The 55139-nt window shown below is 69.9% G+C and carries 57 protein-coding genes and 2 pseudogenes (1 of these 59 running past the window's edge); 18 read left to right on the plus strand and 41 right to left on the minus strand.

Annotated elements, in window-relative coordinates:
* From F7R91_RS35270 to F7R91_RS35290, 4 genes and pseudogenes are all read right to left on the minus strand, one after another.
* A pseudogene (locus F7R91_RS35270) lies at positions 1 to 156 on the minus strand (cysteine--tRNA ligase); the annotation flags it as partial.
* 97 nt (positions 157 to 253) lie between these two features.
* Positions 254 to 751: a 2-C-methyl-D-erythritol 2,4-cyclodiphosphate synthase gene (ispF, locus tag F7R91_RS35275; RefSeq protein WP_150956683.1), complete on the minus strand. Its 498-nt coding sequence runs from the start codon at positions 749 to 751 to the stop codon at positions 254 to 256.
* Positions 741 to 1493, minus strand: coding sequence for a 2-C-methyl-D-erythritol 4-phosphate cytidylyltransferase (gene ispD / locus F7R91_RS35280; RefSeq protein WP_150956686.1), 753 nt, complete (start codon positions 1491 to 1493; stop codon positions 741 to 743). Before ispD ends, ispF begins: the two co-directional genes overlap by 11 nt.
* 257 nt (positions 1494 to 1750) lie before the next feature.
* Entirely contained in the window at positions 1751 to 2233 is a 483-nt protein-coding gene (locus F7R91_RS35290) for a CarD family transcriptional regulator (RefSeq protein WP_003953493.1), read from the minus strand.
* A 625-nt stretch (positions 2234 to 2858) separates the two neighbouring features.
* Here F7R91_RS35290 and F7R91_RS35300 point away from each other — a divergent pair.
* Positions 2859 to 3503 (plus strand): copper chaperone PCu(A)C, encoded by a 645-nt coding sequence (locus F7R91_RS35300; RefSeq protein ID WP_150956689.1) that lies wholly within the window; start codon positions 2859 to 2861, stop codon positions 3501 to 3503.
* 284 nt (positions 3504 to 3787) lie between these two features.
* On the opposite strand, the gene F7R91_RS35305 is transcribed toward F7R91_RS35300, so the two are convergent.
* Both F7R91_RS35305 and F7R91_RS35310 read right to left on the minus strand, forming a co-directional pair.
* Positions 3788 to 4468, minus strand: coding sequence for a response regulator transcription factor (locus F7R91_RS35305; RefSeq protein WP_015659563.1), 681 nt, complete (start codon positions 4466 to 4468; stop codon positions 3788 to 3790).
* On the minus strand, positions 4465 to 5739 hold the full coding sequence (locus F7R91_RS35310) for a sensor histidine kinase (RefSeq protein ID WP_150956693.1): 1275 nt from the start codon (positions 5737 to 5739) through the stop codon (positions 4465 to 4467). Before F7R91_RS35310 ends, F7R91_RS35305 begins: the two co-directional genes overlap by 4 nt.
* A 223-nt stretch (positions 5740 to 5962) precedes the next feature.
* On the opposite strand from F7R91_RS35310, the gene phoU reads away from it, so the two are divergent.
* Positions 5963 to 6652 (plus strand): phosphate signaling complex protein PhoU, encoded by a 690-nt coding sequence (gene phoU, locus F7R91_RS35315; RefSeq protein WP_150956695.1) that lies wholly within the window; start codon positions 5963 to 5965, stop codon positions 6650 to 6652.
* A 627-nt stretch (positions 6653 to 7279) separates the two neighbouring features.
* On the opposite strand, the gene F7R91_RS35320 is transcribed toward phoU, so the two are convergent.
* Complete coding sequence (locus tag F7R91_RS35320; protein ID WP_150956698.1) at positions 7280 to 7732, minus strand: hypothetical protein; 453 nt, start codon at positions 7730 to 7732, stop codon at positions 7280 to 7282.
* A 197-nt stretch (positions 7733 to 7929) separates the two neighbouring features.
* Positions 7930 to 8691 (minus strand): phosphoglyceromutase, encoded by a 762-nt coding sequence (locus F7R91_RS35325; RefSeq protein ID WP_150956701.1) that lies wholly within the window; start codon positions 8689 to 8691, stop codon positions 7930 to 7932.
* A gap of 162 nt (positions 8692 to 8853) precedes the next feature.
* On the opposite strand from F7R91_RS35325, the gene F7R91_RS35330 reads away from it, so the two are divergent.
* A complete protein-coding gene (locus F7R91_RS35330) occupies positions 8854 to 10110 on the plus strand; it encodes an MDR family MFS transporter (RefSeq protein WP_150956704.1) in 1257 nt (418 codons plus the stop codon).
* Between the two features lie 657 nt (positions 10111 to 10767).
* Here F7R91_RS35330 and F7R91_RS35335 read toward each other — a convergent pair.
* The gene (locus F7R91_RS35335; RefSeq protein WP_150956707.1) at positions 10768 to 11196 is read right to left on the minus strand and encodes a DUF2000 domain-containing protein; all 429 of its coding nucleotides are present in this window, start codon (positions 11194 to 11196) and stop codon (positions 10768 to 10770) included.
* Between the two features lie 49 nt (positions 11197 to 11245).
* Between F7R91_RS35335 and F7R91_RS35340 the strand changes: the two genes are divergently transcribed.
* The gene (locus tag F7R91_RS35340; RefSeq protein ID WP_150956710.1) at positions 11246 to 12040 is read left to right on the plus strand and encodes a helix-turn-helix transcriptional regulator; all 795 of its coding nucleotides are present in this window, start codon (positions 11246 to 11248) and stop codon (positions 12038 to 12040) included.
* A 68-nt stretch (positions 12041 to 12108) separates the two neighbouring features.
* Here the strand turns inward: F7R91_RS35340 and F7R91_RS35345 are convergent, their stop codons facing one another.
* Both F7R91_RS35345 and mshA read right to left on the minus strand, forming a co-directional pair.
* A complete protein-coding gene (locus tag F7R91_RS35345; RefSeq protein WP_150956713.1) occupies positions 12109 to 12609 on the minus strand; it encodes a type III secretion system chaperone family protein in 501 nt (166 codons plus the stop codon).
* A complete protein-coding gene (gene mshA / locus F7R91_RS35350; RefSeq protein ID WP_191971785.1) occupies positions 12602 to 13939 on the minus strand; it encodes a D-inositol-3-phosphate glycosyltransferase in 1338 nt (445 codons plus the stop codon). Before mshA ends, F7R91_RS35345 begins: the two co-directional genes overlap by 8 nt.
* 310 nt (positions 13940 to 14249) lie before the next feature.
* Here mshA and F7R91_RS35355 point away from each other — a divergent pair, with 310 nt between their 5' ends.
* The 3 genes from F7R91_RS35355 (at position 14250) to F7R91_RS35365 (ending at position 17953) form a co-directional block, all read left to right on the plus strand.
* Entirely contained in the window at positions 14250 to 15041 is a 792-nt protein-coding gene (locus tag F7R91_RS35355) for a class I SAM-dependent methyltransferase (RefSeq protein ID WP_150956860.1), read from the plus strand.
* A 215-nt stretch (positions 15042 to 15256) separates the two neighbouring features.
* Positions 15257 to 16342: a C40 family peptidase gene (locus tag F7R91_RS35360; protein ID WP_150956719.1), complete on the plus strand. Its 1086-nt coding sequence runs from the start codon at positions 15257 to 15259 to the stop codon at positions 16340 to 16342.
* A gap of 276 nt (positions 16343 to 16618) precedes the next feature.
* On the plus strand, positions 16619 to 17953 hold the full coding sequence (locus F7R91_RS35365) for a PP2C family protein-serine/threonine phosphatase (protein WP_150956722.1): 1335 nt from the start codon (positions 16619 to 16621) through the stop codon (positions 17951 to 17953).
* A gap of 354 nt (positions 17954 to 18307) precedes the next feature.
* Here F7R91_RS35365 and F7R91_RS35370 read toward each other — a convergent pair whose 3' ends face one another.
* From F7R91_RS35370 to F7R91_RS35380, 3 genes are all read right to left on the minus strand, one after another.
* Entirely contained in the window at positions 18308 to 18643 is a 336-nt protein-coding gene (locus tag F7R91_RS35370) for a DUF2516 family protein (protein ID WP_191971788.1), read from the minus strand.
* Positions 18644 to 18781: 138 nt separating this feature from the next.
* Complete coding sequence (locus tag F7R91_RS35375; protein ID WP_150956725.1) at positions 18782 to 19441, minus strand: hypothetical protein; 660 nt, start codon at positions 19439 to 19441, stop codon at positions 18782 to 18784.
* A gap of 75 nt (positions 19442 to 19516) precedes the next feature.
* Positions 19517 to 20002: a helix-turn-helix domain-containing protein gene (locus F7R91_RS35380; RefSeq protein ID WP_191971786.1), complete on the minus strand. Its 486-nt coding sequence runs from the start codon at positions 20000 to 20002 to the stop codon at positions 19517 to 19519.
* A gap of 92 nt (positions 20003 to 20094) precedes the next feature.
* Between F7R91_RS35380 and F7R91_RS35385 the strand changes: the two are divergent.
* A pseudogene (locus F7R91_RS35385) lies at positions 20095 to 20584 on the plus strand (helix-turn-helix domain-containing protein).
* Here the strand turns inward: F7R91_RS35385 and F7R91_RS35390 are convergent.
* The 3 genes from F7R91_RS35390 to F7R91_RS35400 all read right to left on the minus strand — a co-directional run bounded on the left by F7R91_RS35390 (position 20581) and on the right by F7R91_RS35400 (position 23793).
* Positions 20581 to 21258, minus strand: coding sequence for an ABC transporter ATP-binding protein (locus tag F7R91_RS35390; protein ID WP_150956730.1), 678 nt, complete (start codon positions 21256 to 21258; stop codon positions 20581 to 20583). The pseudogene F7R91_RS35385 and the gene F7R91_RS35390 sit on opposite strands and share 4 nt — an antisense overlap.
* A gap of 42 nt (positions 21259 to 21300) precedes the next feature.
* Complete coding sequence (locus tag F7R91_RS35395) at positions 21301 to 23412, minus strand: hypothetical protein (RefSeq protein WP_150956733.1); 2112 nt, start codon at positions 23410 to 23412, stop codon at positions 21301 to 21303.
* A gap of 87 nt (positions 23413 to 23499) precedes the next feature.
* On the minus strand, positions 23500 to 23793 hold the full coding sequence (locus F7R91_RS35400; protein ID WP_150956736.1) for a lactococcin 972 family bacteriocin: 294 nt from the start codon (positions 23791 to 23793) through the stop codon (positions 23500 to 23502).
* A 501-nt stretch (positions 23794 to 24294) separates the two neighbouring features.
* On the opposite strand from F7R91_RS35400, the gene F7R91_RS35405 reads away from it, so the two are divergent.
* Positions 24295 to 25695, plus strand: coding sequence for a glycosyltransferase family 39 protein (locus F7R91_RS35405; protein ID WP_191971789.1), 1401 nt, complete (start codon positions 24295 to 24297; stop codon positions 25693 to 25695).
* 75 nt (positions 25696 to 25770) lie between these two features.
* Here F7R91_RS35405 and F7R91_RS35410 read toward each other — a convergent pair whose 3' ends face one another.
* Positions 25771 to 27693 carry a protein-arginine deiminase domain-containing protein gene (locus F7R91_RS35410; RefSeq protein ID WP_150956739.1) on the minus strand — a complete coding sequence of 641 codons (1923 nt, stop codon included), beginning with the start codon at positions 27691 to 27693 and terminating at the stop codon, positions 25771 to 25773.
* 138 nt (positions 27694 to 27831) lie between these two features.
* Positions 27832 to 28308, minus strand: a complete 477-nt coding sequence (locus F7R91_RS35415; RefSeq protein WP_150956869.1) for an HAD domain-containing protein — start codon at positions 28306 to 28308, stop codon at positions 27832 to 27834.
* Between the two features lie 214 nt (positions 28309 to 28522).
* Here F7R91_RS35415 and F7R91_RS35420 point away from each other — a divergent pair, with 214 nt between their 5' ends.
* Positions 28523 to 29374: a nitroreductase/quinone reductase family protein gene (locus tag F7R91_RS35420; RefSeq protein ID WP_150956741.1), complete on the plus strand. Its 852-nt coding sequence runs from the start codon at positions 28523 to 28525 to the stop codon at positions 29372 to 29374.
* A 135-nt stretch (positions 29375 to 29509) separates the two neighbouring features.
* On the opposite strand, the gene F7R91_RS35425 is transcribed toward F7R91_RS35420, so the two are convergent.
* The 5 genes from F7R91_RS35425 to F7R91_RS35445 form a co-directional block, all read right to left on the minus strand.
* Positions 29510 to 30397: a hypothetical protein gene (locus F7R91_RS35425; protein ID WP_150956744.1), complete on the minus strand. Its 888-nt coding sequence runs from the start codon at positions 30395 to 30397 to the stop codon at positions 29510 to 29512.
* A gap of 83 nt (positions 30398 to 30480) precedes the next feature.
* The gene (locus tag F7R91_RS35430) at positions 30481 to 32598 is read right to left on the minus strand and encodes a phosphotransferase family protein (RefSeq protein ID WP_150956872.1); all 2118 of its coding nucleotides are present in this window, start codon (positions 32596 to 32598) and stop codon (positions 30481 to 30483) included.
* A 352-nt stretch (positions 32599 to 32950) separates the two neighbouring features.
* Positions 32951 to 33814 (minus strand): winged helix-turn-helix domain-containing protein, encoded by an 864-nt coding sequence (locus tag F7R91_RS35435; protein ID WP_150956747.1) that lies wholly within the window; start codon positions 33812 to 33814, stop codon positions 32951 to 32953.
* A 321-nt stretch (positions 33815 to 34135) separates the two neighbouring features.
* Positions 34136 to 34930, minus strand: a complete 795-nt coding sequence (locus F7R91_RS35440) for an HAD family hydrolase (protein ID WP_150956750.1) — start codon at positions 34928 to 34930, stop codon at positions 34136 to 34138.
* Complete coding sequence (locus F7R91_RS35445; RefSeq protein ID WP_150956753.1) at positions 34879 to 35757, minus strand: GntR family transcriptional regulator; 879 nt, start codon at positions 35755 to 35757, stop codon at positions 34879 to 34881. The genes F7R91_RS35440 and F7R91_RS35445 overlap by 52 nt, the downstream gene beginning before the upstream one ends.
* A gap of 178 nt (positions 35758 to 35935) precedes the next feature.
* Between F7R91_RS35445 and F7R91_RS35450 the strand changes: the two genes are divergently transcribed.
* Positions 35936 to 36124 (plus strand): hypothetical protein, encoded by a 189-nt coding sequence (locus tag F7R91_RS35450; RefSeq protein WP_150956756.1) that lies wholly within the window; start codon positions 35936 to 35938, stop codon positions 36122 to 36124.
* 35 nt (positions 36125 to 36159) lie between these two features.
* On the opposite strand, the gene F7R91_RS35455 is transcribed toward F7R91_RS35450, so the two are convergent.
* Positions 36160 to 37074, minus strand: a complete 915-nt coding sequence (locus tag F7R91_RS35455) for a winged helix-turn-helix domain-containing protein (protein WP_150956759.1) — start codon at positions 37072 to 37074, stop codon at positions 36160 to 36162.
* Positions 37075 to 37254: 180 nt separating this feature from the next.
* On the opposite strand from F7R91_RS35455, the gene F7R91_RS35460 reads away from it, so the two are divergent.
* Positions 37255 to 37440, plus strand: a complete 186-nt coding sequence (locus F7R91_RS35460) for a hypothetical protein (RefSeq protein ID WP_150956762.1) — start codon at positions 37255 to 37257, stop codon at positions 37438 to 37440.
* Positions 37441 to 37639: 199 nt separating this feature from the next.
* Here F7R91_RS35460 and F7R91_RS35465 read toward each other — a convergent pair whose 3' ends face one another.
* The 3 genes from F7R91_RS35465 to F7R91_RS35475 all read right to left on the minus strand — a co-directional run bounded on the left by F7R91_RS35465 (position 37640) and on the right by F7R91_RS35475 (position 40794).
* Entirely contained in the window at positions 37640 to 38890 is a 1251-nt protein-coding gene (locus tag F7R91_RS35465; RefSeq protein WP_150956765.1) for a GNAT family N-acetyltransferase, read from the minus strand.
* 259 nt (positions 38891 to 39149) lie between these two features.
* Complete coding sequence (locus tag F7R91_RS35470; RefSeq protein ID WP_150956768.1) at positions 39150 to 40103, minus strand: asparaginase; 954 nt, start codon at positions 40101 to 40103, stop codon at positions 39150 to 39152.
* 67 nt (positions 40104 to 40170) lie between these two features.
* On the minus strand, positions 40171 to 40794 hold the full coding sequence (locus F7R91_RS35475; RefSeq protein WP_408056092.1) for an RsiG family protein: 624 nt from the start codon (positions 40792 to 40794) through the stop codon (positions 40171 to 40173).
* A gap of 54 nt (positions 40795 to 40848) precedes the next feature.
* Here F7R91_RS35475 and F7R91_RS44440 point away from each other — a divergent pair, with 54 nt between their 5' ends.
* A complete protein-coding gene (locus tag F7R91_RS44440; RefSeq protein WP_408056093.1) occupies positions 40849 to 41040 on the plus strand; it encodes a hypothetical protein in 192 nt (63 codons plus the stop codon).
* A 91-nt stretch (positions 41041 to 41131) separates the two neighbouring features.
* Positions 41132 to 41557 (plus strand): D-aminoacyl-tRNA deacylase, encoded by a 426-nt coding sequence (dtd, locus tag F7R91_RS35480; protein WP_150956771.1) that lies wholly within the window; start codon positions 41132 to 41134, stop codon positions 41555 to 41557.
* A 44-nt stretch (positions 41558 to 41601) separates the two neighbouring features.
* Here dtd and ygfZ read toward each other — a convergent pair whose 3' ends face one another.
* The 6 genes from ygfZ to F7R91_RS35515 form a co-directional block, all read right to left on the minus strand.
* Positions 41602 to 42567, minus strand: coding sequence for a CAF17-like 4Fe-4S cluster assembly/insertion protein YgfZ (ygfZ, locus tag F7R91_RS35485; protein WP_150956774.1), 966 nt, complete (start codon positions 42565 to 42567; stop codon positions 41602 to 41604).
* A gap of 10 nt (positions 42568 to 42577) precedes the next feature.
* On the minus strand, positions 42578 to 43030 hold the full coding sequence (locus tag F7R91_RS35490) for a Fur family transcriptional regulator (protein WP_150956777.1): 453 nt from the start codon (positions 43028 to 43030) through the stop codon (positions 42578 to 42580).
* Positions 43031 to 43046: 16 nt separating this feature from the next.
* Complete coding sequence (locus tag F7R91_RS35495) at positions 43047 to 43622, minus strand: FABP family protein (protein ID WP_150956779.1); 576 nt, start codon at positions 43620 to 43622, stop codon at positions 43047 to 43049.
* Between the two features lie 226 nt (positions 43623 to 43848).
* Positions 43849 to 44745 (minus strand): hypothetical protein, encoded by an 897-nt coding sequence (locus F7R91_RS35505; RefSeq protein ID WP_225320980.1) that lies wholly within the window; start codon positions 44743 to 44745, stop codon positions 43849 to 43851.
* On the minus strand, positions 44742 to 45647 hold the full coding sequence (locus tag F7R91_RS35510; protein WP_225320981.1) for a hypothetical protein: 906 nt from the start codon (positions 45645 to 45647) through the stop codon (positions 44742 to 44744). Before F7R91_RS35510 ends, F7R91_RS35505 begins: the two co-directional genes overlap by 4 nt.
* Positions 45644 to 46369 (minus strand): hypothetical protein, encoded by a 726-nt coding sequence (locus F7R91_RS35515; RefSeq protein WP_225320982.1) that lies wholly within the window; start codon positions 46367 to 46369, stop codon positions 45644 to 45646. Before F7R91_RS35515 ends, F7R91_RS35510 begins: the two co-directional genes overlap by 4 nt.
* A 128-nt stretch (positions 46370 to 46497) precedes the next feature.
* On the opposite strand from F7R91_RS35515, the gene F7R91_RS35520 reads away from it, so the two are divergent.
* Positions 46498 to 46860 carry a DsrE family protein gene (locus tag F7R91_RS35520; protein WP_150956788.1) on the plus strand — a complete coding sequence of 121 codons (363 nt, stop codon included), beginning with the start codon at positions 46498 to 46500 and terminating at the stop codon, positions 46858 to 46860.
* Positions 46861 to 46931: 71 nt separating this feature from the next.
* On the opposite strand, the gene F7R91_RS35525 is transcribed toward F7R91_RS35520, so the two are convergent.
* The 7 genes from F7R91_RS35525 to F7R91_RS35560 all read right to left on the minus strand — a co-directional run bounded on the left by F7R91_RS35525 (position 46932) and on the right by F7R91_RS35560 (position 52160).
* Positions 46932 to 47222 carry a DUF3099 domain-containing protein gene (locus F7R91_RS35525; protein WP_225320983.1) on the minus strand — a complete coding sequence of 97 codons (291 nt, stop codon included), beginning with the start codon at positions 47220 to 47222 and terminating at the stop codon, positions 46932 to 46934.
* Between the two features lie 100 nt (positions 47223 to 47322).
* On the minus strand, positions 47323 to 47610 hold the full coding sequence (locus tag F7R91_RS35530) for a DUF1416 domain-containing protein (protein ID WP_150956794.1): 288 nt from the start codon (positions 47608 to 47610) through the stop codon (positions 47323 to 47325).
* A gap of 42 nt (positions 47611 to 47652) precedes the next feature.
* Positions 47653 to 48498: a sulfurtransferase gene (locus F7R91_RS35535; protein ID WP_150956797.1), complete on the minus strand. Its 846-nt coding sequence runs from the start codon at positions 48496 to 48498 to the stop codon at positions 47653 to 47655.
* Between the two features lie 404 nt (positions 48499 to 48902).
* Positions 48903 to 49640 (minus strand): LmeA family phospholipid-binding protein, encoded by a 738-nt coding sequence (locus F7R91_RS35545; RefSeq protein WP_150956800.1) that lies wholly within the window; start codon positions 49638 to 49640, stop codon positions 48903 to 48905.
* Between the two features lie 152 nt (positions 49641 to 49792).
* Positions 49793 to 51001, minus strand: a complete 1209-nt coding sequence (locus F7R91_RS35550) for a hypothetical protein (RefSeq protein ID WP_150956802.1) — start codon at positions 50999 to 51001, stop codon at positions 49793 to 49795.
* A 3-nt stretch (positions 51002 to 51004) separates the two neighbouring features.
* Entirely contained in the window at positions 51005 to 51259 is a 255-nt protein-coding gene (locus F7R91_RS35555) for a MoaD/ThiS family protein (protein ID WP_123990158.1), read from the minus strand.
* 37 nt (positions 51260 to 51296) lie between these two features.
* Positions 51297 to 52160 (minus strand): alpha/beta hydrolase, encoded by an 864-nt coding sequence (locus F7R91_RS35560; protein WP_150956806.1) that lies wholly within the window; start codon positions 52158 to 52160, stop codon positions 51297 to 51299.
* A gap of 164 nt (positions 52161 to 52324) precedes the next feature.
* Here F7R91_RS35560 and F7R91_RS35565 point away from each other — a divergent pair, with 164 nt between their 5' ends.
* From F7R91_RS35565 to F7R91_RS35575, 3 genes are all read left to right on the plus strand, one after another.
* The gene (locus F7R91_RS35565; RefSeq protein WP_150956808.1) at positions 52325 to 53107 is read left to right on the plus strand and encodes a winged helix-turn-helix transcriptional regulator; all 783 of its coding nucleotides are present in this window, start codon (positions 52325 to 52327) and stop codon (positions 53105 to 53107) included.
* Positions 53108 to 53212: 105 nt separating this feature from the next.
* Positions 53213 to 54235 (plus strand): LacI family DNA-binding transcriptional regulator, encoded by a 1023-nt coding sequence (locus F7R91_RS35570; RefSeq protein WP_150956811.1) that lies wholly within the window; start codon positions 53213 to 53215, stop codon positions 54233 to 54235.
* Positions 54236 to 54377: 142 nt separating this feature from the next.
* A protein-coding gene (locus F7R91_RS35575) for a S1C family serine protease (protein WP_150956813.1) crosses the window boundary here: on the plus strand, positions 54378 to 55139 show its 5' portion. It continues 372 nt past the right edge of the window; the window shows 762 of its 1134 coding nt (coding positions 1–762); it begins with the start codon at positions 54378 to 54380; its stop codon lies off the right edge, out of view.

The raw sequence follows: 55139 nt of genomic DNA on the forward strand, positions 1-55139 counted from the left end.
GCGCATGATGTCGAAGTTGAGGCCGGACCGGATGTGCCCGATGTGCGGGGCCGCCTGCACGGTGGCGCCACACAGGTAGATCGAGACGCAGCCCGGCTGGAGCGGGGTGAAGTCACGGATCTGCCGGGCGCTGGTGTCGTACAGGCGAATAGTCACCCCTCCAGGGTAGTGGGCGCGGGAGGATGCCCGGTGCCCGCCCGCCCAAGGGGCACTCTTTCGTGACGTGCTCTTCGTGACGTGCTCGGCCTTCGGCTCAGCCGGCCCGGACCACCAGCGCCGTCGCCACCGCCATCAGTCCCTCGCCCCGGCCGGGGAACCCGAGTCCGTCCGTCGTCGCTCCCGACACGGAGACCGGAGCGCCCGCCGCCTCGGAGAGGATCTTCTGGGCCTCGTCCCGGCGCTTGCCGATCTTGGGGCGGGGTCCGACGACCTGGACGGCGATGTTGCCGATCCGGAAGCCGGCCCCGCGCACGATCCGCGCGGCCTCCGTCAGCAGGGTCACCCCGGACGCACCGGACCACTCGGGCCGTCCCGTGCCGAAGTGCTGCCCGAGGTCACCGAGTCCGGCGGCCGAGAACAGCGCGTTGCACGCGGCGTGCGCGACGACGTCGGCGTCGGAGTGCCCGGCGAGCCCGGTCCCCTCGCCCTCCCATTTCAGCCCCGCGCACCACAACTCCCGGCCCTCCTCGAAGGCATGGATGTCGGTGCCGATGCCCACCTGGGGCAGCGCGGGATACGTCTCAGAAGCCATCGTTCAGCCTCCTGCGGGCCAGGACCGCCTCCGCGAGCACCAGGTCCAGCGGGCGCGTGACCTTGAAGGCCTCCTCGTGCCCGGGCACGACCACGACCGTCAGGCCCAGTTGCTCGACCATGCTCGCGTCGTCGGTGACGTTGTCCGTGACGGTCTCGTGCGCGCGGATCAGCGTGGCCCGGTCGAAGCCCTGCGGCGTCTGCACGGCCCGCAGCAGCGCCCGCTCCAACGTGGCGACCACCGGCTCCGGCTCCCCCGGTGTCGCCGCCGGCTCGACCTGCTTGACGGTGTCGGCGAGGGGCAGCGCGGGTACGACGGCGACGGCTCCGCCCCGTACGGCCTCGATGACCGCGTCCACCGTGTCCACCGGGACCAGCGGGCGGGCCGCGTCGTGCACCAGCACGATGTCGTAGTCGGGCGGCAGCGCGTCCAGTCCGAGCTTCACGGACTCCTGGCGGGAGTCGCCGCCGGGGACGACCAGGAAGTCGGTGCGCTCGGGCAGCGCGTGCGCGTCCAGCAGGGACTTGACCTCGGCTGCTCCGCCGGGCGGGGCCACGACGACCACCAGGGAGACGGCACGGGACGCGGCCATGGCGTGTACCGCGTGGATGAGCATCGGCGTGCCGTTCAGCGCACGGAGCGCTTTGGGGGCGCCCGGACCGAGGCGCACACCCCGGCCGGCGGCCGGAATCACCGCGGCGGTCCGGATCCCGGCGGGCGAAGAGCGCGAAACGTCAGACATCGGTTCCTGTCAGGTTTGTGTGCTCGGCGTTCTTGGGTATGGCCTCAGCGTGCCGGGCGCGACGCCTTGACCGGACCCTTCCGTGACACCGGTCGGAGCAGCAGCCCGGGCCCGGCACGCCAAGTATCGGGGAATCGTCCTCGTTGTACGGCGTCCGGGTGCGAACATGCCGCAGCGCCCGGCGACGGGACATACGTCATCGGGCACCGCGGCATTTCATGTGCACTGGGCTGAGCGGGCTGGCTGCCGGCGTCAGTTCAGGACGCGAGAACCTCGTCGAGCAGGGCCTCGGCCTTGTCCTCGTTCGTGTTCTCCGCGAGCGCGAGCTCGCTCACCAGGATCTGGCGAGCCTTGGCGAGCATGCGCTTCTCACCTGCGGAGAGTCCACGCTCGCGCTCACGACGCCACAGGTCGCGCACGACTTCCGCGACCTTGATGACATCGCCGGAGGCGAGCTTCTCCAGGTTTGCCTTGTAGCGACGCGACCAGTTCGTGGGCTCCTCGGCGTACGGCGCGCGCAGCACCTCGAAGACCCGGTCCAGCCCGTCCTGACCGACCACATCACGCACGCCCACGAACTCCGCATTGTCCGCCGGCACACGCACCGTCAGATCACCCTGGGCGACCTTCAGCACCAAGTAGGTCTTGTCCACGCCTTTGATCTGGCGAGTTTCGATGGCCTCGATCAGCGCGGCCCCGTGATGGGGATAGACCACGGTGTCGCCAACCTTGAACGTCATGTGACAGGTACCCCTTCCGTGGCTATCCAGGGTAACACGGAAACTGCGGGTTCTGAATGGCGTTTTCGCAGGTCAGGGCATATCTCGGGGCTTGACAACAGCAACAGGAACGTGCTTCGCCGCCCCAGCGGAAGGAGGTATTCGCAGGTCGGAGCGGCTCTTCGGGCGGGGTGAAACCCGTACGTTACACACATCCGAAGACCCTTCCAAGGGGACGAACGTCCGCATATGTCTGGTTCCAAGCGTGCGACTTCCGCTACTCCGTTCGGTGCGCGCCGTCGGGTACGAGACGAATCCGGAATTGATCACGACGCTCCGCGGAACATCCGGCCGGGCGGAACGTGATCAATTCCCGGGACGATCGCGCATTCCTCCGCGGACATTTCGCGGGACGATGCCCGCGGTAAGCCGGAGCAGTTATGTGAATGGCGGACGAGAGCACCGCCAATGGGGCCCCAGCGGGTCACGCATCAGCGCCCGTTCCGCGCCCCGGTGAACGAAGAGGCCCCTTCGGGGGAGGGTCGGGTGCGGCGACCCGGGAACGGCTCGGTAACCTAAGGCCGCTGACAGACACTTAGCGCGGCTTTACGGGCCGCCTCGCTCGAGTCAAGGAGTAGCCGCCGCCGTGAGCAGCAGCCTTCGACGCGGCGCCCTCGCCGCCGCCGCCATCGCGTTCTCGATCGCCCCGCTCTCCGCGTGCGCGGCCGGCAGCAACGCACAGACCCTGGAGGTCAAGCCGGACAACGCGGCGACCACGGTGGGCGACATCAAGATCCAGAACGCCGTCGTCATCACCCAGCCCGATGCCGCTTCCACGGGCCCGGCGGTCGTCTCCGCCACCCTCTTCAACACCGGCACCAGCGACCAGACGCTGGACGCGATCAGTGTCGAGGGCGACGGCAGCGCGGAGATCACGCCCGCCGAGGGCAAGGGCAAGCTGACGATCCCGGCCGGCGGCTATGTCGTCCTCGGCGGCAAGGGCAACGCCTCCGCCGCGCTCGCCGACCCCGGTGAGGAGGTCGCCGACGGCAACGCGCAGAAGGTCACCTTCACCTTCAGCAGGACCGGCGACGTGAGCCTGCAGGCCTTCGTGGTGCCGGCCGAGAGCTACTTCTCCACCTGGGGCCCGACCGAGATCCCCGGGACGCCCGCCGCCGGCTCCTCGCCGTCCGCGACGACCTCCGAGGAGCCCTCGGGCGACGCCTCGGCCACGGAGTCCGCGTCCGCCTCCGCGTCGGCGTCCGAGAGCGAGTCGGCCGCCGGTCACTGAGCAGTCGTACGACGGGAAGGGCGGGACCTCACCACGAGGTCCCGCCCTTCCCGTCGTCACGGCATCGTCAGGCCCCTCGCGGTTTAGAGCCTGTGTCACGTCCCCGGCCGGATCAGCGCACGTCGTCATGGGGGTCCCCCCGCTCGAGCGCAGCCGAGAGTGGGGGAGCGTGCGATCGCAAGGCGCCGGAGCGCCCTCGTGGCGGAGCCACGTGGGCGGTTCGGCAACGCGGCGAGCGTGCGTGCCAGGCGGCGGGCGCCCGGCCGGGGACGTGACACAGGCTCTTACGGCTCGAACTTGTAGCCGAGGCCGCGGACCGTCACCAGGTACCGCGGCGCGCCCGGGTCCGGCTCGATCTTGGCGCGCAGGCGCTTGACGTGGACGTCGAGGGTCTTGGTGTCGCCCACGTAGTCGGCACCCCAGACGCGGTCGATGAGCTGCATACGGGTCAGCACACGGCCGGCGTTGCGCAGCAGCATCTCCAGCAGGTCGAACTCCTTGAGCGGCAGGTCGACCTTCGAGCCGGAGACCGTCACCACGTGGCGGTCCACGTCCATGCGGACCGGGCCCGCCTCCAGGGCGGCCGGGGTCACCTCCTCGGGCTCGCCGCGGCGGCGCAGGACGGCCCGGATACGGGCGACCAGCTCACGCGAGGAGAACGGCTTGGTGACGTAGTCGTCGGCTCCTATTTCCAGGCCGACGACCTTGTCGATCTCACTGTCCTTGGCGGTGACCATGATCACCGGGACGTTGGAGCGGCCGCGCAGCTGGCGGCACACCTCCGTGCCGGGCAGCCCCGGCAGCATCAGGTCGAGGAGGACGAGGTCGGCGCCGTTGCGCTCGAACTCGTCGAGTCCGTCGGGCCCGGTGGTCGCGACGGCGACCTCGAAGCCCTCTTTGCGGAGCATGTACGACAAGGCGTCGGAGAAGGACTCCTCGTCCTCGACAACGAGCACTCGGGTCACGGAAGGACCTCCGGGGAGGGAAGCGGTTCGTACGGGGGCGTGTGAGGGGATGAGGAGGGGGACCGCCCGGCCTCGTCGTCGAGTCCTTCGTGGGCGGGGTGCTGCTGGGCGCGGTCACGGGCCACGCCCGCCTCCGGCAGCCGCAGCGTGAACGTGGAGCCCTGTCCCTCGGAGCTCCACACCGTGACCTCCCCGCCGTGCGAGGCGGCCACGTGCTTGACGATCGCGAGCCCCAGCCCCGTACCACCCGTGGCGCGGGAGCGGGCCGGGTCGACGCGATAGAAGCGCTCGAAGATGCGCTCCTTGTCCTTTTCCGAGATGCCGATGCCCTGGTCGGTCACGGCGACCTCGATCATGTCGCCGCCGAGGGCGACCACCCGCCGGGCCGCGATGCCGACGCGGGTGCGGGCGGGCGAGTAGTTGACCGCGTTCTCGACGAGGTTGCCGAGGGCGGCGGCGAGCTGCCCCCTGTGGCCCCAGACATGCAGGTCGGCGGTGCCGCCCGCGGCCATGGTGATCTGCTTGGTGCCGGCCGCGTGCCGGCAGCGGTCGATGGCCTCGGCGACCAGTTCGTCCACGCGGACCGGTTCGGCGTCCTCCAGCGGGTCGTCGTTCTGCACCCGCGAGAGGTCGATGAGCTCCTGGACCAGGCTGGTGAGGCGGGTCGCCTCGATCTGCATCCGGCCGGCGAAGCGCTCCACGGCCTCCGGATCGTCGGAGGCGTCCATCACGGCCTCGGACAGAAGGGAGAGCGCGCCGACGGGGGTCTTGAGCTCGTGGCTGACATTGGCGACGAAGTCCCGGCGCACCGCCTCGATACGGCGGGCCTCGGTGAGGTCCTCGACGAGGAGCAGGACGAGCCGGGAGCCCAGCGGAGCGACTCTGGCGGACACGGCGAGAGCCTCGCCGCGCCCGCTCCCCCGCCTCGGCAGGTCCAGCTCGACCTGCCGTATCTCCCCGTCGCGTCTGGTGTCCCGGGCCATCTGGAGCATCGGCTCCACGGAGAGCCTGCCGCCGCGCACCAGTCCGAGGGCGTACGCCGCCGAGCTGGCCTTGACCACGGCGTCCGCCTCGTCGAGGACGACGGCCGAGGAACGCAGGACGGACAGGACCGTGTCCACACCGGGGGGCAGGACCGGGTCGGTGTGCAGGGACGTTCTGGTCGGGCGCTTCTGGTCGCGCTCGCTCCAGCGGAACGCCAGCATGGCGATGACACCGGTGAGCACCCCGGCGATCGCTGCCGCTGCGGCGACCGCCGCGTTCACGTCCATGCGTCCAGGTTAGGCATGGGATCGGTCCTGGCCACAGCCTTCCGTGTGCGAGCTCGAACACTCGTCGCCCAGAGTTCACCTAGGAGCCAGTATTGGTTCATTTGGGGTGACGGAAACCGACGCGTGCGGGGCCGAACGTGGGAGCGTGGGGTTCGCAGCGACGAATTTGCGCCGGGGCCCCGGCCCCTGGAACCCCGAAGAACACGCACGAGAGGGAACCCTGATGCGGGACGCGTACCACGAGGAACTGGATTCGATCGGCGACGGACTGGTGGAGATGGCCCGGCTGGTCGGGTCGGCGATCGGGCGCGCCACGACGGCGATCCTCGACTCCGACCTGAAGCTGGCCGAAAGCGTGATCGAGGCCGACCAGAAGGTCGACGACCTCCAGCACGACCTGGAGGCCCGGGCCATAGCGCTGCTGGCCCGCCAGCAGCCGGTGGCGACCGACCTCCGGATCGTCGTCACCTCCCTGCGGATGTCGGCGGACCTGGAGCGCTCGGGCGACCTGGCCCAGCACGTGGCCAAGCTGGCCCGGCTGCGCTTCCCGGAGCGGGCCATTCCGCACGACCTGCACGCGACCATCCTGGAGATGGGCCAGCTCGCGCAGCGCCTCATGGCGAAGGCCGCCGAGGTGATCATCACGAAGGACGTCGACCTGGCGCTCCAGCTGGAGCAGGACGACGACGAGATGGACCTCCTGCACCGCACGATCTTCCAGCACCTGCTGGACGACAAGTGGGCGCACGGCATCGAGACGGCCGTCGACGCGACGCTGCTCGGCCGCTACTACGAGCGCTTCGCGGACCACGCGGTCTCCGTCGCCAAGCGCGTGGTGTACCTGGTGACGGGTGAGCACGCGGACGAGATCCAGCAGGAGATCCAGCCGGTCACGGGGGTGGAGGGGGTCTGACCCTGCCGGGGAGCGGCCAAAAGCCTCAGTGCGCCGTTGATGCGCCCCGCCGGGGCGGGCATGCAATGGGCACAGGCACCAGCCTCCAGGAGGGACCCATGGCCGAATCCCCCAGCACCCCCGCACCCGACCCCACCCAGCCACGCCCCACCGAACAGCCCGCCGAGCCCAGGAGCCTCCCGCTCTTCGGCGCGTGCGGCTGCGGCGCGGGATGCGGCTGCGGGTGCCAGTCGGGCAACCCGTGCCAGTGCGGCTGAGCAACGAGATCATGCCCGTCGTACGACGATGAAGTCCGCACGACGGTGAAGGGCCCCGGCACCTGAGCGGATGCCGGGGCCCTTGTCCACGCTCGGCCTGCCCGGCCGCACCGCTGATCGTGTCCGCACGGCCCCCGCGGGGGTCGGCTCCGCGGACCGAAGGGCCTGCACCGGCAGCGTCCGGGCCGTCCGGCCCCGAACGATCCGGCAGCGGTTTTGCCACGCCCTTCGGGCGGGCGTTTCTCCGCCGCATTCCCCGGCTGGATTCCTATTGGGCCGGGAGATCCGGTTGGGCCGGGAAATCCGGCGGGCAGCGAAACGGCCCGCCGGCGGAAGGGGCGGGCGGGCCGTCGCAGAAGGGGTCGCCGGATCAGGCGGGCCCGTCCAGGCTGACGTAGCACGTGTAATTGCTACCGGGGTCCTCCGACGGAGTTCCGTTGTATCCGTCTTCCCAGCCGCCGCCGGTCTCGGGGAATCCCGTGTACGCCTCCTTCTTGGTCCCACCGATCCAGAAGTGGGCCTCCCGGCCGTTGTCGACGTCGGAGTCCAGCACGCAGGAGAAGTTGTTCTTGCACCAGAACTTTCCGCTCGGCGACCCCTCGGAGAAGAACTCGACATACCAGTAGTCGAAGTTCTCCGAACCGATCCCGGTCTGGTAGTGCCGAAGGAACGGTCCGACGCTCTCCCCGTTCTTCAGCGAGTCGATCTTGTACGTGTCGGATTCGACACCGCTCTTGGAGGCGCTGAACTTCAGCATGACGTTCTGAATGTCCGCACCCCACATGTTGAAGAAGCGCACATTGATGGTCCGGTCGGTCGACATTCCGGAACTCCCTTGGTCGGATTGCCGGTGCGAGCCGCACAACGGCATGTCGAACGTATGTAACCGGGCAAACTCCCGCAAATAGGGCACTGGCAACCACTCACTTGGCCCCGGCCGTCTGGTCTGGAGTGGTCCCGGGCATGAAAATGCCCCCCATCCGCGCCTGACGCGCAGTTAGGGGGCTTTTTCAGCTCGCGTTATTTCTTCTTGCCCTGATTCTTGACTGCCTCGATTGCTGCCGCGGCCGCCTCGGGGTCGAGGTAGGTGCCGCCGGGGGTGAGGGGCTTGAAGTCGGCGTCGAGTTCGTAGGAGAGCGGGATGCCCGTCGGGATGTTCAGGCCCGCGATCTCGGCGTCGGAGATGCCGTCGAGGTGCTTGACGAGAGCGCGGAGGCTGTTCCCATGTGCCGCGACCAGGACCGTACGGCCGGCCAGCAGGTCCGGGACGATGCCGTCGTACCAGTAGGGGAGCATGCGGACGACGACGTCCTTCAGGCACTCCGTGCGCGGGCGCAGCTCCGGCGGAATGGAGGCGTAGCGCGGGTCGTCCGACTGCGAGAACTCCGTGCCGTCCTCAAGCGGCGGCGGCGGGGTGTCGTACGAGCGGCGCCACAGCATGAACTGCTCCTCGCCGAACTCGGCGAGGGTCTGGGCCTTGTCCTTGCCCTGGAGGGCGCCGTAGTGCCGCTCGTTCAGGCGCCAGCTGCGGTGGACCGGGATCCAGTGACGGTCCGCGGCCTCCAGCGCGAGCTGCGCGGTGCGGATCGCGCGCTTCTGGAGCGAGGTGTGGACCACGTCGGGGAGCAGGCCGGCGTCCTTGAGCAGCTCACCGCCGCGGACCGCCTCCTTCTCGCCCTTGTCGTTGAGATTGACGTCCACCCAGCCGGTGAACAGGTTCTTCGCGTTCCATTCGCTCTCGCCGTGGCGGAGGAGGATCAGCTTGTACGGTGCGTCGGCCATGCGTATGAGCGTAATCGAAGGCTTTGGGCGGGGAACCGGCCGCCCGACAGGCGGACAACGGCCGGGACGGTTGACGGGATCTGTTAATTGAGTGGCCCGCACGGACACCGCCCTCGTAAGTTGTGCTCACCGCAAGAGCCGCTTACATCCGGGGGATCTTCCATGTCCGTCGCCGCCCTGAGACGTGCCGCCCACGAGACCGTCTCCGGATTGCCCCGCGCGTTCTGGTGGCTGTGGATCAGCACCCTCGTCAACCGGCTCGGTGCGTTCGTCGCCACGTTCATGGCGCTGTATCTGACGCTCGACCGCGGCTACTCCGCCTCGTACGCCGGTCTGGTCGCGTCGCTGCACGGTCTCGGCGGGGTGATCTCCTCCCTCGGAGCGGGCGTCATGACCGACCGGCTCGGGCGGCGGCCCACCCTCCTCCTCGCGCAGGCGTCGACCGCCGCCTCCGTCGCGCTGCTCGGCTTCATGCACGACCCGGTCGCCATCGCCGCCGTCGCGTTCCTCGTCGGTCTGACCTCCAACGCGTCGCGGCCCGCCGTGCAGGCGATGATGGCCGACATCGTCCGGCCCGAGGACCGTGTGCGCGCCTTCTCGCTGAACTACTGGGCGATCAACCTCGGTTTCGCCGTCTCCTCCGTGGCGGCGGGCTTCATCGCCGAGTTCAGCTATCTCGCCGGCTTCCTGATCGAGGCGGGGATGACGGCGGTCTGCGCGGTCGTCGTCTTCCTTAAGCTGCCCGAGTCACGGCCCGCCGTCCCGGCCGGCAAGGCGGCCACGGACGACGTGGGGCTCGGCACCGTAGTGCGCGACGGCCGTTTCATGGGCGTCGTCGGACTGTCCTTCCTCGTCGCCCTGATTTTCCAGCAGGGGTTCGTGGGCCTCCCGGTCGCCATGGGCGAGGCGGGCTTCACCCCCGCCGACTACGGCATGGCGATCGCCGTCAACGGTGTCCTGATCGTCGCGCTGCAGATCCCGGTCACCCGTTTCATCGAGGACCGGGACCCGCGGCGGCTGCTCGTGGTCTCGTCCCTGCTCGCCGGATACGGCTTCGGGCTCACCGCCTTCGCCGGATCCGTCGGCGTCTTCGCCCTCACGGTGTGCGTGTGGACGCTGGCGGAGATCGTGAACGCGCCCACCCAGACCGGGCTGGTCGTCCGCCTCTCCCCCGTCCACGGCCGCGGCCGCTACCAGGGGATGTACACGATGTCCTGGTCGGTCGCGGCCCTGGTGGCCCCACTGATGTCCGGCTTCGTCATCGACCACTTCGGCGCGGAGTGGATGTGGGGCCTGTGCGCGGTGATCGGCACGGCAGCCGCGGCGGGCTACGGCACCCTGATGCGCCACCTGCCCCCAGAGGAACCGACCATGATCGAGCCGACGACCACGGCAAAGCCGGAGACCAGCGCGGCGTGAGCCGCCGCGAGGGCGGAAACCGGGCGGCGAGCGGCCTGGGCCGGACGAGCGCGGGGGCGGCGCGGCCCACAGCAGGAGCAAGCCGGACGCCGGACCGCACCAGTGCCGGGCGGGCGCGGGACGGCGATCGGCAGCTGAACTGGCAGACGGCGCGAGTCAGCCGAGCTGGCGGGACAACGGCCGGCGCCGGGCGGGCGCGGGACGGCGCGATCGGCCAGGCAGATGCCGAACGGCGCACAGCAGCCGACACCAGCGAGAGCGCCGGGCGGAAGCCGGACCGCGACCGGCAGGCGGCAGGCAGCGGACGGCAGCCGCAAGGCGCGGGCACCAACCGGCATCGGTAGACGGCCAGCGCCAAACGGGCCCTGGACGGCGCAAGCCAACCGCAGGCGAACGACGGCAAGCAGCAGGCCTGCCCGGACCGCAACCGGCACGCGGCAGCCGCCGGACCCCAGCCCGCTGTGCGCGGGGGCCGGACGGCGATCGGCGAGGGCCTGCGCCCTGCGGGCCCGGGCGGGAATCGGCAGTGGCGGCGGGCCGCGGTCGCCGCAGCCGCCGCCCACGGACGGCGGACGGCGGACTGCGGACTGCGGACTGCGGACTGCGGACTGCGATCGACGGCCGGGCCCCGGGCCCGGACTGGCCGTCGCCCCCGTCTCACGGATGCATCCGCGCCCCCTTCACCACCTTGTCCACCGCATTACGGGGCCCGTGTACCGCCAGGCCCACCAGGTCCAGCTCCCCCGTCGGTACGGCCCGTACCGCTGCCCTGTTGTCGCGGTCGTTGCCCGTAGTGAACAGGTCGCTGGTGAAGAGTGCCCTCGGCAGGGCGCGGGAGAGGGCGCGGGTGTGGGCCGCCGTGAGGGTTTCCTTCGTGCCCTCGAAGACCAGGACCGGCTGGCGGAACATCGGCAGGTATCGCACTCCGTCTGCGTCCTCGTACGGCTCCCCGATCACCTCGGGGACCTGGGTGCCGAGGCCGCTGACGAGGAACGCGGTGACGTTCAGCCGCTGCCAGGGCTCCAGGTCCTCCCGCAGCAGGACGGCGATCTTGGTGTCGAAGCGGATCGGTTCATCGGCGTTCATGACAGGAGCGTGCCGACCGGCGTACGGCATCGTCTTGTACGTTCTTTGCATGGCCCCTCAGCGCGAGGTGACCGCCTGGCGTCCCCGTGTCCCGGGTGTCGTGGAGGTCTTCCACGCCCATTTCACCGAGTACGCCTACCCGATGCACGTCCACGACGCGTGGACGCTGCTCATCGTGGACAACGGCGCCGTACGGTACGACCTGGACCGGCACGAGCACGGCACCCCGCACGACACGGTGTCCCTGCTGCCGCCGCACGTCCCGCACAACGGTTCCCCCGCCACCGCGCACGGCTTCCGCAAGCGCGTCCTCTACCTCGACTCCAGCCGGCTCGGGGACGACCTCATCGGGCCCGCCGTCGACGGTCCGGATCTGCGGGATCCCGTACTGCGGCTGCGCGTCGGGCAGCTGCACACCGCGCTGGCCCTCCCCGGCGACGAGCTGGAGGCGGAGAGCAGGCTGACACTGATCGCCGAGCGGCTGCGCGGGCAGCTGCGGCCGGGCGCCGCGCCCGGCACCCCGCGCCGCGACCCCGCTCTGGCCCGCCGGCTGCGGGAGCTCCTCGACGAGCGCGTCGTCGACGGGATCGGCCTCGACGAGGCGGCCGGGCTGGTGCATGCCCATCCGGCCCATCTCGTACGGGCGTTCAGTACCGCCTACGGCATCGCCCCGCACCAGTACCTGATGTCCCGCCGCGTCGACCGCGCCCGCCGTCTGCTGCTCGACGGCCGTCCGCCGGGCGAGGTGGCGTCGGTGACCGGCTTCTTCGACCAGTCCCATCTCACCCGGCACTTTCGGAAGTTGGTGGGAGTGCCGCCGGGACGGTACGCCTCAGCAAGATGACAGCGAGGGCGGCCTCGGAGTCGGGGATGTGACACAGGCCGCTTGGCCAGTCAGTCGCTCTTGGCCCGTCAGTCGGTCGGGCGCTGCGTCAGGTGGGTGAACGCGTCCAGGTTCCGCGTCGGCTCCCCGCGTGCGACGCGCCAGGCGTACTCCTTGCGGATCGCGGACGCGAAACCCAGCTCCAGGAGGGTGTTGAAGCTGCCGTCGGCCGCCTCCAGGACCTGGCCGAGCAGCCGGTCGATCTCGTCCGCGGTGACGGCGGCCAGGGACAGCTTGCCGGTGACGTAGACGTCGCCGAGCGGGTCGACGGCGTAACTCACGCCGTACAGCTTGAGGTTGCGTTCCAGGAGCCAGCGGTGGACGCCGGACTCGTTCTCGTCGGGGTGGCGGATGACGAAGGCGTTCAGCGACAGGGAGTGGCGGCCGACGAGAAACGAGACGGTCGTCGACAGCTTGCGGGTGCCGGGGAGTTTCACGACGTAGTTGCCGGGTGCGGGGCTCTCCCACTCCAGCTCGGCGTGCTTCAGGACACCCTCGATGACCTGCGCCGCCTTCTCTGCATCAGCCATGGTGGGAGCGTACGCGACGCCGGTGGGAGTGGGTCGCGGCCGTGTAGACGTCCGCGGTGGCGGCGGCCGCGGTGTCCCAGCCGAAGGACTCGGCGTGCTGGGCTGCGGCCGCGCCGAGCCGGGGCGTGAGGGCCGGGTCGTCGGCGAAGTCGCGCAGTACGCGCGCGTAGTGGGCCGGGTTGTGGCCCTGGACGAGGAAGCCGGTCCGTCCGTCGCGTACGGCGACGGGGAGTCCGCCGACCGAGGCGGCCAGTACCGGAGTGCCGGCCGCCTGTGCCTCTATGGCGACCAGGCCGAAGGACTCGCTGTAGGAGGGCATGACGAGCACGGAGGCCGCACGGAACCAGTCCGCGAGCTGCTCCTGGCGGACGGGCGGGTGGAACCGTACGACATCGGCGATGCCGAGGCGCGCCGCGAGCTTCTGCAGCCCCTCGGGCTTGGCGAGGCCGCTGCCGCTGAGACCGCCGACCACGGGGACGAGGAGGCGGGGGCGCAGGTCGGGGCGTTCGTCGAGGAGGACGGCCACCGCGCGAAGGAGCACGTCGGGGGCTTTGAGGGGCTGGATACGGCCCGCGAAGAGCGGGACCAGGGCGTCCTGCGGGAGACCGAGGCGGGCGCGGGCGGCCGCACGGCCGTCGAGGGGACGGAAGCGGTCGAGGTTGACGCCCGGGTGGACGACGGCGAGCTTGCCGGGGTCGGCGGCGTAGTGCCGTACGAGTTCGTCGGCCTCTTCGGCGGTGTTGGCGATGAGCCGGTCGGCGGCGGCGACGATCTGGGTCTCGCCGATGACGCGGGCGGCGGGCTCGGGGGTGTCGCCGTCGGCGAGGTTGGCGTTCTTGACCTTGGCCATGGTGTGCATGGCGTGGACGAGGGGGACGCCCCAGCGCTGGGCGGCGAGCCAGCCGACGTGGCCGGAGAGCCAGTAGTGGGAGTGCACGAGGTCGTAGTGGCCGGGGCGGTGGCCGGCCCAGGCCTGCATCACGCCGTGGGTGAAGGCGCACAGCTGGGCGGGCAGGTCTTCCTTGGCGAGGCCCTCGTAGGGGCCCGCGTCGATATGGCGGACCAGGACGCCCGGCGCGAGTTCGACGCTGGGCGGGAGGCCGCCGGCGGTCGCGCGGGTGAAGATCTCGACCTCGATGTTGATCGCGGCGAGGCGCTGCGCGAGCTCCACGATGTAGACGTTCATGCCGCCGGCGTCGCCGGTGCCGGGCTGGTGGAGCGGTGAGGTGTGCACGCTGAGCATGGCGACACGGCGGGGGCGACGGTGGAGTCGCAGTCGTGAGGGCGCGATCGCGGCGCGACGCCCGAGCCTGCTGACGTACTGGCTCACGTGGCGTTCCTCCTTGCAGCGGGCATGCCTTCGCGGAGGGCGTGGCGGCACCCTCCAAGGCCTTGCAACACCGGAGTAGGTCGCTCCATTTCCGGCCGGATTTCCAGCCGGGCGGTCTTTGCCGAATCATTACCGACTCTCGCTCAACCGTTCGAGCGACGAGGGCGTGGTGTGCGCCACGTACGGGTGGTGTGCGCCACGTACGGGCGGCCCCTGGTCGCCCTGGTGGCCGCATACCCTCGTACGCATGACAGCCCGCGCAGCGACCCACCCCCACTCTCGGCTTCGCTCGAGCGCGGGCACCCCCATCGTGGGAACGGTGACGCGCGGGACGACCAACCCCAACCGGCTGCGCCGTATGGACCGCTGGATCGCGGCCGCGTACGGCGCCGAACTGCGCCGCGCCGCCGATCCCGTCGCCGTCGACCTCGGCTACGGCGCCGCCCCCTGGACCGCCGTCGAACTCCTCGCCCGTCTGCGCGCCGTCGCCCCACGCGCGCGCGTGGTCGGCGTCGAGATCGAACCGGCCCGGGTGGCGGCGGCGAGACCGTACGAACGCGACGGGCTCGTCTTCCGGCACGGCGGCTTCGAGATTCCCCTCTCGCGGTCGCCGTCGCTGATCCGCGCGGCGAATGTGCTGCGCCAGTACGACGAGAGAGAGGTCGCCGCCGTCTGGCAGCGGCTGTGCGCACGGCTCGCGCCGGCCGACCCGGCGACCGGATCGCGGGGCGGGCTGCTGGTCGAGGGGACCTGCGACGAGATCGGGCGCCGGCATGTGTGGGTCGCGCTCGGCCCGGAGGGCCCGCGCACGGTCACCTTCGCGACCCGGCTCGGCTCCCTGGACCGCCCCTCGGACCTGGCGGAGCGCCTGCCGAAGGCGCTCATCCACCGCAACGTCCCCGGCGAACCCGTACACGCCTTCCTGCGCGACTTCGACCGCGCCTGGCGGGCCGCCGCGCCCTACGCCTCCTACGGCGCACGCCAACGCTGGATCAGGGCGGTACGGGAACTGTCCGCCGACTGGCCGGTGACAGACGGGGCGGGAAGGTGGCGCCAGGGCGAAGTGACGGTGCGCTGGGAGGCGTTGGCGCCCCGCGGCTGAATCGCACCGGCGAGGGGGAAACGCAGACTCCGGCCCCTCCGAAGGGAACGATCTCCCTGAGTCGTTCGTCACACAGCCCGGGGGATCGTCATGCCGGGGCGAGGACGGGGGGAATGACTGCCTCGGCGTTGCCTCTGTCGCTTTGCGCGACGGCATGGCACGATCCCCGAAGCGTCCGTAAGTTACTGACGGTAAATCAGATAAGGGGCAGGGGTATGGCAACGGGCAAGCGTGGCCTGATCACGGCTGCCGTGACCGTCGTCTGCGCGGTCACCGTCCTGGCCGCACCGGGCACGGCGTTCGCGAGCCAGACAAGGACCCCCGCACCGACCCCCACCACCTCCGCGTCGCCGACTCCCCCGGCCGGCAAGGACCTTGAAGCGGTCCGCGCGAAGCTCGAACTGCTCTACCACGACGCGGCCGTCGCCACGGACGCGTACAACGCCGCCGAGGAGAAGACCGAGCGGCAGTCCGCCCAGATCGTCGAGCTGGCCAAGCACATCGTCAAGGGCCAGGCGAGACTCGACGAGCTGAAGGACCGCGCGGGCGCGGCGGCCCGCGCCCAGTACCGCAGCGGCGGCCTGCCGGACGAGGCCCAGCTGATGCTGAGCGACGATCCGCAGGAGTTCCTCGACGGCGCCGGCCGGGTGATCCAGGGCCAGCGCGCGACCAAAGGTCTGATCGAGGAAATGACCCGCACCCAGCAGGACTTGGAGCAGTACGCCAAGGACGCCTCCGCCCAGTGGAAGAAGCTGGAGGCGAGCCGCAAGGCCAAGGCCACGGCCCGCAAGAAGGTGGAGCGGCGGATCGCGGCGGCCGAAAAGCTCGAATCCCGCCTGGAGAAGGAGGAGAAGGAGCGCCTCGCCGAGCTGGAGAAGGAGGCCGCCCGCCAGGCGCAGACCACCTGGCTCGACTCCGGCATCCTCGACGAGATCCATGGCAAGGCGTCCGAGCAGGGCAGGAAGGCGATCGAGTACGCCACCGCCCAGATCGGCAAACCGTACGAATGGGGCGCGGAGGGACCGAAGTCGTACGACTGCTCCGGTCTGACCTCACAGGCCTGGGTGACGGCCGGCCACGCGGTCCCCCGCACATCGCAGGAGCAGTGGAAGCAGCTGAAGCGCGTCGACATCAAGGACATGCGGCCCGGCGACCTGGTCATCTACTTCGACGACGCCAGCCATGTCGGGATGTACGTGGGCGACGGTGCGATCGTGCACGCCCCGCGCCCCGGCCGGACGGTGACCATCGCGGGGGCGGGCTCCATGCCGATCCTCGGGGTCGTACGGCCGGACGCGTGAACCTCCCCGGAACACACGGACATTTGGGACGCCGGTGACCTCTACCACGTGACCTGGCCCACCTCAAACCTCCTGGGGACGTGACGTTCGTCATCCCCGCCGGGCCCCCGACCTGTCCAACTGCGGTAGGGATCGCGGCATATGACAGCGGCCAGCCGTCAACCCGGGTGCCGTACGCCATTCCGCTGCGACGCCGACTACCGCTATGGTCCCCGTCGGTAGGTCGAGACCCCTCGCCCTACCGTGCCCTCGGGGGGAGGGAAGGAACCCAAGACGATGCCCGTACCCGTACCGCGGCAGAGAGCGATCCCGGCCGTGGAGAGTGGTCAGGCGCCGGCCGCGACGCCGAGCGGCCCCTCGACGGAGGAGGGGTCGCGCACTGAGAAAACGGCCGGAAAGAAGGCCGGAAAGAAAACCGGCAGCACCCCCGGCACCACCCACGCCAACCTGAATCTGCTGCTGATCGAGGACGATCCGGGCGGCTCGACGATCGTGCCCGACCTGCGGGACTCGTCGGGCACGCCGATCCGTGTCCGTACGGCCCGCAATCTCACCGAGGCCGAGCGGCTGCTCACCGACGACGTCCACTGCATCCTGCTGGACCTCGCACTGCCCGCCCCCGGCCGTAGCGGCGACGACGAGCTGGCCGTGCTCAAGCATGTGCTGAAGCTCGCGCCCCGGCACGCCGTCCTCGCGCTCACCGCGTCCGGCGATGCCGAGCGCGGCGCCGAGGCTGTGCGGGTGGGCGCCCAGGACTACCTCTTCCGGGACGAACTGGACAGCCGGCTGCTGAGCCGGGCGATCCTGTACGCGGTGGAGCGGAAACGTTCCGACACGGCCGAACGGCGGCTCGCCGAGGGCCGGATGCGTGCCCAGGAGAACCGTCGCCTGGAGCGCGGTCTGCTGCCCACCCCTCTCCTGGACGGGTCCCCGCTTCGCTTCGCCGCCCGCTACCGCCCCGGCCGCCAGCGCGCCCTGCTCGGCGGCGACTTCTACGACACCGTCCGCACCCCGGACGGCACGGTGCACGCCATGATCGGCGACGTCTGCGGCCATGGGCCGGACGAGGCCGCGCTCGGCGTGGAACTGCGGATCGCATGGCGGGCGCTGACCCTCGCGGGGCTGTGCGGCGACGAACTGCTCGGCACCCTTCAGCAGGTGCTCGAACACGAGCGCGCGGACGACGAGATCTTCGCGACGCTGTGCACGGTGGACATCGCACCGGACGGCCGCCGCGCCGGCCTGTGCCTGGCCGGACACCCGTCCCCGCTGATCGCCCGCGCGGGCAAGCCGGCCCGGCTGCTGCCGTACGACAACAACGGCCCCGCGCTCGGCCTGCTGCCCGGCGCCCGCTGGCCGCGTATGCAGGTGGAGCTGGGGCGTGAGTGGAGCCTGATGCTCTACACCGACGGTCTGATCGAGGGCCGCGTCGGCGAGGGCCGGGAGCGGCTCGGCCAGGACGGCATGGTGGAGCTGGTCCGCCGCCAGATCGCGGCGGGCCTGAGCGGCGAGGAACTGCTGCGGGCCACCGTCAACGAGGTCCGCGACCTCAACGGCGGCGAGCTGACGGACGACGTGGCGGTGGTATTGCTGGACCGGAGGCGGGGGTAGGAGTCTGGCCGGGGGCGGGGGCGGTAGCGGGCCCAGCGGGAGCGGTGCGGGAGCGACTCAGGGGGCCGGATGTCGTAGCGGCCCCGGAGGGACCGGGCGCGGGAGCGACTCCGGGGACCGGACTTCGTAGCGGCCCTCGGTCGTAGCGCCCCACGAGGACCGGACGCGTAGCGACTCGGTGGAAGCGGACGCTGCAGCAACCCCGGGGACCGGACGCCGTACCGGCCCGGAAGGACCGGACGCGGTAGCGAGTCCGGGGACCGGGCGTCGTAGCGGCCCCCCGGAAGGGCATCGCCCGGTCAGGAGGGGGATCACCCGGTCATCGGCCGCGGCCGGTCACTCGGCCGTCGCTGGTCATCGGCCGCCGTTGTACGGGCCGTACGGTCCGTCGCTGCTGGAGCCGCCGCGGCGGCTGCGGCCACCGCCCGGCAGGCCGCGCAGGGCCGGGCGTACGTCGACCATGTACACGATCGTCGCGATCAGGCCGATGATCGGCAGGAACGACAGGATCGGGAAGATCAGGTTCACCACGAAGGCGATCCCGAGGATGATCAGCCAGAACGGCTTGGTCTGCTTGTCGGCCGCGCGGTAGCCGTCCTCACGGCGCGTGGCGGCGTCGAGCAGTGCGAAGCCGCTGAAAAGGATCAGGGCGATGCTCAGCAGCGACATGAACCCTGCGAACCCCTGCATCAGCACAACGTCCACCACCAGACTCGGCTTGTCCTTACGCGGTCACCGTACCCCGTCCCGGAGTGCCGCTACCCGGACAACGGGCCGGGCACTCCTGGAGTGCCCGGCCCGTCCCGGTACCGCGATGTGCCGCAGCGCCTACTTCGCCGGCGGCGTGGTCTTCTTCGCGGTGGTCTTGCGCGCCGGGGCCTTCTTCGCAACCGGCTTCTTCGCCGGAGCGGGCTCGGCAGTGACCTCGGCAACGACGGGCTTGTCCGCCGCCTTCTCCTCCTTGGTCTCGGCCGGAGCGGCCTTGGGCTCGACGGCCACGGCCAGCTCCTCGATCTCCTCGGCGGCCTCGCCGCGCCAGGTCCGCACGGCCTGCTCACCGTGCTCGGCGACCTTCTCGTAGGTCTCGCGGGCCTTCACGGCGTACTCGGCGGCCACGCCGACACCGCGCAGCGCGAGGTCCTGGGCGGACTCGCCGAGCTTCTTCAGGTCCGTGTCGATCGTGCTGCCGAGCTTCTTCAGATCGCCGTCGAGGGTGGCGATGAACTCGTTGACCCTGGCCTGGATCGCCTCCTGGGCCTCCTTGGCCTTGGCACCGGCCTCCTTGGCCCGAGCGGAGGCCCGCTCCTGCACGGCCTTCGGGTCGGTGTTGCGCACGGCCTCGATGCGGGCCGGGGCCTCGGCGCGCAGCTGCTCCACCAGGCCGGGCACCTTCTTGGCCTGCTGGAATGCCAGGTCGGCGGTGCCGGCGGCGAAGTAGAGCGGAGTCGGGTCGCTGAAGGTCTTGCGCAGGTCGTCGGTGATGGCCATGGTGATGGTCCTCCCGGATTTCTTTCGGATGAGGGTGTGAGGTCCGCAGGCGGACGGCCGGTCCCCTGGTCCGGTTCAACTGGCCGTCTGCTGCGGATCCGTGTCGGTGGTGCCGGTCGTGCCGCCGACCGTGCGGGTACGGGCCTCGCGGGCGTCCGCCGCACCGTCGCCGTCCTCGACCACCTCGACCGCCGTGGTGTCGCCGCCGACCTCGAATCCGTTCTCCTTGCGGAAGGACTCGTAGATCTGGAGCAGCACCTGCTTCTGCCGCTCGTTCAGCGTGGGATCGGCGAGGATGACGGCCCGCGTCTCGACCTCGTCCAGGTCCCGCTCGGCGTCGAGGATGCCGGCCCGCACGTACAGCGTCTCGGCGGAGATGCGCAGGGCCTTGGCGACCTGCTGCAGCACCTCCGCGCTCGGCTTGCGCAGCCCGCGCTCGATCTGGCTCAGGTACGGATTGGACACCCCGGCGGCGTCGGCGAGCTGCCGCAGCGACAGCTGCGCGTTGCGCCGCTGCTCGCGCAGATACTCACCGAGATTGCCGACGTTGAGCGATGCCATGCCTCCACCTTGCCCCACCCCTGCTAACTTTTGCAAGCAACCCGCTTGCAAAAGTGCGCTACACCACTCGTCCGGCGGACGAGGCTGAGCACATGGTTGTCACTCGAGCAAGGCAGCCTCGCAAGGACGCCGCCCGCAACCGGGATGCCGTCCTCGCGGCCGCCGACGCCCTTCGCCCGCTGCTCGCCCGCTGCGACAGTCCCGAGGACGTCACCATGGCGGACATCGCGGCAGCGGCCGGCGTCGGCAAGGGCACACTCTTCCGGCCTTCGGCGATCGCGTCGGGCTGCTCCGCGCACTGTACGAGGCACGGCTGGAACCGATCAGTGAGGCCGCGAGCGGTGGCACAGCCTGCTCCGAGCCGTACTGGAGCAGATCCCCGACCCGACCGACAGCGACTTCACCGCCCACGCCCTGCTCGCGGCCACCCGTGCCGACCTCGTCGACCACCTGGCCGGGCAGGAGCGCGTACCGCGGGAAACCATGCGGGCGCAACTGGCGACCTTCGCCACGAGGGTCCTGGCCTCCGGCCCGCCCGCTACAGGGGTTGACCGCCGAGGGCTGACTGCCGAAGCCCGCTAGGAAGGGATCGTCTCGCCTCGCGCGGAGCCGATCAGCGAGGACTCGTGCACCGCAAAGACCGTGTCGCATCGGTCGCGGACCTCGGCATCGTGCGTGGCGACGACCACCGCACATCCGTCCTTGCTCAGCTCACGAAGGATGTCGACCACCATGGTGGCGTTGGCCTCGTCGAGAGCGCCGGTCGGCTCGTCCGCGAGTACCAGGGACGGGCGTTGGAGCACAAGGCGGGCCAGGGCCACGCGCTGCTGTTCTCCACCGCTGAGGTGGTAGATCTTCTCTGCGCCCCGCCCCGCCAGACCGACACGGTCAAGCGCCTCGGCAACAGCCGTACCGGCTTTGCCCTGTGGCATCCGCCGCAGCTTGGTGACCACGTCCAGATTCTCGGCGACCGTCGCATTCTCGATCAGGGCGTAGTGCTGAAAGAGATATCCGAGAGTAGTGCGACGGAAGCGAAGGATCTCACGCCGGCCGAATCGAGTGATGTCATTCCCCTCGTGACGAATGGCCCCGGCACTCGGCCTGTCGAGCAGCCCGAGGCAGTTGAGGAGGGTCGACTTGCCCGATCCGCTCGGGCCGACAAGGGCGAGCATCTCACCGCGGTCGACAGTGAAATTGACGTCGCGCCACAGAGTCCGGGCCCCGAAGGCCTTCGACAGATTCTCGACATTGATCACAACATACTCCGGCTGGCTGAAGGGATTTCACGCTTGAAGGGCTCAGGACTCGGTCGCGCCGCCCTTCATGATCCGGCCGTGAAAGTACGCAAGGGCGAGGAGTACTGCCCCGAACTCGAAGGCAACGAGACTGGTGATGAGGGTGACGTCCAGTGCGGTGATGCGTATCGGCTCGAAGGGGGCAGGTGCACCGGAGGCGGCGTACTCCTTCAGTTCCTGTTGCTGCTCCCATGCCACGAAGGGAACCCGGGAGGCGAAGATGACCGCAATGGCCGCTTCCACGGCGAGGATGAAGCGATGGGTGGCGAGGTATCTCCAGCCGCTGATGCGCTTCACAAAAATGCCCTGCGCGTTCTTGCGCGCGTAGATGATGCAGACGCCGACACCGGCGATGAGGAGCACCAGCACGGAAACGACGAGATTGAAGATCTGCAGCCGGAGTTCGCCCGTCGCATCCCTCAGGTCCAGAGCGGTTTTCTGCCCGACGGGACTCATGGCGTTCACATAGTCCTGCAACTTCTCCGTCTTTATTCCGTTCAGCACGTCATCGGGGTCGGTGAAGACGACGCCGGCCTGAGTGGCGAATGCGGTGTACGCATCGTCCGTGAGGAAGCGTGATCCGTTGGGGACGACGACAAGGACCGGGTCACGTACCAGGGACCTGTCCTCGTCCGGACCGTGTGCCGCGTTGTAGACGTAGGCGCCGGTGTTGTAGCCGAAGAGCCGTTGCCCCGTCCTGCTCGTCAGCGTCTCGAGCGGGATGTCCCGGCCGCGCCCCGGATCAACGATCCCGGAAGCCGCTTCGGTGATCGCCGGTGCCTGAGAGCTCAGGGATGCGGGAACGATGACCCGCACCGAGCGCGAGGTTGAGCGATAGCGGTGTCCCGCGGGGTCGAGCACCGGCTGCTTGCTGAGATAGGTGTCGTTGACGATGAAGATCTCACCGGCCGGCAGATGTGCGCCCGGTGCTGACATCTGGAGATCCCTGCGCCCGGCGACAAGGACCTTGCCCTGACTGTCGGCTCGGCGCAGCCATGGGCCCACGTGGTCGTTCACCTGATCCATGTGCGGGGCGAAGGCGCCGTTGACACGGATCGAGACCGCGTCACCCACGGTGCGGTAGATGTCCTGGTTCTCCTGGCGTGTCAGTACATCCCGGCCCGCGAGGGCGACGTTCGTGGCAATGCTGAGCGTGAGCAGCAGTGCGGGGATGCGCACCAGATAGACGCTGACGGACGCCGCCCGTGAGGGCAGTTCGCCCTTGAGGGCACGCAGTACGTCGACCTTGAAGGTGAGGGCGAGCACGGCCGCATGGGCGGCCAGCGCGACGAGAACCAAGAGGACCGCGACGACCAGGGCCACCGAGGCGAACAGCCCCCACCACGCGAAGCCGTTGTAGAAGCCGAGGAAGGTCAGTGCCGCCGCCACCACGATGCCGGCCGCCGCGAGCCAGAAGACCGCCAGCTGCCGTAGATCACGGAGGAGGATGCCGGCGAAGGACATGCCCTGCAGCCGAAGAACCCCGTACGCCTTCGCGCTGAGCAGCACGCTCGCGCCGGTCATCGTCAGCACCGCAAGGGCGACCACGCAGAAGGCACGGAACAAGGGGTCGTCCGCATACATGGCGGACAGTTCGGCGTACGACTGAGGGTGGGACACGGTGGCCATCAGGCCGAGGCCGGCGAACTCGGCCTTCAGGGCATCGGCGTCGGCCGGCGATCCGAACACGTAGTAGGGACCCCGTGGATCCTGTTGTGCGATCCCGGAGAGAGGACGCACGCGGGTTTCGAAGGTGCTGCTGAACGCCGGATAACCGTCGTCGAGCCATTGCACCGTCAAGGAGTCGGGGCCACCGGAAGCCACGTAGAGATTTCGCACTCCGTCAGGGTTCTTCAGATCGGTCACATCGCGGGCAATTCCGACGCCGCGCCCGGCCGCGAACGATTCGACAGCTCGGGCGACTTTCGCGGCGCTCACCGAATCGTCGGAGTCGAACACATCGACCAGCGCCGGGTTTCCCAGCGGCGCGATTTCATCCAGGCCCCGCACGAACAGAAAAGCCAGTACCGCGGAGAAGGCCAAGAGGGCGGCGTGGACGAATCGTATGCCTCGATGCAGCATCGGATACCTAGGTTGAGGGCGCTCGGCGAGCACACGTCCGGGAGAGTTCAAAAGCGGTGAAAAACAGCTGTGGAGGCAAGCAGCACTCGCCTCCACAGCTCTCGCGATGCGACCAGAGACCTAGCAGGAGGTCTTGTAGTAGTAGCTGATCGAGCCGCCGTTCTTCGTCCCCGAAGCCAGGGACCAGTTGCCCGCGGAGGCACAACCGCTGGCGAAGGTCGTCCGGCCGATCTTCACCGAGGACGAGTGCTGCTTGCTCGGGTGCTTGTAGTTCGACCACGCCGTGTTGGCGCCCTCGTCGTAACTCCACCTGCCGCCGCCGACGTCGACGGTGGTCGCAAGCGCCGGAGTGGCCGCGGCAAACAGGAGGCCCGCGGTCACCACGGCCGCCTTAATACCGGTCTTCTTGTTCATGGATGAATCCCCTTTTCATCTTGGCCTGGTCCGAACAAGCCAAGATCATTATGCAAGGAGTAGCCGCGTCGCAACCGAAAACCATGTGACCTAGTCAACTCGGCGATGTCTGTGCACCAACCAGTGTCAGCTACATCGAAGCGCTAATCGCGCGTAGAGGGATTTCAACGGAAGTTGGTTGCGCGCGTTTCGGTCATTCACCCTGGATGCGTTGGCCAAAAAGAGACGGGATATGCTGTGCCGTGATCAGGTCGGCTTCAACAGGGCGGCACACGGGGGGACTTACGGTGCACACGACGCGCGGGTGACGAGTGGCCTTCACTCCACCACCACTTCGCGCCACCTTCCCTTCGTCCTGTTCAACAGCCGCTCCGGAAGCCCTCCTTCATGCACATAGCCCACGTCCTGCGTTCGTCGTCCCGTTCCTCCGAGGTCGTCACGGAGTCCAGGGCCACGCCAACTGTCCTGCAGCGTCGCGGCGTTCTCGGCTGGCTGATACCGATGCTGTGGACCGTGTCCCTCGGCCTGTGGGGCCTGGCCCGGCAGGGCAGTGTGTGGCGGGACGAGGCCGCGACCTGGCAGGTGGCCCGGCGCTCCACGGCTGAGATCTGGCACATGCTGGGGAACGTCGACGTCGTGCACGGCTGCTACTACCTGCTGATGCACGCGCTGTTCGAATGCTTCGGGCCCAGCACCACCACCTTGCGGCTGCCCTCGGTGCTCGCCACGGCAGTGGCGGCGGGGTGCGTGGGAGTCATCGGCCACCGGCTGGCCGGCGTGTGGGTGGGCCTGGCGGGAGGGATGGCGTTCGGGCTGCTTCCGGCCGTGCAGTTCTATCTTCAGGAGGGGCGGCCGTACGCACTTGTCGCAGCCGGCGCCGGGATGTCCACCCTGCTCCTCGTGACCGTGCTGCAGGAGCGGGTCCATGGGGCGTACTGGGTTGCCTACGGCGGCACAGTCCTGCTGAGCGGCCTGATGAACTGGCTCTCACTGATGATTCTGCCGGCGCACTTGGCGACTCTGATGTGGACCCGGGCCGGGCGCGACGTGTGGACACGCTGGGCGACAGCCTCTGTGGCCGCCACGGCAAGTGTGCTGCCATTGATCCTCTTCAGCCGGGGCCAGTCCGCCCAGATATCCTGGATACCGCCGCTGACCTGGCACATGCTGATAGGCCCGGCGGTCCTGCTGCTCATCGGCGGAGTCGGCGCACTCCTGGATCGGCCCCGGGCAGGCCGGCTGTCGGTGGCAGCCGTCGGACTGCCGTTGCTGGCCGTGCCGCAGATCGGTCTCATCGGTCTTTCTCTGATCCAGCCGTTGTTCCTGGACCGGTACGTTCTCTTCAGTCTGCTGGGACTGGCGCTGCTGATCGGCACGGTGATTGGCTCGGCCATAGAGGCAGTGAGGCCCCGGCGCCCCGGAGCGTCGATGTGGATTCTCCCCGCGGTGGTAGCCGTAGCGATGGTGGCGCTGCTGCCGCAGTCGCTGTCCAAGCGGTCCCCGTCGAGCCGGGTGGACGACGTGGTGGCGGTGACGTCGGACGTGCGGCGGTTGAAAGAGACCGGGAACGCCGTGCTCTTCGTCCCGTCGGCGCGCCGGGACACCAAATCCGTTTCCCCGAGCGCCTTTTCGGGACTGCGGGACATCGCTCTGGCGCAGAGCCCGGAGAAGTCCGGGACCTTGAAAGGCGTGGAGGCGAACCCGGATCGGATCCGTGCGGCGATGCTGGCCCAGCAGCGGATCCTGCTGGTGACGGACACGCCCCGGGTGGCGAGGCCGGTGACGGCAGAGCGGGACAGGACGAAGGTCTCCGTGCTGAGGCAGTACTTCACGGCAGTGGCCGACGAGCAGGTCCGCGGACGACGGGTGACAGTCTACGAGCGGCGTGCGTCGGCTCGCTGATCCCACCGTTCGGTGCAACGACGCGCGCCCGCCGCATTGCGGGTGCGGCGGGCGCGTGGTGGTGATGAGTGCCGGTTAGCGCTTCCACCAGGGGGACGAGATGTCCCGCAGCGTGTTCGTGCCGCAGTGCACCTCGCCCATGCCGAGGTGGTACGTCTCGTAGTCGTCGATGTAGGAGATCCGCATCCCCGCCGAGCGGTACACGGAGTTGACCGCCTCGGTGAAGATGTCCTTGCCGCCGATCACCGGACCCCACTGCTTCGGCGCGAGGTAGCGGTCCTTGCCGAGGACCACGCCGTTGACGGCGCCCGGTATGTATGCGCTGGTCATCACGGGGGCGGCAGCGGCCGCCCCCCGCAGGTTCCGCTGCTGGCCGTACTCCCGTACGGCGTCCAGGGCACCGGCAGACGCGCCGAGCCGGGTCAGCCGCGGTGTCCGTGTGAGGTCGCCCCCCTCGAAGGAGCCACGGGTGAACAGTGCGGGCACCCGGACCACCTCGGCGTCGGTGACGCCGGTCTCCCGCTTGAGGGTCTTCAGGTTGGCGGCGATGCGCCGTGCGGCGAGGGCGTTGTCCGCGACGATCTTGCGGTTGGCGAGCACCTGGTTGATGGTCTCCCTCGGCGCGGGCGTGTCGGCCGTGCCCTTGAAGGAGAACATCTTGGCCGAGCCGTGGCCCGCGGCCTTCGCGTCCTTGAGCAGCCGCATGCCCGCGTCGGGGTCGGCGACGGCGATCCGCCAGCCGCGCGGGGTGTCGGCGGGCAGGAACTGGACGAACTCGTCGACGTGGCCCACGTGCAGCCATGAGGTGTCCAGCAGCAGCGGGTTCTGCATGCCCTGCGAAGCCAGCATCGTCCGCATCGCCTTGACCGGCTTGAGGTGGACGTTCTTCTGCTCGCCCATGATGATGCGCCCGGCCGGGTAGGACCGGCCGTTGTGCGCGTACGGCGGGATGGTCTCCAGGTTGCCCATGGAGTCGAGGGTCGAGCTCTGGACGCCGCGGCCCAGCTTGACCTGCACCCCGCCCACATCGCGTCCGCGCAGCGTCTCGAACACCTCGCGTCCGGCCGGACGGTCCGGCTGCGCCGAGCGGATCATGACCCGCATGCCCTGCGGCGTGCCGCCGGGGCCGGCCATGGTCACATATCCGGGCTCCAGGAAGTCCTGCGCCCAGATGTCGCCCTCCGCGCTGTTCTTGAACTTCACCAGCGGTGTGCTGATGCCCGCCTGCGCGACCCTCCTCTCCAGCGTCTTGACGAACTTCCGCTGGGTGCGCTCGTAGCCGGAGTTGCCGCGCAGCTCGGTGACCAGGACCCGCTGCGTCTGCTGGAGGTGGTGATGGGTGAGCAGCGGGGCCGCGTGCAGGGTGACGCTGTCGGTGGTGGCCGCCCCGCCGTCGCCGGGGCTGACCTTCAGGCTGACGACCGCGGTGCCGTCCCACACCGCCTTGTCGCGTACGACGTCCTTGCCCTCGATGCCGAGCTCCACCCCGTCGCGCAGCTCACCGGCGGACAGCCGGGTCGTCGGCTTGACGACGGTCCAGCCGCCGGCGCGCTTGACGAACAGCCGCGTGTACTTCGCGCCGGCGCCGGTGACCTTGACGATGCCGGTGGCGCCGTCGCCGAGTGCGGACATCGCAACGGTGCGCAGCCGGGCCAGGTCGGCGGCGTCCGCCGTGCCGTTGACCTTGGTGTCGGCGGCGTCGTTGCACTTGGCCAGCTTGGCGTCGGACAGTCTTCTGCCGCCGGGGCCGGTGGACTTGCACCGCTTGGTGTCGTCGTCGATGTTGGGGAGGAACACCGCGCCCCGGGCGGTGTTCCAGCCGTCCTCACCGGCGTTGTCGGTGTCGCCCGCGACATCCACGTTGCCGTCGCGGTCGACGTCCGCGCGCAGGTCGGCCCCGGCGGGCGGGTCGTCCGCGAAGGCGGGGGCCGCGGGAACCAACGTGGCGCCCGCCAGCGTGATGGCCAGGACGGTCCGTACCGCAAGAGTCTTTCGCACTCTGCGTTGTCCTCTTCGCTTGTGAGTCCGGGGCAGATGGTCCCGGAGTCGGGTGGTCTGGGGTGTCTGTGGAGGAAGAGGCCGTTGCGGACACGGAGGTTGCCGCGTGCGCGCACTTGCGCCCCAAGTCGGCCCGATTCAGCCGAGCCACGCCTCCAGCACACCGAAGTCCCGCTCGGTGAGCCCGAGTCGGTGGTCCACCCGGTGCAGCAGGGCCCGCCCGGGGTGATGGGCCTGCGTGAACGCCTGGTCCCTGCCGGTGATCTCGTCGTCCAGCCAAATGAAGGGGCGGCCGGCCGCCCAGTCGACCAGGGGGCGGGTCTTCCAGTGCAGACCGCCCGGCGGCTCGTCCTCGTCGGGCCAGTCCACGAGCGGCAGCGGGGGCAGGCCCAGCCAGGGGGCGACGTACGCGTTCGCGTCGTCCATCCAGGTCGTGGCCCACACCAGTGCACAGCCCAGCGCGGCGAGCCGCGGGCCGAGCGCCGGGTCGATACGGGCCAGCAGGGGGTGCTCGGCGGACCCGGCGGACGCGGTGGCGGGCGCCTCGTACAGCGGGTACGGCCGATCCGCCCCGAAGGGGAGCAGCGTCCCGTCGACGTCGAGGAAGAGCAGCATCGAGGTCCCCCCGGAAGTCGGTGGCGTCGGTCGTACGAGGGACGCTACCGTCCGTTCCATGACTGCCGGGTCGGCCTTGTGCCGTGAGCGAGTTGGGTGCCCGGCCTCTGAGTGAGGCCGCCGCGGGCCAGGGGTCCGCCTCTTTCTCTTCGCCTTCCCCCTTCCACGGAATCCAGCGACCGCAGGACGACAGAGAAAGACGACACAGCACCTCATGCCCGACGACTTCAACCAACAGATCATCGACGAGTTCCGCACCCACCGCGGCCGCCTCGGCGGCCCCTTCGAGAACGCCCGGCTGATCCTGCTCACCACCACCGGCGCACGCACGGGCACCCCGCACACCACCCCCGTCGCCTACCTCCCGGACGGCGACGGCCGCATTCTCGTCATCGCCTCGGCCGGCGGCTCCCCCCGGCACCCCGACTGGTTCCGCAACCTCCTCGCCCATCCCCGGGTCACCGTCGAAAGCGGCGCGTTCACCTACGAGGCGCGCGCCGTCGTCCTGGAGGGCGAGGCGCGCGACCGGGTCTTCGCACGGGCCGTGGAGGGCGATCCGGGCTGGGCCGCGTACCAGGAGAAGACGCAGCGGGTGATCCCCGTGGTCGCCCTGCACGAGATCGCGCACGACGGCCCGCCGACCATCGACGCCGGCTCCATGGGCGAGGCGATCAAGGTGGTGCACGACGCTCTCCGCCGCGAACTCGCCCTGATCAGGCAGGAGATGGCCGTCGGACGGGAGGGCGGCGGCGCTCCGCTGGGTGTCCAGCTGCGGGTCAACTGCCTGACCTTCTGCCAGGGCCTGCACAACCACCACACCGGCGAGGACCGGGGCATGTTCCCGCTGCTCGCCGGCCGTCACCCGGAGGCCGCCCCCGTGCTTGCCCGTCTGCGCGAGGAGCACGAGCGGATCGCCGTCCTCGTCGAGGACCTGCGCCGCACCGTGACCGCGGAGGCCACGGCCCCGTCCACCACCCGCGCCGAGGTCGAACGGCTGACGGTGGAGCTGGCGGCCCATCTGACGTACGAGGAAGAACAGTTGATCCCCCTCCTCGACACCCTCTGAGCCCGGCCACGGGCGCCTCCACATGACCGGGAACGGCGGAGGCGCCCGTCAGCCCGTGGGGCCCGCCCCGCCACCCTGCGCTCACGCAGCCCCGGCTCACTCATGAGTGCGAGGGTACGCGGCGCGCCTCCGGCTTCACGGCGTGGTCTGTTGCCGCCACCCGGGCCTCTTTGCGAGCGCCCAGAGATCGTTGAAATGCTTGTTCCAGGTGGAAACGGCAGCTTCCGCGGCGGCCGTTCCCTCCCGGGACCACACGTTGAGGTCGGTTCTGTATCCCTTGGGGTCGTAGTACTCGTCGCCCATGTGGTGCAGCCTCATGCGCGCGGACACGTCGTAAAGACCGTGCAGGACCAGTTCGCGGTTGAAGATGCAGATCTTGTCGCGCGGGATGCCGGGATACAGGCGGTACTCGCACTGGACGGTCAGCCTGCCCATGGCGTTGAGCCGCTCGGCGAGCTCCGACAGGATGTTGTCGTACTCCCGGCAACGCTGCTCCATGCGCTTGCGGAACTCTTCGTCGTCCTCCGGCCTGCCCTCGTCGCCGACCTTGGACGGCACGGTCATCGGCTGCCCGAAGTCCGGCACCAGCATGCGGATCGAGACGCGCCGGGTGGGCCCTGCATGGTCGAGCAGGTCTTCAAGGCGGTGGTAGAGCGCGTTGTACAGGGTCTCGCCGGTGTAGCCGAGGAAGCTGATCTCCACGCTTCGCGTCTGGAAGGCCTGGCTGACGAAACTGCCCAGCTGGCTGGAGTTCACCAGAGCGCGAGCCGGCGCCCTGACCGACGAGGACAGCTCCTTCACCTGGTCGTACAGGACGTATCCGACGAGGCTGAGCAACGCACCGCCGAGATACGCCTTGCCCTCCAGGGCGTCCCCAACGGGCTTGATGAACTGGGCGGTCAGCCCGGTGGCGAATATCCCGAGCAGCAGGACGCGGGTCACCAGCGGCTCGAAACGCTCCTGAAAGCGCCTCAACCGCCGCCCCAACCCGGCCTCGGCCGATCCGTTCGCCCGCTCGGACATGCGCTCACCCCCCTCACGCCTGCCACCCGACGGAGCGTCATATGCCCCTGAGCCACCCGGAATCCGGTGCAGTCATGCTCCTCTTACGCCAGTGCGCGGGCAAGATAGGGATTCGCGGTCGGACGGCTCGGAAGGCCGAGTGAGCCGGTGGCTGCCGCCAGCGTCATCGCGTAGGAGTCCACAGCGCGGCGGACGTTGGGAGCGTCCAGGCTTGCGCCGGTCACCAGTCGGTCGAGATCCACGTACGCGGACCGCACGATCTCGATCCACCGGTACACACGCCAGTCCTTCTGCCAGTCGGCGGTGTAGTCGGAGGGCAGCAGGCGTGCCCAGCGGCCGAACATACGGTCGCGGATTTCCGGCCGGGTCGGTGTGAGGTGCATGTGCCGGACCAGGTCGTACAGTGGGTCGCCGACCACCGCCATCTCCCAGTCGATGATGGTCAGCGCCAGGTCATCGTCCCGGCGCACGAGATTCCATGGATTCAGATCGCCGTGCAGCAGTGCGGGCTTGCGGTGGCTCACCTCGTGCCGGGACAGGATCTGCCGGAGCCGACGGGCGTCGGGCAGCCCGAGCAGCCGGGCCAGCTGCTGCGACTCCTTCGGCAAGTCGCCGACCAGGAGGACGAGTTGCTCGCTCAGCCAGGAGTAGAAACCTCCCTCGCCGGCAGCCGGATCGAGTGCCTTGTAGTTCACCCATGTCAGCGCGCGGAGCTGGTCGACGAGCGCGTCCGCTTCGTGCGGCAGCAGGCCGTGAACCGGGTGGTTGGGGGGCTTGTCGATGTCACGGGGTCCGACATATGTGTGGATGGCGAAACGATCGTCCCGGTAGCTCTCCCCGAGCGCAAGGATCCGTGGCGCCGCCACGGCGATCGCCGCCTCCTCAATGGCCCGGAGCACGGCGTGCTCACTGAGGAAGCTGCGCTCCCGGCGGCAGACCTCCGGCAGCTTCCGCCGAACGACCACCGGAAAGTCGACGCCCTCCACCCGGACGACCGTGTTCAGGTGCGCGGTGCCCTTGAACACCCGGCCGGCCGGGGCCGCTCCCTCCGCGAGCAGGGCTTTGCGCAGGGCCCAGGCCGGAAACGCGGGGTGCTCGGAGACACGGCGGTCCGCTTTCCAGTCGAAGGCCCTGGCGATCCAGCCCCGGTCGCCGTAACGGCCCCCGCTGCGCGATGCCAGCCACCGGAACAGGGCCCCCTCGATCTCGCCCTCACTCGGTACGCTCCGGAGCCGCAGCGGCCCCTGCCCCACCTCCAGAGCCCGGCGCACCTCCGCCGTCGCTTCGTCCAGGCTCTTCTGGGTGAACGATTCCTCCAGCGATCTCGCCGCGCGCATGATGTCCGGGTAGACGGACTGGGCCCGCTCGAAGGCGACGTAGTGGCTCAGATCCCTGGCCAGGCCGTTGACCGCCGCCGGGCGGACCTGCTGCATGGCGTGCGCCCACGCGTCGACGACCTCGGCCCACTGGTGGGACGGGTACCGCATGCGTACGAGGTGCGTGGCGAGGTCGTGCAGGGGGTCGCCGTAGGTGGCCAGCTCCCAGTCGACGCAGATGAGGGGCGGGACGCCGCCGTACGAGACGATCAGGTTGTCGCGATGGAGGTCTGCGTGCAGCAGGCTGTACGGCCGCCTGGCCATGGCGGGGACCCGCTCGGCCAGCTGGGCCAGGGCGTCCTCGGGGATGCCGAGCGCGGCGAACAGCCCACCGAATCCCCCCCAGTTGGGCTGCTTGATCTGCCTGTCCGCGAGATGCACCAGCGTGTGCAGGAACCCCCGGCTGTCCATGTCGTTGCGGGGCCACCCGTGCGGCAGGGGCGGCAGAGCCACCCTCCGTACCTGGGTCATCTGCGCAAGCAGGTCCGCGAGCGCCCTGATGAGCAGGGAGTCCACGGGCTTGCCGTTCCCGCAGACGGTGGAGAGCGGTACGCCCTCCACATAGCTGTGGATCGCGAAGTCGTCCAGCCGGACGAGGCACTCCGGCACATGCGGCAGGAAGCCCTTGATGGCACCGAGGATCTCCGCCTCGTCCTGCCACGTCCTGATCACCACGGGCAGTGCCTGCGCCTCGGGGCGCCGAATCCGCACGGTCACGGAGGTGCCGGGCTCACGGCCGAGGAGTCGTGCCGTGGTCTCCGTCAGCGGCAGCACGTAGTTCTGGTTGTGGTGGCCTCTGCTCGCCTGGCCCAGCTGTCGCGCCATCCCCACGAAGTCCCGGTACGCGGCGTCGGGCGTGGCGCGCTCCCCGGGAAAGGGACGGGGAAGAGGAGGTGCGCCCACTGGCCGCTCCGGGTACGAGATGGGGAGGTGTGGCAAAAGTAAGCATGTGCATCGTGCTACGCACGACAGACTGGCCCGTGCGGGGGCGGTGCGTGGCCGCACCGGGCGGTTTGCCGCCCTTCTGTGTCAAACCTGCGAGAACTCGTTCGATGGTGGCTTGTCAGCCCCTTCATACGAACGAAGGCGAGCGTTTGCTCAGTCGGTGCGCGCAGCCTACAGTACGGCGCCAAATGCTCCCGCGACCTTCCCCGCGCGCCCCGCGCGCCCTGCCCGGTTACTCGGCCAGAAGGTTCCAGACGGAGTCGAACCACTGCCGGTGCGTCTCCACGAAGATGGAACCGGACGAGTCGGGATCGGCGTCCCGCACGTGGTGCGTCAGCGTGGCGCCGAGACCGAGCACGTCCAGCGCCCTGATCTCGTCCCCGCTGTCGAGGACCAGATCACGTTCGAGGACCTGGTACAGGCCGTGCAGTACCTCGTCCTCATTGATCACGTAGAGCTTGAAGGTCGGCGTCAGCGGGGCATGACGGATCTCCAGCTCCACGGACACCAGCTTCTCGGCCTGCAGATCCCTCAGCACCTGGTGGAGCGACTCCGTGTGCCGCTTGGTGATGTGGCGCAGACGGTCCCGCAGCCGCGTGTCGTCCTTGGGGTCACTGGCCCGTGGATAGGGCTGTTCCAGCGACTCCGAGGGCAGCAGCACACGCAGCCGGACCCGCTCGGGCTCGATGTCGCCGGCCCGGATCCGCTCCGCCTGGAGGCGGATGTGCGCGTCCAGGGACTCGGACGTCAAGGTGTAGACGTCCAGGTTGACTTCGGGCCGCTCGAACGCCTCGCTGATGAGCGGGCCGAGCGTCATGGGCCGACGCGACCGGGTGGCCCTGGCCGTCTTGGACTGGATGCGCTGGTGCTTGATGACGCGCGCCCTGCGGCCCTGCCGGTTCTCGATCCAGCCTTCGTTGGCGAGCTCCTGGATCACGCGCTGCACGGTGTCCCGGGAGACTCCGAACTCGGTGGCCAGATCACGCTGTGAGGGCAGATCGGCTCCCAGCGAGTACGTCCCGTCGACCATCCGGAGCCGCAGCTCCTCGGACACCTGACGGAAGGCCTTGCCGTCACCACGTCCCTTGGCAGTCACACAAGGTACCTACCGCTGTCGACCGGCAAGCAAACCAGATCCGGTCAGGCAAGCAGTCCAGTCAACTTGCCTGTTAACGGATCAAGTTGAGCGGGCATGCCTGAAGCAGGCCGTCAACCAGGCAACTGCATAGTCCAGTTGCCTGGTTCACCGTAGGGCACAGGGGGTGGACTTACGTGGCACTCCAGGCACTTGGTGGCACGTTCGAGATCGGCGACGTGATCCAGCTCATCGGCGGGGTTCTCGGGCTGGCCGCGTCCGTGGCGGCGCTGTGGCATGCCCGCGCCGAGGAGAAGATGCCGAAGGACGACGCACGTCGGTCTACGGCCGGAGCATCCGCAGCAGCGGCTCCAGGGAACCGACCACGACATCGGCTCCGGCAGCCTTCAAAAGCTTGGCTTTCCGTTCATTACGCGCGTAGCCGAGGAACGGCACCCCGGCCTGAAGGGCGGCCTCGTGGTCCGAGGGTGCGTCGCCGATCATCAAGGAGGCAGAAGGGGCCGTACCCGTCGCCCTCAGAGCACGATTGAGGCAATGGGGGTCCGGCTTCAGATGCTGGAGGTCCTGGGTGCGGCCGTAGATGTGCGGGACGAAGCAGGAAACGAGACCGCGACTCGCCAGGTACTTGCGGACCACGCGCGGTGAGTTGTTGGTGGCGACGGCCAAGCGGGAGCCCACAGCCGTCCAGGTGCGGATCAGCGGGTCGGCGTACGCGGTCGGCATCGCCGAGGACGCGGCCCGCAGTTCCTCCTGGGTGAGACGTTCCTCCAGCTCCGTGACCAGATCACTGCCCGGATGGCGGCGGTCGACGGCGCGCAGCACGACGTGCGGGTCCAGGGACTCCCGTTCGTCCTCGGTCAGCAGGCCGTGCAGTCCGCGTCCCTCGAGCCATTCCACCAGTTCTGTCGCCACCCGCTCCGCCGAGTGCCCGGAGAACAGGCTGCAGATCGGCCCGTCGAAGTCCCAGAGCACGACACGGGCACGTGCGATCAGTTCCCGGAGCTTCTGGATGTCGCTCTCGGTCTGTGCGGTCACCGGTTCAGTCTGCGTCGTATCAGAGGTCACTAAGAGAGTGTCAGGTCCGTCGTGATGGTTTCCCAGAGGGCGTCGAACCAACGCTGGGATTCGTCGACGAACGCGGCGTCGCGCTGGCCGGTGCGCTTCTCGAAGGAGAAGAGGAGGGATTCGGTGCCGAGGACGTCGTACATGTCCATCGTGCCGCTGTCCGTGAACTCCTCGCGGCGCGTGATCATGTAGTACGCGATCAGGGCTTCCTCCTGGTTGAGGAGGTACAGCTTCACCGGCGGGGTGAACGGCAGCGCGCGGAAGGTGACGCGGACGTCGATGCCGTGCGTGGAGCGCAGGGACTGGAGGTTGTGCTTGAGGACATGGCCCTGGGCGTTGCGCTGGGCGAGCCAGCGCTGGTGGACCGGGTCGTCCCCGCCGCGGCCCTCGACCGGTACCGGGAAGGCGAGGGAGATGTCGCGGGAGGGGAGCAGGATGCGGACGTCGATCGACTCCGGGCGGATACGGCCTTCGTGAATCAGGCGGATCGGCTCGCCGAGGGCGAGCATCAGGGTCTCGGCGGTGAGACAGGCGGCGTCGACCCGCACTTGGGGCGCGGCGAACGCCTCCGCCAGCCGTGGCGCGAGCCCCACCATCGTCGGCTGCGGCTCGGACCTCGCCGGGGCCGGTTCGGCGATACGGGGCGGGCTGCCCTTGCTGACGTTGCTGAGGAGGCCGTCCTCCTGAAGTGCCCGCAGGGCCTGGCGGACGGTGCCGCGCTCCACGCCGAACTCCTCGGCGAGTTCCGCCTGGGTGGGCAGGCGGTCGCCGGCCTTGAGATCCCCGACACGGATGCGCTCCCGCAGGATCTCGGCGATCTCCTGAGCGGAGAGCCTTCTGCTGCCGTTCACTGCCACGTTCTCCTGGGCCACGACCAAACGCTACAACCCTGATCCATCTATGGGGAGTTATTTGGAAGTTGTTTATGACTAGGGACCAAGTGGGGACAACTACTTCAGAGTTGGTTGCCAACTTGGGTGAGTTGGCGGAAGTTTTGCCTCCTCATCGCACCACCCCCACGACCGCCCGCCCCGGAAGCCCGAAGGGGGAACCATCGTGCCTGCCATCGCCCTCCTCTCCGCCGTCTTCGTCGTCGGCATCGAGCAGACCGTCCAGTGGAAGTACGGCGTCACCGGGATCATCGGCCTGCTCCTGCTCACCATCGGCATCAAGGCCAACAGCCCCGCCGTCAGCTCCGTCGGGGCTGTCGTGCTCGCCCTGCTGGTCTCGGGGCCCGCCCTATGAGTGACGAGAGCCCTGGTCAGCCACTGTGGGAGACATCAGCTCGTGAGCACCAGCTCCGAACTGATCGTCTCCCACAGTGCGTTGAACCACAGGTGCGACTGCTCCACGAACGTCGTGTCCCGCAGCCCGGCCCCCTGCTCGAAGGCGAACAGCATCGACTGGGTGCCCTCGGCGTCGTACATCTCCAGCTGCTCGTGGTCGATCTCCTCCTCGCGCCGCCTCAGCGTGTAGTACGCGAAGAGCGCCTCCGCGCCGTTGAGCAGGTACAGCTTCACCGGCGGGGTGAACGGCAGCGCGCGGAAGGAGATGTGCACGTCGATGCCGTGCGTGGCCCGCAGGGCCAGCAGGTTGTGGCGGAGCACCTGGCCCTGGGCGTTGCGCTGGGCCAGCCAGCGGCGCTGCAGCCTGCCGTCCACCGAGGGGTCGACCGGCGCCGGGAAGGCGAGGTCGATGTCACGGCTCGGCAGCAGTACGCGGAAGTCGACCTTGGCCGGTTTCAGCTCCCCGGCGTGGATCCGGCGCAAGGGTTCACCGACCGCGAGCGTGAGGGAGACCGACGTCAGGCAGAGAGCGTCGATCTCGACGTGCGAGGACGCGAAGGCGGTCGCAATGCGGGGCGCCAGAGCCACCGTGGTGGGCAGGGGCGGGGCTTCGGGGCCGGTCAGCGCTCTGCCGAAGCCCAGGTCGGGGGCGACGGTCGCGGGGCTGCCCTTGGACACGTTGGTCAGCAGGTGCTCCGACTGCAGGATGCGCAGGGCCTGACGGACCGCACCTCGCTCGACGCCGAACTCGTCCGCCAGTTGGGCCTGCGTGGGCATGCGCTGGCCAGGCTGCAGCGCACCGGACCGGATCCGGGCGCGCAGTTCGTCGGCCACCTCGTGGTGTGACGTCTGTGGCCGCTGTGACCTCGTCCGCCCATTGACGGAAGCACTCTTCGGGTCCACGACCAAACACTACAACTTCCCGCCATCTTTCGTCAGTTCCAAAGAAGGTGGTTATGAGACGCTTCCAAGTGGAGATAACTGCAGTGGAGTTGGTCGCCAACTTGAGCAACGTGGTCAAACTTTCACAAGGTTGGCCATCGAGTGACAGTCAGGAACTGTCATCCCGAAGGGGAGAGGAGGACCGCCATGCCACTCATCGCCATCGCGATCGCCGCGCTCGCCGTCGGCTTCGAACAGCTCGTGCAGTGGAAGTACGGCGCGATGGGCATCGTCGCCTTCATCGCGCTGACCATCGGCTACAAGGCCAAGAGCGTGGCAATCGGCGGGATCGGAGCGGTCGTCCTCGTCATGCTGCTCGCCCACTCCGGCTGATCGGGCTCCCTTCCGGAGGGGAGCCGGGAGCCCGTTCGGTCCGCACCACCGCGCAGCCACAACTGAACAACGCGGGTACCGAGGCAGGTACCCGGGCACAGCCACAACTCAATGACAGGCGCACAGTCACAACTGAACAGGCACAGCTACGGATGAACATCGCAGGACCACGGTCAGCATCTCCGGCAGGAAGGAGCGTTCAGAACATGTCCGGGCACCAAGGTCGCCCGGACGCACGCAGCAGGGCGTCGGCCTCACGGGCGGCGCCCGCTCGTTCTTCCCGCACCCGGCCGAGCGCCGCCAGCCGCAGCACCGACTCGCCGCCCAGCCAGACGCCGGCGAGCTCAACGACGTCCAGCGTGAGGTCGGCGCTCCGCGTGGTCGGCGTACAGGACGCGCCCTGCGCCGACGCCTCCAGCAGGTAACGGCCGTCGGCCAGCCCGGCCGCGTCGGTGACCTCCAGCACCAGGGACGCCTCACGGTCGTACGTCCGCGCCTCCAGGGCCCGTACGACGTCGAGGATCCGCACCCACAACCAGTCCGCCTGCTCGGTGACCCTCGCTGCCCGCGGGTCCGGCAGGAAGTCCGGAAGCAGGTCGTCGGGGCCGCGCCAGCCGCTCTTGACCTTCGTCACCCAGTCGATCGAGCACAGGTAGTGCCACAGGGCACGCTCGGCGGCCGGACGCGTGGCGATCAGCCAGTTCACCACCGCCGTGTTGTGCGGCTGCTTGTCCTGCCAGTTGTCGTCCGCCTCGTACGACGCCATGCCCTCGACCTCACCGTCCGCCGAGCGGTACACGGCGTAGAAGGGCTCCTTCCACGACGAACCGATGCGTACGGCGCCCGTGTTGACGTGCCACCACCACTCCCCGCGGCTGACGGCGCCCGGCTGGGTGCGGCGCAGCCGCTCGTGCAGGTCGGGGCCGAGCTTGCGGACGTCCTCCGCGTCGAGGAGGTCGATACGGCCGCCGTCGTCCGGGGCCGCGCGGCGCGGGTCGAGGCCGGAGCGGGGGACGTCGACGGTCCACTCGGTCATCCAGGTGGCCGGGCCGAAGCCGTAGCGGCCGTAGATCGGGTACTCGGCGGCGATCAGCGTCGCCACGACGTCCCCGCGTTCCTTCGCGGCTGCCAGGTCCTGCGCCATCATGCGGGTGAGCAGGCCGCGGCGGCGGTGTGTGGCGGTGACCGTGACGCCCGTGATCGCGTCCGCCGGGACGGGGGTGCCGCCCACTGCCGTGAGCTCCTGCGCGAAGGATCTGAACGTCGCGACGCAGCGGTCGCCGTCGAAGGCGCCGAGGTAGCGGCCCGGGGCGAACTGGGTGCGGCGGGCTTCGAGCTCGGTCTTCGAGGGGGTGGGTTCGCGGAGGAAGCCGGTGTTGACTGCGCGGAGCCAGTCGGTGAACTCGGCTTCGGTGATCGGGCGTACGTCTATGTGGGGGCGGCTGGTCATGGGGTCACGGTAGGTCGGTGGGGGGTGGGTGTCGCGGGGATTTTTCTCGCCCCCGCCGCCCCTACCCGTCCCGTCCATGGGGGCTGCCGCCCCCAGACCCCCGCTTCGGCCCTGAAGGGGCCTCGTCCTCAAACGCCGGACGGGCTGCGTACAGCCGGCCCGCCCCGGACAGGCAAGCCCCCTCGGGGTGGGCGGGGAATCGGGACGGCCGCCCTCGTCCTCGAACGCCGCCGGACGGGCTGACTTGCAGCGAACGTCCTCAGAATGCCGGCCGGATCTCCCCCACCTCCCGGCCCGCCCCCAGCAGCGGGGTCCGGCCGAGGTGCTCCAGTACCGGGGACTCGACGCCCATCAGGGTCAGTGCCCGTGCGAGAACCGGGCCCAGGGCCCGGGCCGCGCCGTCCTCCACCTTGAAGGCCAGGGACCGGCCGTCCGGGAGGGCCACCGCCTGGACCGCCTCCGCGCCCATCTTGGACAGGGCGCCGGGGACCTCGCGCATCAGCCAGGTGTCGGCACGGCGGGTGCCCGCGACGTACTCGGGGTGGGCGCGCATGGCGTCGGCGACCCGGCGTTCGGCCGTGCCGGGGGCGGCGAGGACGAAGGAGCGGTAGGCGCGGGCCAGGCCGGTCAGGCTGATCGCCAATAGGGGAGCGCCGCAGCCGTCCGTGCCCACCGCCGCGACCCGCTCGCCCGCGGCCTCCTCCACCACCCCGCGGATGAGCTGCTGGAGCGGGTGGTCCGGGTCCAGGTAGGAGTCGAGCGGCCAGTCGCGCAGCGCGGAGGCGGCCAGCATCGCCGTGTGCTTGCCGGAGCAGTTCATAGCCACCCGGTCACGGACCGCCCCGGAGGCCAGGTACGTCTCCTTCTCCGCCATGTCCAGGGGCAGATCCGGCGGACACTGCAGCTGGTCGGCCATCAGGCCGTTCTCCTCCAGCATCTTCTGCACCAGATCCCGGTGGAAGACCTCGCCGGAGTGGCTCGCGGCAGCCAGCGCCAGCCGCTCGCCCGTCAGGTCCAGGCCCGCCCGCAGCACGCCCGCCGCCTGCATCGGCTTGTTGGAGGAGCGCGGGAAGACCGGCGTCGTCACATCGCCGAGCGCGAGCTCCACGGCCCCGTCCGCGTCCAGCACGACCAGGCTGCCCCGGTGCCGCCCTTCGACGAACCCGGAGCGGACGACCTCGGCGAGAACGGGGGGTATGGCGGGCACGGACATCGGCGGTGGCCTTCCGGAGATCAGGAGACCCGCTCCGGAAGGGCCCCGGGATCGCCGGGCCGCCGCCTCACACGAGCAGGTCGTCGACTTGAGCTTCCCCCTCACGGTACCGGCGGGCGATCTCCGCGCTGCAGTCGTCCGCCGTGCGCTGCAGCCGCTGCCGCCGCCGGGACACCTGCTGCTCGTACCGCACCAGCCGCCCCATCGCGGAGTTCAGCTCCGGGTCGGTACGGGCGTCCAGGTCGGAGAGCTCGACCTCGGCGAGCATCTCCGCGGCCAGCAGCCGGTACTCCTCGCTGTGCGGTGTGCCGAGTGTCACATGGCGGGCCGAGGAGCGGTGGCGGGCCGGGGCGTCGGTCAGGATCTGCGGAAGACGCTCCACCACGGAGCCCTCCCGCAGGTCCGCCCCGGGTTCCGCCTGCGGGTCCACGCCGGTGTCCGCGGCCGGCTTCGGCCCGCGGCGGGCCAGCTCCGCCCGCAGGATGTCGATCCGGCCCTGGAGCAGCCGCCGTACGTAGCTGAGGTCGGCCTCGTCCCGCTGGGCGTCGCGGCGCAGGGTGCGCAGCTCGGGCAGGCTCAGCAGGGTCAGCTCGTGCTCGGGCGGATCCGCGGGCAGCGGCGGGCTGTCGGTGCGCTGCACGGGCGGCCGCGGGGCCTCCCAGCCGTCCGAGGGGATCTCTCCCGCGAGGATCTCCCCCGCACGGACCTCTACCGCGCGCACCTCCCCCGCGTGGATCTCCGCCCTGTGCGCCTCCCCCGCCCGAATCTCCTCGGCGCGGACCTCTCCCGTGCGAACCTCTCCCGTGCGGACAGCTTCCGCGCGGATCGACGAGACGGCCCCGGGCGGCTGCCCCGTACTCGGTGTGCTCATGTGCCTCTACCGTCCCCTCGACCGGCGTGTGGGAGCATCGTGCCACCCCAAGTGGCCGCTATGTGACCGAGTGCCCCCGATCGGCCCCAGATGGGGGGTTAAGGATCAAAAAGAAGCCCCGTACGAGCCGACGCGGGCGCACGGCATGATGGTCGGCATGCGTGCAGTGGTGCAGAGGGTGGACGGTGCGAGCGTCGTCGTGGACGGCGAGACGGTCGGGGCGATCGAGGGCGAGGGGCTGTGCGTCCTGGTCGGGGTGACCCATGAGGACACCAAGGAGAAGGCGGCCCAACTGGCCCGCAAGCTCTGGTCGATCCGCATGCTGGCGGACGAGAGGTCGTGCAGCGACATCGACGCCCCGCTCCTCGTCATCAGCCAGTTCACGCTCTACGGCGACGCCCGCAAGGGCCGCCGCCCCACCTGGAACGCGGCGGCGCCGGGCGATGTCGCCGAGCCGCTGGTCGACGAGGTGGTGGCCCAGCTGCGTTCGCTGGGCGCGACGGTGGCGACGGGCCGGTTCGGCGCGAAGATGCGGGTCTCGCTGACGAACGACGGCCCGTTCACGGTCCTGCTGGAGATCTAGGCGTATCCAGGGCGCCAGGACAGATCCAGAGCTCCGGGACAGATCTACGGCTCTACGACGACTTCCTGGGCCGCCGCCGTCGAGTCCGCGACGAGCGGCGCGTCCACCGGTACGTTCCGTTTGACCAGGGCGAGGGCGACCGGGCCGAGTTCGTGGTGGCGTACGGACGTCGTGATGAAGCCGATCTTGCGGCCGTCGGGGGCCTCGTCCGCGACCCGGAGCTCCGTGCCCGGCGCCGGCAGATGGACCTCGCTGCCGTCCAGATGCAGGAAGACGAGCCGGCGCGGCGGCTTGCCCAGGTTCTGGACGCGGGCGACCGTCTCCTGACCGCGGTAGCAGCCCTTCTGCAGATGCACGGCCGTGCCGATCCAGCCCAGCTCGTGCGGGATGGTGCGGTGGTCGGTCTCGAAGCCGAGGCGGGGGCGGTGCTGCTCGACGCGCAGGGCCTCGTACGCGAGGATCCCGACCGGCGGGCCGGACTTCTCGGCGTACGATTCCAGGTCGGCGCGCGGGAGGAAGAGATCACGGCCGTACGGCGTCTCGCGGACGACGACGCCCTCGGGGACCTCGGCGATGGAACCGGCGGGCAGGTGCACGACCGCGAAGTCGGCGGTGCGGTCGGCGACCTCGACGCGGTAGAAGAACTTCATCGACTCGAGGTACGCGATCAGCGCGTCCTGCGTGCCGGGTTCGACATGCGCCCAGACCGTCTCGCCGTCGTCGACGAGATACAGCGCGTGCTCGATGTGGCCGTGCGCGGACAGGATCAGCGCCTCGGTGGCCTGGCCGGAAGGCAGCTCGCTGACATGCTGGGTGAGCAGCAGGTGCAGCCAGCTCAGCCGGTCGTCGCCGGTGACGGTGATGACTCCGCGGTGCGAGAGGTCCACGAAGCCGGTGCCGTCGGCGAGGGCGCGCTGCTCGCGGAACAGGTCGCCGTAGTGGGCGGCGACGCCTTCGTCCACGCCTTCGGCGGGGACGGCGCCGGGCAGGGACAGCAGTGGGCTCTTCATATGACCAAGCCTACGACTCGGTAGTTGAACTCTTTGAAGTTGAACTCTTGAGCTGACAGTTCTTGCACCGGCCGAAGATCGCAAAGTGCTTCATGTCCGTGTCGAAGCCGAAGGTCTCGCGCAGCTTGGCGGTGAAGTCGGCGGCCACCGCGACATCGGCCTCGATCACATCGGTGCAGTCGCGGCAGACGAGATGGATGTGGTGGTGCCGGTCCGCGAGGTGGTAGGTGGGGGCGCCGTGCCCGAGGTGGGCGTGGGAGACCAGACCGAGCTCCTCCAGCAGCTCCAGGGTCCGGTACACCGTGGAAATGTTGACCCCCGACGCCGTCTTCCTCACTTCCACGAGGATGTCGTCGGGGGTCGCATGCTCCAGGGTGTCCACGGCTTCGAGCACAAGTTGCCGCTGCGGGGTCAGCCGGTAGCCGCGCTGCCGCAGATCACTCTTCCAGTCGGTGCTCACCACACCGGAAAGTCTATGGCTACTTGAAGAAGGCGATCCCGTCGTCCGGCATGTCGTCCGGGAGGGCCTTGGCCCAGCGTTCGACGTCCTCCGGAGTGACGACCTTCTTCAGGTGGGCGGACATGTACGGGCGCAGTTCGACCTCGGGGGTCTGCTTCTCACCGACCCACATGAGGTCGCTCTTCACATAGCCGTAGAGCCGCTTGCCGCCGGTGTACGGGCCGGAGGCGGCGGTGCGGGCGACCGCGTCCGTGACCAGGTCGATCTGCGGCTTCTGCTTGGCCAGCTCGCCGTACCAGATCTCGACGACGCCGTCGTCGCGGGTCATCGTGACCTCGACCTTGCGGTCGGCGTCGATGCGCCAGAAAGCGGACTCGGACTCCAGGGGGCGGACCTTGTTCCCGTCGTTGTCCAGCACCCAGGTGTGGGAGTGGTACTCCAGGAAGTCCCGGCCGTCGTGTGTGAAGGCGACCTCCTGTCCGAAGTTGCACTTCTCGGCGCCGGGGAAGTCGTGCACGCCCGCGCCCGCCCAGTTGCCGAGCAGGAAGGCGAGGGGGACGAGGTCCTTGTGGAGGTCGGAGGGGATCTCGATCATGAGGAGAAGTTCCTAGACGTGGGTCAGCGCTGGCCCTGGTACAGCTTCTTCACGGCCAGTCCGGCGAAGGCGAGGACGCCGACGCAGACCAGCGCCAGAAGGGTTTCGAAGAAGATCTCCACGGGGTGCTCCTCGGGATGAGCGTGGTGCGGTAGGTACACAGGGCCGGGCCCCAGCTTAGTCGGCCGGGACCCGGGGCCGTCCGTGAGGTACACCCACGCCAAAGTCAGCCGAGCAGCTGGCTCTGCAGGGTCACGGTCTGGTGGAACGGGACGGCGGGGGCGGTGCCCTTGCGGGACTGCACGATCACCGCGACGACGTCACCGGCGGCCAGGTAGGCATGTCGGACCTGCTCGGCGCCGTACGGCTTGGACTCGACCTGTACGGAACGCTCGACGTGTGAGACCCGGGACCTCAGGGTCAGCGTCTCGTCGAAGGAGGACGCGTCGGCGCCGCGCACCGCGTACACCGGGGTGTCGTAGGAGACGACACTGCCGTACAAGGTTTCCGCGATCTCCGCCGTGCCGAACTGAAGCAGGTAGACGCGGGTCCGGGTGCCGTCCTGGGTGGTCCAGCCGCGCGCGGCGATGTGCCGGAGCCCATGGTCGACGAGCTTTTGTCCGAGCTCGTCCCGTTCCTCCTTGACCGCGTATTCCGCCAAGTAGTCCTTCGTCTCCAGCCAGCCGTCCGTGCCGTTCAGCGCCTTGTCCTGCGTTGCTCCCTCCGGGGCGGGCAGAAGGAGGGCTCGCAGATCGGCGTGGTGCGCGCCCGCCGGGTTCGACTCGGCGAAGGGCGCGGGGCTGCCCGACGGGAGCGGCGGCCTGGTGAGCGTGGGGAAGTCCCAGCGCCCGTCCGACTCCGTCGCCAGCCCCGGTACGTCCGTCCGCTCCATCCGCGTGATCCCGTACGCCGTCGCCGTTCCGACCGCCGCGAAGACGAGGACGGCGGCGGTCCAGCGCAGGGCGGCACGCAGTACTCGGCGGTCCTTGGGCGCCGCGGGCGCCGGCGCGGAGGGCGGCGCCTCCGGCGGCGGGGGCAGCACGGTCTGCGGCTGCTCGACGACGACCGGCGAGGTGAGCTCCGGCTCCGGCGTCTCGTCCGTGGCCCTCGGCTGCTCGGTCATGCCGCCTCCCCCGGCTCCGCGATGCGGTCGAGCTGTGTGCGCAGGAGCAACGCGACTTCCTTGCTGTCGAGTGGCTTCACTCCGTCCGCGGCGGCGGTGACCAGGATGTCTCCCACGTACGCGGAGCAGAACATCGAGTCGAGGTCCTCGTCGGCGTCCTTGGGCGGCAGGAAGCACCGGGCGTTCTTGTGGCCCTTGATCTCCGGGCCCTTGCGGAAGACGTCCAGGGCGTCGAGGAACTCGTTCTGGAACGTCGAGATGTTGCGGACCGCGGCCTTGCTGTCCATCTGGGCCAGCCTGATGCTCACCGCGGCGATGTCCTCGTTGTTGTAGGCACGGGCCTCGTGGGTGTAGTAGCTGCGCATCGCCATGCCCTGGATGCGCAGCTTGTCGATCTTCTCCTCCAGCCGCTTGCGCTGGGAGCGGGGGAGGTCGCTCAGGGACTCCTTCTGCAGGGCCGTGGCCCGGGCGCCGTCGAGCTGGACGTCGGAGCCGTATGCGCCGAGGTCGGGCCCTCGGCTCCAGCCGTCGGTCCCGCCGTAGGGAACGAGCACCCCGGCGAGGCCTTTCCGGGCCGCCGCCTTCGTCTCCTCGGCCTCGGCCTTGGCCTTGGCCTTCGGGAACTTCCAGACCGGGGCGCCGGCGTCGCGGTCGGCACCGTCCACGGTCACGACGGTGTAGCCGACCCCGGCGACGACGGCTCCCGCCAGCAGCACGGAACCGGCGACGGCGGCGAGGCGCCCCCGGCGGATGCGCTTCCCGGGCGGCTCGGGTACGACGGGAACATCGGACGCGCCGGGAACGTCGGACGCGACGGCCACGTCCGGCTCGACAGTCGCACCCGGCTCGACGGGCGCGTCCGGCTCGACGGGCTCGACGGGCTCGCTCTGGTTCTCGCTCACAGGCGCTCCATCTGCCGCTTGGCCAGGTCCATGATCGTCTTCTTGGCGATCGGCTTGCTGTCGTTGACCCAGATCTCCATCGCGATGTCACCGCGCCAGGCCTGCGCCTCGGCGCTGTACAGCGGCAGGTAGCCCGGCTTCGTCTCGGGCCGGGTGTGGACGTACGCCATGCCGTCCCCGGTGCCGGGGATGGTCCAGCTGTCGGTGGCCTCCTTGTCCATCGCCCAGTACTGGCCGTTGTCGCTGGAGCCGGAGGCGGCCATGCCCTCTTCCTGCCGGAACTGGATGAGCCGGATCTCCACGCTGTACGTCCTGCCGACCCGCCAGCCGGTGACGGCCGCCCGGCGGAACTCGTCGCCGACGAGATCGGAGTAGGCCTCGCCCGGCCTCTTGAAGCTGCCGACGTAACCGGCCAGGCTCATCCAGCCGTCGGCGGCCAGCCAGTCGGCCTCCGTTGCCCCGCTCGGCTTCCTCAGCAGCAGCTTGCGCAGGTCCCCGTCGGTCTTCACCCGGCGGTCCTGTGCGGCCGACAGCGGCTCGGGGCCCTTCCCCTCGGCCTGGGCGAGCGCCGGCTGCGAGAGCGAGGGCAGCTTTGTGGGCTTGCGGTCGGCCTGGATGAGGTAGCCGGCGCAGGTGCCGGCCACCAGGCCGAGCACGGCGGCGCCGGCGATCAGCAGCGTCGTGCGCCCGCGGCGGCGCGGTCTGACCGGTGCGTCCGGCACGTCCGCTGCTTCTTCGGGTACTTCCAAGACGTCCCCCACAGAACGTGAATGCGCATTCCGTATGCGCGCTTCACAGGAGACTCATGGTCAACGCAAGCAGTTGTAAGGGAGTTGATTACGATTCAGGCATGGCGAAGAAGCTCGTGATCAAGGTGACCGCGGGGGCCGATGCCCCCGAGCGCTGCTCGCAGGCGTTCACGGTGGCGGCCGTGGCCCTGGCCAGCGGAGTCGATGTCTCCCTGTGGCTGACCGGAGAGTCCTCGTGGTTCGCCCTGCCGGGCCGTGCCGCCGAGTTCGAGCTGCCGCACGCCGCGCCACTGCCGGATCTGATCGAGGCGATCCTGGCCGGTGGCCGGCTCACGCTGTGCACGCAGTGCGCCGCCCGCCGGGAGATCACGGAGAAGGACGTCATCGAGGGCGTACGGATCGCGGGGGCGCAGGTGTTCGTGCAGGAGGCGCTGGGGGACGAGACGCAGGCGCTCGTCTACTGAGACGCTGAGGCGCTGACGTGCTTGGGGGTCCCCCGCTCGAGCGAAGCCGAGAGTGGGGGATGCGGCCCTTCCTACTGCCGCCGCTTCTTCCCGTCCAGCTCGTCCCACCACTCGTCGGACTTCGGGTCGCCGGAGGGGTCGTCCCACCAGCGGTCCTCGGGGCCCCGGCGGTTGGCGACCATCGCGGCGAGGGGCGGGATCACCATGGCGACCACGCACATACCGACAGCCACCGGAACCGACCACAGGCGCACGACTCCCCAGGCCAGGACGAAGAGACCCAGGCAGGTCCCCATCATGGCGAAGTACACGTGCCGTCGCCGTGCGTACATGCCTCCAGGGTAGGCCGACGCAGCGGTCACCCATGGCCGACCGCCGGACGCCGCACGCTCTGGGCAGGCCGAAGGGCCGCACCCGGGTGTCCAACCCGGTGGGTGCGGCCCTTCGGACGTCAGGTCTGGATCAGACCGCGATCGCGACCTCCGCGAGGCCGCCCTGCTGGGCGACGACGGTGCGGTCGGCGGTGGCGCCGGGGACGAGCGCGCGGACGGTCCATGTGCCCTCCGCGGCGTAGAAGCGGAACTGTCCGGTCGCGGAGGTGGGAACCTCCGCGGTGAACTCGCCGGTCGAGTCGAGCAGTCGCACGTATCCGACGACGGGCTCGCCGTCGCGGGTCACCTGGCCCTGGATCGTGGTCTCACCGGGCTTGATCGTCGAGGGGTCCGGGCCGCCGGCCTTCGCTCCACACATGTTCGTTCTCCTGAAGAGGTCTTGAAGGGTCGGTCGGTCGGATTACTTGTTGGCGCCGAGCTCGATCGGCACGCCCACCAGGGAGCCGTACTCGGTCCAGGAGCCGTCGTAGTTCTTGACGTTCTCGACACCGAGCAGCTCGTGCAGGACGAACCAGGTCAGGGCCGAGCGCTCGCCGATACGGCAGTACGCGATGGTGTCCGTGGCCAGGTCGACGTTCTCCTCGGCGTAGAGCTTCTTCAGCTCGTCGTCCGACTTGAAGGTGCCGTCGTCGTTGGCGTTCTTCGACCACGGGATGTTGCGGGCGGTCGGGACGTGGCCGGGGCGCTGCGACTGCTCCTGCGGCAGGTGGGCGGGCGCCAGCAGCTTGCCGGAGAACTCGTCGGGGGACCGGACGTCGACCAGGTTCTGGCTGCCGATCGCGGCCACCACGTCGTCGCGGAAGGCGCGGATGGACGTGTCCTGCGGCCGGGCCTTGTAGTCGGTCGCCGGGCGCTCGGGCACCTCGGTGCCGTCGACCAGCTCGCGGGCGTCGAGCTCCCACTTCTTGCGGCCACCGTCGAGCAGCTTGACGTTCTCGTGGCCGTAGAGCTTGAAGTACCAGTAGGCGTACGAGGCGAACCAGTTGTTGTTGCCGCCGTAGAGGATCACCAGCGTGTCGTTGGCGATGCCCTTCGCCGACAGGAGCTTCTCGAAGCCCTCCTGGTCGATGAAGTCACGGCGTACCGGGTCCTGGAGGTCCTTGGTCCAGTCGATCCGGATGGCGTTCTTGATGTGGTTCTTCTCGTAGGCCGAGGTGTCCTCGTCGACCTCGACGACGGCGATGCTCGGGTCGTCCAGGTGGTCCTGGACCCAGTCGGCGTCGACCAGGACGTCGCTGCGGCTCATGCTCTTTCTCCTCCGGGGCAGTTGCGGCGGGGCGTGCAGGTGAGAGGGTGCGCGCTTGTCTGTCGAGGCAGCGCACAGGTGCCCTGGGCAGGGCGGGGGGGGGAATGCGGAAGCCGGTGCTTCCGCTCAGAAGGTGCGACAGAGCATGGCGGCGACGCGGCACAGGTCTACTGCCCGCCGCTTCGTGAGATCCGCCTGTCGCTTCATGCTGCGATCGTAGGGACGGACAGCGGGGCATGTCACCGCCGTGTCGTATGGTGAGATGCGATCGTCCGGAATGCGGGACGAGAAGGCCTTGAGGGCGGCCGCGGCCGGGCTCCCGGGCGCATGTTCGCGGCGTCACATCTACGGTGCGGACGACCGCGTCTCACTTCCCGGACACCGTGGGTGCGCCGGACGTCGCCCTACCCGGCCAGCCGGACGTTCGAACCCTGCACGGAGATCTCCACACCGTCCCCCGCGGCCTGCACCTTGTCGAGCCGGATGCCGCCCGGAAGCTCCTCGATCGTCTGGTCGAAGTCGGTGATCGAGCGGAGCGCGGTCTCGGCGAGGTCGATGCCGAGGTCGGGCAGCGAGTCCGCGCGCACCGTCACCGTGTCGCCGTCGACGACCTTGACCGAGCTGAGCACGGCGACCGGGCGGGGCAGCTTGACGCCGAGGACCGTCGCGTCGATCTTCACCTCGATCTTGCCGTTGCCCCCGTCGGACAGGCCCACGACCTGCGCCCTGACCGCCGGCGCGACCCGGGTGGGCTCGGACTTGGCCGCCTTGAGCAGCTCGTCGTAGCCGATGGTCGCGGTGCCGCTGGCGGAGGCCGCGGTGGCGGAGCTGTAGTCGCCGGAGAACGTCACGCCCTTCATCGCGGCCTTCAGGTCGTCGACGCGGATCGTGTCGCCGTCGGTGCCGGTGGACGCCTCGTAGTCCTTGATACCGACCTCGATGTCGTCGAACTCGCCGGCGGCGGCCTGCGTGAGGAACGGGAAGCCCTTGATGGAGACGTCCGGGGTGGTGGCCAGACCCTCGGTGGTCCTGAGCTTGTCCGCCGCCTCGTCCTCCGCGAAGCCGACGGCGAGGCGGTCCGCGATCACGAAGAGGCCGCCCAGGATCACGACGACGATCAGAAGTATTCGCAGTGCGCGCATCCTGCGGTTCCCCCAAGCCAACGGTCGGTGACGACCGGGTGGCCGCCGAGCGCGACACTAACCCTGCGCAGGACGGCGACCGGGGGTTTGTCGATCACCTGTGACAGGACCGGAGCACTCGGGCCCGTCTCGCCGTCCGCGTCAGGACCGCCCTACCCCAGCGCCCACACCACCGGTGCCGCAGCCGCCAGCGGCAGGGCGACGCCCGCCGTGAAGTGCACGAAGCGGGACGGGTAGTCGTAGCTCGCCACCCGGTGGCCGATCAGCGCGCACACCGCCGCACCGGCGCCGAGCAGCGCGCCCTTCGTTCCCAGTCCCGTCATCGGGCCGACGGCGAGGCCCGCGCCCGCCGCGGCGAGCAACGCCGCCACGACGGATACCGGGGTCGGCAGGGGCAGGGCGCGGGCCAGGACGGCCACCGCCACCGCGGCCGCGCCGACCGTCACCGCGTCCGCCTCGGCCGCGAGGTAGCCGGCCGCCACGACGGACAGGGCCGCCGAGACGACCGTCGCCGTCAGGCCGTACATCCGCTCGTCCGGATCGGCGTGGGAGCGCAGCTGGAGGACGAGGGCGAGCAGGACCCAGACGCCCAGGGTGCCGAGGATCGCCGCCGGCCCGTTCCCGCGGCCCGCCGCCAGCAGCGCCACGTCCGCGGTGAGCGCGCCCGCGAAGGCCAGCGCGATGCCCTGGCGGGCGGGCCACATGCCGTTCAGCCGGAACCAGCCCGCGGCGGTGACGGCCTGAAGGACGACGAGCGGGACGAGCAGGGCGTACGAGCCGACGGCCGCCGTACCGGACAGCAGGAGCCCGAGGCCCGCGGTGAGCGCGGCGGGCTGCATGCCGGGTTCGATGACCGGGGAGCGGCCCTCCAGCCGGGCCCGCTGCGCGTCGGTGATACGGGAGTTGCCGCCGATGGTGGCGGGACCGTACTCGGGCTCGGAGGCCGTGCCCGCGCCCTGAGGGGCGGTCGCGGCGGCGTGGCGCGGCTGGGCAGGGCTCTCGGTGCCGGGCTCCGGGTGGCCCTGGTGTGACTGGTGGGTCTGGTGGCCCTGGTGGCCCTGGTGGCCCTGGTGGGTCTGGTGGCCCTGGTGGGTCTGGTGGCCCTGGTAGCTCTGCGGCGTCTGCTGCGGTGTCTGCTGCGGCAGATACGCGGTCTCCACGGCCGTCACCGGCGCGTGCATCTGCGTCTCCCAGGTCTGCCCCTGCCACTGCTGGGTGTACTGCTGGGCGGCGTGCGGATCGTCGTAGCCCTGCTGCCCCGGCCACGCCTGCTGCCGGTACGGGTCGTGGCCCGCGTGGTCGTAGCCCGCGTGGTCGTACCCCTCGCGGGGGTGGCCGCCCTCATACGGCTGGTCGGTCATCGCTCACCCTCCTGCGAACGGCGGGAGCACCTCGACCGTGCCGCCGTCGGCCAGCCGTACCGTCTCGTGTCCGCGGGTGCCCACGGGGTCCCCGTCGACGAGGAACGAGCATCGCTGAAGGACGCGCACGAGTTCGCCGGGGTGTCGCTCGCGCGCCGCGTCGAGCGCCTCGGCGAGGGTGGCCGCGTCGAACGGCTCCTCGGCGATCCCGGCCGCTGCCTTCGCGGCGGCCCAGTAGCGCACCGTGACCTTTGGCATCCGGTTCCTCAATCGATTGGCGGTGTACACGGTCAGGCTAGCCGCCCTGTGCGGCGGCCCAGTCCCCGATCCGGGCGAGCAGCTCCTCGGCGGCCGCGTGCTCCGCATGGCCCATGCCGGGCTCCAGCCAGAGTTCGCCGTGGTCACCGGCGGCCGCGGCCAGCATGAGGGGGTGGTCCACCGGGAAGTAGCCGTCCCGGTCGCCGTGCACGATCAGCAGTGGGGTGGGCGCGATCCGGGGCACCGCCTCCACCGGGGACAGCGGGACCGGGTCCCAGTCCCGGTGGTGGATGCGCGTACGGAGTCCGTAGCGGCCCACCAGCCGGCCCTCGGGCCGGGTCACCAGCCAGTGCAGCCGCCGCATGGGGGCGGTGCCCCGGTAGTACCAGCGGGCGGGAGCGCTCACCGAGACCACCGCGGCCGGGTGCGTCTGCGCGGGCTCCTCGCGCCCCGGGCCGTACAGCGCCGCGTGCCGCAGCACCACCGAGCCGCCCATCGAGAAGCCGACGGTGACCACGCGCGCGTGCCCGAGCTCACGCGCCCAGGCGACCGCGGCCGCGAGGTCGAGCACCTCCCGGTCGCCGACGGTCGAGCGCCCGCCGGACGCCCCGTGCCCTCTGAAGGAGAAGGTGACCACGGCCCCGTACCGCGCGAACGCCTCCGCCACCCGCCGGACGTGCGGCCGGTCCACATCGCCCGTGAAGCCGTGCGCGACGACGAACGCCAGGTCACCCGAGGGTGGCCGGGAGGCGTCGTATACGGCCGCACCCGGTTCGTATACGGAATCGATCGTCACCCCGTCGGACGTGCGCAGAAACGTCCGCAAGGGGGCATTTCTCCGTGTCTCAGAGTGCGGACCAACGGTGGGACGCGCCACATCACCTGCCGGACGAGTGCTCATGTGGGCTATTCTGCTGGGCAGAGGACTCGGGCAGCGTTGCCCCCGGGTCCTTTTGTGCTTTCGGACGCGTTGTATACGAAGCGGGAAACCGCAGGTGTACGGGCCCCGGGATCGCAGAGCAATACCGCAAACGTCCTCGCAGGGACCGAGGAGGAAAACGACGTATGAGTTCTCTGCTGCTCCTGACCAACGCCCTCCAGCCGTCGACGGAGGTGCTGCCGGCCCTCGGCCTGCTGCTGCACAACGTGCGGGTGGCTCCGGCCGAGGGACCCGCGCTCGTCGACACCCCTGGTGCCGACGTCATCCTGATCGACGGCCGGCGTGACCTTCCGCAGGTGCGCAGCCTGTGCCAGCTGCTGCGTTCCACGGGCCCCGGCTGTCCGCTCATCCTCGTCGTCACCGAGGGCGGCCTGGCCGCCGTCACCGCCGACTGGGGCATCGACGACGTCCTCCTCGACACCGCGGGTCCGGCGGAGGTCGAGGCGCGGCTGCGTCTGGCCATGGGCAGGCAGCAGATCGTCAACGACGACTCCCCGATGGAGATCCGCAACGGCGACCTCTCCGTGGACGAGGCGACCTACTCGGCCAAACTCAAGGGCCGCGTCCTCGACCTCACCTTCAAGGAGTTCGAGCTTCTGAAGTACCTCGCCCAGCACCCGGGCCGCGTCTTCACGCGCGCGCAGCTGCTGCAGGAGGTCTGGGGCTACGACTACTTCGGCGGCACCAGGACCGTGGATGTCCATGTACGACGCCTGCGCGCCAAGCTCGGACCCGAGCACGAGTCGCTGATCGGAACCGTCCGGAACGTCGGTTATCGATTCGTTACGCCGGAAAAGGGCGACCGCGGCGGTGACGACGCGAAGGCCAAGGCAGAAGCCCGTGCACACCGGGAAGACCCGGACGAGACAGCCGCCTTGGACCGCGCCGAGGTCGCGGCCGAGGCGTAGGCGGACCCGCGCGGGCGCCCGGGCGGGGCGCGGCTCCTCCATTGGAGCCACGATCCACTTCCTTACGCCCTGCCCAGAGCGGGTCCATCCGCGTAGACTCCGCGCGTGGCCAAGGTGACTCGGGACGACGTAGCACGGCTGGCGGGAACTTCCACCGCCGTCGTCAGCTATGTCATCAACAACGGACCCCGGCCGGTCGCCCCGGCCACGCGCGAGCGTGTCCTCGCAGCGATCAAGGAGCTGGGGTACCGGCCGGACCGGGTCGCCCAGGCGATGGCCTCGCGGCGCACGGATCTCATAGGCCTGATCATCCCCGACGCCCGCCAGCCCTTCTTCGGGGAGATGGCCCACGCGGTCGAACAGGCCGCCTCCGAGCGCGGAAAGATGGTTCTCGTCGGCAACACCGACTACGTCGGCGAACGCGAGGTCCACTATCTGCGCGCATTCCTCGGGATGCGTGTCTCGGGCCTGATCCTGGTCAGTCACGCGCTCAACGACCTCGCCGCCGCCGAGATCGAGGCCTGGGACGCCCGGGTCGTCCTGCTCCACGAGCGGCCCGAGGCCATCGACGACGTCGCCGTCGTCACCGACGACCTGGGCGGCGCCCACCTCGCCGTACGCCACCTCCTGGAGCACGGCTACGAGTACGTCGCCTGTGTGGGCGGCACCGCGGAGACCCCGGCGGTCGGCGACCCGGTCTCCGACCACGTCGAAGGCTGGCGGCGGGCCATGGACGAGGCCGGGATCCCGACCGAGGGCCGGCTCTTCGAAGCCCCTTACAACCGCTACGACGCCTACCAGGTCGCCCTGGAGCTCCTCTCCGGGCCCCAGCGTCCGCCCGCGATCTTCTGCTCCACCGACGACCAGGCCATCGGCCTGCTGCGCGCGGCCCGCGAGCTGCGCATCGACGTACCGGGCGAGCTGGCGGTGGCCGGCTTCGACGACATCAAGGAAGCGGCGCTCGCGGACCCGCCGCTGACGACGATCGCCTCCGACCGCTCGGCGATGGCCCGGGCCGCGGTCGACCTCGTCCTCGACGACGGACTGCGTGTGGCGGGGGCGCGCCGCGAACGGCTGAAGGTGTTCCCGTCCCGCCTGGTACCCCGCAGATCCTGCGGCTGCGCATGAGGCACCCCGGGCTTTTCTGAGGGTTGTCCGAGAGGGCCGACCGAGCGCCGAGAGGCGTCTTTACAACGGGCATACGAGGTTCTGCCGGGCTTCTCAGGGAGCACTCAGGGAGCTCTCATGGACGGCGGAGAAGCTCTGTTCCATGACCGAGAGCTTCCGCCGCAGCGGCGAGTACGACAACCCCCACCAGGGCGACCAGCAGCAGGCCCCGTACCCCGAGCAGCAGCACGCCTCCTCCCCGGTGAACCCGCAGTGGCCGCCCCCGCCGGCGTACCAGCCGGCGGAGCCGGTCACGGCGGAGCCCGGCACCACCGTCCGGCCGTCGCAGGCGTACGGCGGTGCGCACGGCGGTGACGGTGGCGGTACGGCTTTCCTCACCGCGGCCCCGGCCGAGCCGGCCCCGAAGAAGAGGCGGACCCGGAGCCCGGTCGCCCTGCTCGCCGTCGTGGCGATGGTCGCCGCGGCGATAGGCGGCGGCACCGCCTACGCGTTCCAGGAGCTGACCGGGCAGGACACCGTCGTCTCCAGCAGCACCAGCACGAGCGTGGTGCCCGTCGGCAAGAAGGGCGACATCGCCGCGATCGCCACGGCGGTCGGCCCGAGCATCGTCGAGATCAACGCCACCACGAACTCCGGGGAGTCCACCGGCTCCGGCGTGGTCATCACCGGCGACGGCGAGATCATCACCAACAACCACGTCATCTCCGGCGCCTCGTCGATCAAGGTGACGACCAGCGACGGCACGAGGTACACGGCGAAGATCGTCGGCACCGACAGCAAGAAGGACCTCGCCCTGATCAAGCTGGAGAACGCCTCCGGCCTGAAGTCGGCCACCCTCGGCAACTCCGACGGTGTGAAGGTCGGCGACACGGTCGTGGCGATCGGCTCCCCCGAGGGCCTGACC

Source organism: Streptomyces luteolifulvus, from assembly GCF_008806595.1.
GTDB lineage: Bacteria > Actinomycetota > Actinomycetes > Streptomycetales > Streptomycetaceae > Streptomyces > Streptomyces luteolifulvus.

Bases quoted from the DNA above. Each gene is read 5' to 3' on its own strand.
- ispF (WP_150956683.1), bottom strand. From the start codon at position 751: ATGGCTTCTGAGACGTATCCCGCGCTGCCCCAGGTGGGCATCGGCACC.
- ispD (WP_150956686.1), bottom strand. From the start codon at position 1,493: ATGTCTGACGTTTCGCGCTCTTCGCCCGCCGGGATCCGGACCGCCGCG.
- F7R91_RS35290 (WP_003953493.1), bottom strand. From the start codon at position 2,233: ATGACGTTCAAGGTTGGCGACACCGTGGTCTATCCCCATCACGGGGCC.
- F7R91_RS35310 (WP_150956693.1), bottom strand. From the start codon at position 5,739: ATGGACGTGAACGCGGCGGTCGCCGCAGCGGCAGCGATCGCCGGGGTG.
- phoU (WP_150956695.1), top strand. From the start codon at position 5,963: ATGCGGGACGCGTACCACGAGGAACTGGATTCGATCGGCGACGGACTG.
- F7R91_RS35320 (WP_150956698.1), bottom strand. From the start codon at position 7,732: ATGTCGACCGACCGGACCATCAATGTGCGCTTCTTCAACATGTGGGGT.
- F7R91_RS35325 (WP_150956701.1), bottom strand. From the start codon at position 8,691: ATGGCCGACGCACCGTACAAGCTGATCCTCCTCCGCCACGGCGAGAGC.
- F7R91_RS35330 (WP_150956704.1), top strand. From the start codon at position 8,854: ATGTCCGTCGCCGCCCTGAGACGTGCCGCCCACGAGACCGTCTCCGGA.
- F7R91_RS35335 (WP_150956707.1), bottom strand. From the start codon at position 11,196: ATGAACGCCGATGAACCGATCCGCTTCGACACCAAGATCGCCGTCCTG.
- F7R91_RS35340 (WP_150956710.1), top strand. From the start codon at position 11,246: ATGGCCCCTCAGCGCGAGGTGACCGCCTGGCGTCCCCGTGTCCCGGGT.
- F7R91_RS35345 (WP_150956713.1), bottom strand. From the start codon at position 12,609: ATGGCTGATGCAGAGAAGGCGGCGCAGGTCATCGAGGGTGTCCTGAAG.
- F7R91_RS35360 (WP_150956719.1), top strand. From the start codon at position 15,257: ATGGCAACGGGCAAGCGTGGCCTGATCACGGCTGCCGTGACCGTCGTC.
- F7R91_RS35365 (WP_150956722.1), top strand. From the start codon at position 16,619: ATGCCCGTACCCGTACCGCGGCAGAGAGCGATCCCGGCCGTGGAGAGT.
- F7R91_RS35370 (WP_191971788.1), bottom strand. From the start codon at position 18,643: ATGCAGGGGTTCGCAGGGTTCATGTCGCTGCTGAGCATCGCCCTGATC.
- F7R91_RS35375 (WP_150956725.1), bottom strand. From the start codon at position 19,441: ATGGCCATCACCGACGACCTGCGCAAGACCTTCAGCGACCCGACTCCG.
- F7R91_RS35380 (WP_191971786.1), bottom strand. From the start codon at position 20,002: ATGGCATCGCTCAACGTCGGCAATCTCGGTGAGTATCTGCGCGAGCAG.
- F7R91_RS35400 (WP_150956736.1), bottom strand. From the start codon at position 23,793: ATGAACAAGAAGACCGGTATTAAGGCGGCCGTGGTGACCGCGGGCCTC.
- F7R91_RS35405 (WP_191971789.1), top strand. From the start codon at position 24,295: ATGCTGTGGACCGTGTCCCTCGGCCTGTGGGGCCTGGCCCGGCAGGGC.
- F7R91_RS35415 (WP_150956869.1), bottom strand. From the start codon at position 28,308: ATGCTGCTCTTCCTCGACGTCGACGGGACGCTGCTCCCCTTCGGGGCG.
- F7R91_RS35420 (WP_150956741.1), top strand. From the start codon at position 28,523: ATGCCCGACGACTTCAACCAACAGATCATCGACGAGTTCCGCACCCAC.
- F7R91_RS35425 (WP_150956744.1), bottom strand. From the start codon at position 30,397: ATGTCCGAGCGGGCGAACGGATCGGCCGAGGCCGGGTTGGGGCGGCGG.
- F7R91_RS35430 (WP_150956872.1), bottom strand. From the start codon at position 32,598: ATGGCGCGACAGCTGGGCCAGGCGAGCAGAGGCCACCACAACCAGAAC.
- F7R91_RS35460 (WP_150956762.1), top strand. From the start codon at position 37,255: ATGCCACTCATCGCCATCGCGATCGCCGCGCTCGCCGTCGGCTTCGAA.
- F7R91_RS35465 (WP_150956765.1), bottom strand. From the start codon at position 38,890: ATGACCAGCCGCCCCCACATAGACGTACGCCCGATCACCGAAGCCGAG.
- F7R91_RS35470 (WP_150956768.1), bottom strand. From the start codon at position 40,103: ATGTCCGTGCCCGCCATACCCCCCGTTCTCGCCGAGGTCGTCCGCTCC.
- dtd (WP_150956771.1), top strand. From the start codon at position 41,132: ATGCGTGCAGTGGTGCAGAGGGTGGACGGTGCGAGCGTCGTCGTGGAC.
- ygfZ (WP_150956774.1), bottom strand. From the start codon at position 42,567: ATGAAGAGCCCACTGCTGTCCCTGCCCGGCGCCGTCCCCGCCGAAGGC.
- F7R91_RS35495 (WP_150956779.1), bottom strand. From the start codon at position 43,622: ATGATCGAGATCCCCTCCGACCTCCACAAGGACCTCGTCCCCCTCGCC.
- F7R91_RS35505 (WP_225320980.1), bottom strand. From the start codon at position 44,745: ATGACCGAGCAGCCGAGGGCCACGGACGAGACGCCGGAGCCGGAGCTC.
- F7R91_RS35520 (WP_150956788.1), top strand. From the start codon at position 46,498: ATGGCGAAGAAGCTCGTGATCAAGGTGACCGCGGGGGCCGATGCCCCC.
- F7R91_RS35530 (WP_150956794.1), bottom strand. From the start codon at position 47,610: ATGTGTGGAGCGAAGGCCGGCGGCCCGGACCCCTCGACGATCAAGCCC.
- F7R91_RS35535 (WP_150956797.1), bottom strand. From the start codon at position 48,498: ATGAGCCGCAGCGACGTCCTGGTCGACGCCGACTGGGTCCAGGACCAC.
- F7R91_RS35545 (WP_150956800.1), bottom strand. From the start codon at position 49,640: ATGCGCGCACTGCGAATACTTCTGATCGTCGTCGTGATCCTGGGCGGC.
- F7R91_RS35550 (WP_150956802.1), bottom strand. From the start codon at position 51,001: ATGACCGACCAGCCGTATGAGGGCGGCCACCCCCGCGAGGGGTACGAC.
- F7R91_RS35555 (WP_123990158.1), bottom strand. From the start codon at position 51,259: ATGCCAAAGGTCACGGTGCGCTACTGGGCCGCCGCGAAGGCAGCGGCC.
- F7R91_RS35560 (WP_150956806.1), bottom strand. From the start codon at position 52,160: ATGAGCACTCGTCCGGCAGGTGATGTGGCGCGTCCCACCGTTGGTCCG.
- F7R91_RS35565 (WP_150956808.1), top strand. From the start codon at position 52,325: ATGAGTTCTCTGCTGCTCCTGACCAACGCCCTCCAGCCGTCGACGGAG.